Below are 44,152 nucleotides of genomic sequence, written 5' to 3' on the forward strand. Positions count from 1 at the left end.
CATTCCGCCCCCCGGCCCCGAACCGCACCCGGACCCGCACTCCCGGCTGGGCCACGGCATCGAGCTCCTCCGGCACCGCGTAGTCGAAGTACCGGTCGAGATGCAGCACTCCCTTGTCCACCAACACCCGGGCGACAGGCAACTCCTTCGCCAGCGCGGCCCCCCGCCACGTCCGAGGCTTCGCCTTCGGCGCCTTGTTCTTCCGCACGGCCTCCCGAATGAGCGCGAGCTGCTCCGGCACCGCCCCCTGGGCGCCGCCGCTCCTCTGCCCGTTGCCGCTGCTCACCCTTGCATTCTTACCAAATCCCACTGACAACGCCGCCCACCAAGATCACCCCACCGACCACCCCGGCCTCACTCCCCCATCAGCCACATCCTCCGCACCGGAAGCTCAGACTCACCTCCCCCACAAGGCCGCCCCACCGGCCATTTCCACCGCCGATCCAGCCTCCACGAGCCACCTGGGCCTGCCACGACCCCCACCCCGGTATCAGAACTGGAAACGGGAAACTCCGCCGACCGCCTTGCCCGCCCCACCGCACCCGGCAGACGCTGATGCGCGACGACGGGCGTCCCTCGGTATCGGCGGCGTCGGCATGAGGGGGTTCACGTGCTGAAGCAGCCACAGATGTTCGGTCCCGAACTGCGCCGGTTACGGCTGGCCGCGGGACTGACGCTGACACAGCTCGCATCGTCCGTGCACTACAGCAAGGGCCAGCTCAGCAAGATCGAGACCGGGCAGAAACGTCCTACTGCGGAGTTCGCGCGCCTTTGTGACGCGGCACTCGACGCGGGTGGCGCCCTGTCCGCCCTGGTACCCGTCGCCCCGCGCCGTACCCGGTCCTCCGTCCGCGACCAGGAAGGAAGCATGTCACCACCCGATTCGTACGCACATCGCATTCCGGGAGAACATCCCGAAGGACATCCGGGCGGGCATCCGGGCGGATCGTCCTGGAGCCCGCCGTCCCGTCGGCAGATGATGGCCGCCGGAGCCGCCTCCGTCCTTGGTGTTCGAGCCGGTGAGCGCACCCCGGTGCCGAGTGCTCCGTCCGAAGCCGACTCACTGACGAGCGCGTACCGCGAACTGCTCGGCCAGTACCGCCGCATCGGCCAGATGTCCCCGCCGGGCACGCTGCTGCCGGTCCTGGCGGAACAGACGCGAGCTCTCCAAACGCTCTCCGCTCACGGCGACACCCGCGTCGGCCGCGATCTCCTCGCGCTGTCCGCCCGCTTCGCGGAGTTCACGGGCTGGATGGCTCAGGAGGCCGGCGACGACACCGCAGCGCTGCGCTGGACGGACCACGCCGTGGATCTCGCCACCGCCTCAGGGGACGAGCACCTCGCCCAGTACGCCCTGGTGCGCCGTGCCCTGGTGTCGTACTACCGGGGAGCGGCCGCAGAGACGATCGACCTGGTCGACGCCGCACTGAGTGATCGGCTGCCACCCCGTATCCGTGGTCTGGCCGCACAGCGCAGGGCCCAGGGGCACGCCCTCGACGGGAACTACGACGCCTGCATGCGCAGCCTCGAACAGGCGCGCGTTCTCCTCGCTCGCGCCGCTGCGGAAGCCTCCACGGCAGACGCCCCCGTCCTGGGCACGACACACCTCGACGACCCGGTGTCCATGATCACCGGCTGGTGTCTGCTGGACCTGGGCAGGCCCGCCCAGGCCGCCGCAGTCCTCGACCAGCAATGCGCGCGCCTGTCCGCCGGTGCCTTCCGTACCCGGGCCCGCTACGGCGCGCGCCGCGCCCTCGCACATGCCATCGCGGGTGAGATCGACCACGCGTGCGAGCTCACCGCCGACCTCCTCGCGACGACCGCCTCGGTGGGATCGGCAACCATCGCCACCGATCTGCGGCGTCTGTCGCGCGCTCTGTGCCGCCACGCGAGCCGTCCCGCATGCCGGGCCATCGCGCCCCAGCTCACGGCGGCACTGGCACCGGACACGCGCTGACCATCGTTCCGACTCCTTCCCACCCGCTCCCGTAGAAGGGTTGATTCGTCATGCCCGATGTCTTCATCAACTACCGCACCGGCGACGGCCACCAAGTCGCCGTCACCATCGAGCGCGCCCTGTCCACGCGCTTCGGCTCGGAGCGGATCTACCGCGCCAGCAAGTCGATCCCGCCCGGTACGCCCTTTGACGCCCACTTGATCCACAGCGTGCGCCGCAGTGGCGTGCTCCTCGCCCTCATCGGCGACCAGTGGCTCGGCCATCCAGGCCTCCAGGACGCGGGCGACTGGGTCCGCAAGGAGATCCAGGAGGCCTTCCTCTGCGACATCCGGGTCATCCCGGTGCTCATCGGCCGCAGGACCGAACGCCCCTCCAAGGACGGCCTGCCCATGCCCCTGGGCAAGCTCGCGGACTGCCAGAGCCTCCGCTACGACCACCAGAACGACGAGTCCGACCTCCAGCAGATCGGCGACACCCTGGCCGCCCTCGTCCCCGAGCTCGCGGCGGTCGACAGTCAGGCGCCCGAGGAGCCGGAGCCGGGTGTGCTGCGCAACACCATGAGCGACGTCCACGGCACGGCCGTGCAGGCGGGCACGGTCAACGGTGACATCGGCAGCGTCAAGGGGGCCCACGGCTCCGTACACATCGGTCCGAGCAGCCGCACGATCCACCAGTCCGGCGCCGCCAACTACGTGGAGGGCACCAATGAGAGCGGCATACGTCAGTACTTCGGTCAGGTGCCGAAGGGTGAGGACGACGAGCGGTGAACCAGGCCGGAGGCGACACCCACAACTACAACGTGAACAACGTGATCGTCAGCGAGGCCACCGACCTCCTCAAAGCCCCCCTCAAGACTCCCCGACTGGTCGCCCGGGACCAGCTCATCCGCCTGCGCCGACAGTTCGCGCGGCCCAGGGGAATCAATGCCGCGTACGACGTCCTCGAAGCCGAGCACACGGTCTTCCTCACCGGTGAACCGGGCAGTGGCAGAAGCTCCGCGGCGAAGGTCCTGCTCTGCGAACTCCCGCACGAGAAGGGCATCTACCACGAACTCACACCCGAGACCGGGGCCGAGGACACCAGCCTGCCGCCAGATCTCATCGGTGAAGAGGACCGCATACTGCTCGACCTGTCCGCCGCGGACGCGAAGGCATGGAGCACAGCGCTGCACGACCTCTCGGCCTTCCGTCACGAACTGCTGCGCAAGAGGGCGTTTCTGGCGGTGGTACCGCCGCGGCAGTTCGAGAACGGGCTGCCCTCCGAGTTCATCCTCAGGACGATCCACCGACCCGACGCCAGGGAGGTGCTGGCACGGCACCTGCGCAGTCATCAATTGGACGACGCCGTCTGGCAGCCTCTGCCCCAGCAACTGCTCGAACATCTCGACGCCCATCCACCGATGCGCGAACTCGCCCGGCTCGTCCAGCGCATTGTGGCTGCGCGTGGGGCAGTCCACGGCCGCGGAGCCTTCGCCGAGTGGTGTGAGACAGCCCTCACGGCCCAGAAGGACCGCACGCGCGAAGTCGCCGAACTGCTGCCCCGGCTCCGCAAGGGGCGGCAGCGGGCCCTGCTCCTCGCCACGGCCATGCTGCACGGTGCCCGTGTCGAAGCCGTGCACCATGCCACTCCTCTGCTCCTGAAGGAAGTGGACTCCACCGACAACGCCCTGCCGCCCCTCGAGCGCAAGGGTCTGCTGGAGCGCCTCGACACCATCGAGGCGGAAATGGCCCCCGGCGCGGTCGTTTGCTTCAAGCAGCCTGACTTCGACGAGGCCGCCCGCCGCTATCTCTGGGCGAACCTGCCCGATGTCCGTGCTCCGCTCGGCACGTGGCTGGGCAAGATCCTCCAGCTTCGCGAACTCAACGATCCCGACCGCGAGTCAGTGGTGAAACGCTACACAGATCTGTGCCTCTCCTCGGGAACCACCGACCCGCTCTTCGCACTCGTCGAGAACTGGACTCGCGACAACGCACCCCGCACGACTGAGGTGCGGGCCGCTGCCCACATCCTTCAACGCGGTGTTGAAGAAGAACAGTTCGGTGGTGACTTCCGCAGAAGGATCTACGACTGGAGCATCAGCCGCCCCACCGGCAATCTCCGTGAGGTTCTGGTCGAGGTCTGTGAGAAGGCGATGTCGGTCCACCATCCGGAGCCGGCTCTTGTGCGACTCCACCACCTCGCCCGCAACGAGCCTCGACCGGGCGTCGCACGAGACGCTCTGCGGCGCTACGTGCGCCAGGACACGAGGCTTCAGCGCCGTCTGCTGGCGCGGCTGGCCACCAGCCAGAACAGCCGATATCACCGTGCCGATGCCGATCTGTTCCTCGACCTCTCGGCCTTCCCGGACGACTTCCTGCTGCGAGCCTCGACCCGGCAGTGGCTCATCGACTGCTGGCGCATGGTTTTCGACCTGGTCGCCCCGCACCGCTGGGCTCCTGGTGCCCGCAACTGGCTGGTCGCCGCGGACGCGGTCGACAACGTGCCAGTCACCAATGCGGCCCTGGACATCCTGGTCGACGCCGCAGCCGCGCGGTACCCGGTCCTCAGCCGCGTCTACGCCGATGCGCGCCGAGCTGTCTCGTCCGGACTGTCCGCGCGTCTGCTGGAGACGATCAACAAGGCCCAGAGCTCCCACCTGGCACAGCGGTCCCCGAAACTGGAGGTGTCTCCCACATGAGTTCCGGTCAGAAGACGGTCCTGACGTTCCTCAGTCTGATCTACGGGCTCATCGTCGTCATCCTCGTGCTCTTCCTGCGCTGGCCGGTATGGATATGGCTCGGCTCCGTCTCCTTGCTGCTGGCCGTGTGGATCACGGTCGCGGTCGTCGCGGCGCGCGCCCGGCAGCGCGACCCGTTCCCGCCCGGCTCGCTGATCGAGCAACCCGCTCCGCCCGTCGTCGAACGGCGTGAACTCCACATCACCCGGGTCCCGTTGCCCAGCGCGGTTCCCGACTACGACTTCCTCTTCTCCGCCCGCGTCCGCTGGTGCCCGGTGGATTCCACCGCCGCTGACCAACTCACCAACCCCGGGGCGCTGGCCGTGGAGGCCGTGCTCGCCCGTGCCCGCGCGATCACGTGGGCTGTCGAACCGTTCCGCAGCTCTCTTGTACAGCACGAACTCAACGGCGCGCTGGGGGTGATGGCGCCGGATCGCGAGAATCGAGTCCAGGCCATGGCTCTGGATGTCGTCCTCACCCTCTCGGAAGCGGACCAGGAGCGACTGGAACGGCTCGCGGCGATCCGCAAGGACGAGGCGATATGGGAACACCAGCGCAGGTACGAGCAGAACAAACGCGAGTACCTGAGCGGTGATGTCCTCACGAGCACGGGCAGCGCGGTCGTGTGGTGGCTCGCGAAGAACGACGACCACGTGGAGAAGACCGTCAAGGACATAGGCCTCCTGGCCCGGCTCTCATCGGCGGCGAACAACTCGGAGGTCTCCGCACCCTTCCGGCATCTCGTTCTGGATGCCTTCCCACCACCTCCTGTACCCGAGCGGCCTCCCAGCGCTCTCCAGCCTGACGAGCCGCCGGTCTTCGGGTCGCCCGAGGCTGATGCCGCGGACCTGATCGCCGAGGCCTTCCGGCGGGTGGGATTCCGCCCCGGGGACGACGAGGGCCTCCTTATCGTCGATCAACTGGCGATGGCGATCGCTCCCAGGGACGCCGTGACCGCAGAGGAGATACGGCGTCGCTTCGGGGTCGGAGGCTCGCCGACGGCAGCGCACCCTCATCCCAATGGCTCCGGACCGCCGCAGATGCAGGACGCGTCAGAAGGCCCGTCCGAGCCCTTCTGACACACCGAGGCCCGGTGTCCCCGCCAGGGGGCACACCGGGCCTTGTGAACTGGGGCGGCTTACAGCCCCACGGCCTCACGCAACGCGTCCACCCGGTCCGTGCGCTCCCACGTGAAGTCGGGCAGCTCACGACCGAAGTGACCGTACGCCGCGGTCTGGGAGTAGATCGGGCGCAGCAGGTCGAGGTCGCGGATGATCGCGGCCGGGCGGAGGTCGAAGACCTTGGCGATGGCGGTCTCGATCTTTTCGGCGTCGACCTTGGCCGTGCCGAAGGTCTCGATGAAGAGGCCGACCGGCTCGGCCTTGCCGATGGCGTAGGCGACCTGGACCTCGCAGCGGGTGGCGAGGCCCGCGGCGACCACGTTCTTCGCGACCCAGCGCATCGCGTACGCCGCCGAACGGTCGACCTTGGACGGGTCCTTGCCGGAGAAGGCGCCGCCGCCGTGGCGGGCCATGCCGCCGTACGTGTCGATGATGATCTTGCGGCCGGTCAGGCCGGCGTCACCCATCGGGCCGCCGATCTCGAAACGGCCGGTCGGGTTGACCAGGAGGCGGTAGCCCTCGGTGTCCAGCTTGATGCCGTCGTCCAGCAGTGCCTTCAGCTCCGGCTCGACGACGAACTCCCGGATGTCGGGCGCCAGGAGCGAGTCCAGGTCGATGTCCGAGGCGTGCTGCGAGGAGACCACCACCGTGTCGAGGCGGACGGCCTTGTCGCCGTCGTACTCGATGGTGACCTGGGTCTTGCCGTCGGGGCGCAGGTAGGGGATCGTGCCGTTCTTGCGGACCTCGGACAGGCGCTTCGACAGTCGGTGCGCCAGGAAGATCGGCAGCGGCATGAGCGTGGGCGTCTCGTCCGTCGCGTACCCGAACATCAGGCCCTGGTCGCCGGCACCCTGCCGGTCCAGCTCGTCCACGTCGCCACCCGCGACGGCACCCTCGACCCGGGACTCGTACGCCGTGTCCACGCCCTGCGCGATGTCCGGGGACTGAGAGCCGATGGAGACCGAGACACCACAGGATGCGCCGTCGAAGCCCTTCTTCGACGAGTCGTACCCGATTTCGAGGATCTTCTCGCGGACCAGCTGGGCGATCGGCGCGTACGTCTTGGTCGTGACCTCACCGGCCACGTGCACCAGGCCGGTGGTGATCAGCGTCTCGACCGCGACCCGGGAGTTCGGGTCCTCGCGCAGAAGCGCGTCGAGAATGGTGTCGCTGATCTGGTCAGCGATCTTGTCGGGGTGACCCTCGGTGACAGACTCCGAGGTGAACAGGCGACGGGACACAACGCTCCCTGGGGTTGCAGCGGCTGCTGACTGATCATTGGCGGACGGGACGGGGGCTGCGCCCGACATCGTCCGAGAACAGTTTATCGGTTGGGCACAACCGCAGGCCTACCCGTCTCGCCTCTTGGGAGTGCTGTGACCTGCGGCACCTGCATTCTGCCCACAGTGGATCGGTGTTCGCCAGGGGCGCCACGCGCCAATGTGCGGTGTTTGAGGGAACCTTGGGGCGGATGAACCCTTCAGCTCAGACGGGTCACCACAAGGTCCCACACCTTCTCGGCCAGCGCTTCCTTCAGTCCGGGCGGAACCGGGGTCTCACTGCCGTCGGCTCCGAGTATCACGGCCTCGTTCTCCTCTGAGCCGAACGTCTTGCGCTCGCCCACCTCGTTCACTACGAGGAGGTCGCACCCCTTGCGCTTGAGCTTGGTGCGTCCGTTGGCAAGGACGTCGTCCGTCTCGGCCGCGAAGCCGACGATCACCTGGCCGGGCCGGAGGCGGTCGGCCGATATCTCCGCGAGGATGTCCGGATTGCGGACCAGGACGATGGGGTCGGGCTCCTGGCCGTCCCTCTTCTTGATCTTTCCCTGTGCGTACGCCGCAGGGCGGAAGTCCGCCACCGCGGCCGCCATCACCACGGCGTCCGCGTCCGGGGCCGCCTTGAGGACGGCTTCCCGCAACTGGACCGCGGTCCCGACCTGCACGACGTCCACTCCCGCCGGGTCGGGCAGCCCGGTGTTCGCGGCGATCAGTGTGACCCGGGCGCCCCGGGCGGCGGCCGTACGGGCCAGGGCGTACCCCTGCTTGCCGGAGGAGCGGTTGCCGAGGAAGCGGACGGGGTCGAGGGGCTCACGGGTGCCTCCGGCGCTGACGACCACATGGCGGCCGGCCAGGTCGGGCTCGGGCACCCCGCGGGCGAGCACCCTGCGACAGACCTCGAAGATCTCGGCGGGCTCGGGCAGCCGCCCCTTGCCGGTGTCGACGCCGGTCAGCCGGCCCACGGCGGGCTCGATCACCACGGCACCCCGGCGGCGCAGCGTCGCCACGTTCTCCCGGGTGGCCGGGTGCTCCCACATCTCCGTGTGCATGGCGGGGGCGAAGACGACCGGGCAGCGGGCAGTGAGCAGCGTGTTCGTCAGCAGGTCGTCGGCCAGGCCGTGGGCCGCCTTCGCGAGGGTGTCCGCGGTGGCCGGGGCCACGACCACGAGGTCGGCCTGCTGGCCGATGCGGACGTGCGGGACCTCGTGGACGTCGTCCCAGACCTCGGTCGAGACCGGGTTGCCGGAGAGGGCCGACCAGGTGGCGGCGCCGACGAATTGCAGCGCGGACACGGTGGGGACGACCCGCACGTCGTGCCCGGACTCGGTCAGCCGGCGCAGCAGCTCGCACGCCTTGTACGCGGCGATGCCACCGCTGACCCCCAGAACGACCTTCGGCTTGCCCACCGGGCCTCCCCACACTCGTCACGTGCACGCCGCGGCTCTTCGGCGTACGACTGGCTAATGGCTGGCGTACGACTCAATGCTGCGTCACTGCGAGGGACGACCCCCGCACCCCCGAGCAGACCACAGGCCCGGCAGTCGCGCTGCCGGGCCTGTGGAAAAGTCAGCCGCAGGCTGAAAATACTACTGCGCCGGGCCCTCGATGGCCTCGGACGTCAGCAGACCCGCATTGATCTCGCGCAGAGCGATGGAGAGCGGCTTCTCGTGAACGTGAGTGTCAACGAGCGGACCGACGTACTCAAGAAGACCCTCGCCGAGCTGCGAGTAGTACGCGTTGATCTGGCGAGCACGCTTGGCCGCGTAGATCACGAGGCTGTACTTCGAGTCGGTGGCCTCAAGGAGCTCGTCGATCGGCGGGTTGATGATGCCCTCGGGCGCGGTGATGGAAGAGGACACGCTCTACCTTCCGAAAGGGGGGATGAGATCGAAAACGATCACACTACGTCCATCAAGGCTAGCAGCTCACGCGCCACGTCCTCGACGGAGGTGTTGACCAGGGTGATGTCGAACTCCGGCTCGGCCGCGAGTTCGATCTTCGCCGCCTCGAGGCGGCGCTCGATCACCTCGGGCGGCTCGGTACCCCGCCCGGTGAGTCTGCGCACGAGCTCCTCCCAGGAGGGAGGCGCCAGGAACACCAGCTGAGCCTCGGCCATGGACTCACGGACCTGCCGGGCGCCCTGAAGGTCGATCTCCAGGAGGACGGGCTCACCCGCCTCCAGCCGTTCGAGCACCGCGCGACGCGGGGTGCCGTAGCGGTTGCCGGCGAACTCGGCCCACTCCAGCAGCTCGCCGTTGGCGATCAGCTTGTCCATCTCGTCGTCGGTGACGAAGAAGTACTGGACTCCGTGCTTCTCACCGGGGCGGGGCTTGCGGGTCGTAGCCGACACCGAGAGCCAGACCTCGGGGTATTCCTTGCGCATATGGGCGACGACCGTGCTCTTGCCGACCCCGGAGGGGCCGGAGAGCACGGTCAGCCGCGGACGTTCACTCATGCAGCGATTATTCCAGCAATCCCGGATACCCAGGACTCAGGAGCCGGTGCTGCCGAACTCGCGCTCCAGGGAGGCGATCTGGTTGGAACCGAGGCCACGCACACGGCGGCTCTCGGAGATCCCGAGTCGCTCCATGATCTGCTTGGCGCGGACCTTGCCCACGCCCGGCAGGGACTCAAGCAGGGCAGAGACCTTCATCTTGCCGATGACGTCGTTCTCCTGGCCCTGCTTGATGACCTCGTGGAGGGAGGCGCCGGAGTGCTTGAGTCGATTCTTGACCTCGGCCCGCTCCCGGCGAGCCGCGGCGGCCTTTTGAAGCGCGGCTGCGCGCTGTTCAGGGGTAAGGGGCGGAAGAGCCACGCCTACGTCACCTCGGATGTCGAACTGTCGGATACGGACCGGTGAGGAACCTAGTCGCCCCACACCTGGGGAGCTACGAGCAACACGCTTGCCCGTTCCTCCCCCCACTGCCTTGAAGGGCGTGGGAGGTGCCCCCACTCGTCGGAGACTAGCGGGCAAGTCCGCCTTAGTCAGCGAGAACAGCGGAAAAGTCCTGGTCAGCCTCCCTGGAGTCGGACATAAGGGGCTTATTGCCCCGGATTTGAGAATGTATTCAGACTCATGGCGGGACTCGGACCGGCCACGGAGCACTCATCGGAGGACTCAGGCCGCCGTCACGGCGGCGCCGATCTCCACCGCGAAGCGCTCCGCGGACGTGCGGAGCGCCGCGACATCCGGTCCGTGACGCAGGACACCCCTGCTGACGTTCGGGACGACATGCCGTACGGCCGGTCCGAAGACGCCGGGGAGGTCCGCCGGAGTCGCTCCCTGGGCACCGATCCCGGGTGCCAGGAGCGGACCGTTGATCTCCAAGTCGTACGACGACAGGTCACCCAGCGTGGCCCCGACGACCGCGCCGAAGGACCCCATGGGCGCCTCCCCCGCGTTCTCGGCGGCAAGGTGCGCCAGCACGGTCGCTCCGACGTTCCGGCCGCCGGTGTCCCCCGTGCGGACCGCGTGCTGAACCTCACGTCCCTCCGGGTTGGAGGTCAGCGCCAGAACGAACAGGCCCGCGCCGCTCTCGCGCGCCAGCTCCACGGCCGGCTTCAGTGACCCGTAGCCGAGGTACGGCGACACGGTCAGGGCGTCCGAGAACAGCGGCGCGTCCCTGCTCAGGAAGGCCTCCGCGTACGCGGCCATGGTCGAGCCGATGTCGCCACGCTTGGCGTCCATGACGACCAGGGCGCCTGCGGCCCGCGCCTCCTCGACCGACTTCTCCAGTACGGCGACGCCACGCGACCCGAAGCGCTCGAAGAACGCGCTCTGCGGCTTCAGCACGGCCACCCGGTCGGCCAGCGCCTCCACGACGGTGCGGCTGAACCGCTCAAGCCCGGCGACGTCGTCGTTCAGGCCCCAGTCCGCGAGGAGGGACGCGTGCGGGTCGATGCCGACGCACAGCGGGCCGCGCTCGTCCATGGCGCGCCGCAGCCGGGCGCCGAAGGGGTCCGGACCGCTCATGCCGTCTTCCCTGCCTTCCGTGTGTCCGCGCCGACCGCGTCGGCGAGGGTGGCATACGGGCTGCTGCTCAGGCGCGCGGCGAGGCCCTTGTGGAGGGCACGGCTCCAGAACGGGCCCTCGTAGATGAAGGCGCTGTAGCCCTGCACCAGGGTGGCGCCTGCCAGGATGCGCTGCCAGGCGTCCTCGGCGTTCTCGATGCCACCGACGCCCACCAGGGTGATCCGGTCGCCCACGCGCGCGTAGAGGCGGCGCAGCACCTCCAGAGAGCGTGCTTTCAGGGGGGCGCCCGAGAGTCCGCCGACCTCTTTCACGAGAGAGGGTTCGGACTTCAAACCGAGTCCCTCGCGCGCGATGGTGGTGTTCGTGGCGATGATGCCGTCCAGGCCAAGCTCCACGGCGAGGTCGGCGACCGCGTCGACGTCCTCGTCCGCGAGGTCGGGAGCGATCTTCACCAGCAGCGGGACCCGGCGGTCGGTGACCGTACGGTCGGCGGCCTCGCGGACGGCGCTCAGGAGGGGGCGCAGCGCCTCGGTGGCCTGGAGGTTGCGCAGTCCGGGTGTGTTGGGCGAGGAGACGTTCACGACCAGGTAGTCGGCGTACGGAGCCAGCCGCTCGGCCGACTTCACATAGTCCCCGACGGCCTCGGCCTCCGGGACGACCTTGGTCTTGCCGATGTTGACGCCCACGACGGTCCTGAAGACGGGCTCGCGGGACGCCAGCCGCGCTGCCACCGCCAGCGAGCCCTCGTTGTTGAAGCCCATGCGATTGATCAGCGCACGGTCCTTCACCAGCCGGAACAGCCGCTGCTTCGGATTGCCGGGTTGCGGCTCCCCGGTCACCGTGCCGATCTCGACGTGGTCGAAGCCGAGCATCGACATGCCGTCGACGGCCACCGCGTTCTTGTCGAAGCCGGCGGCAAGCCCGAAGGGGCCGTGCATGCGGAGCCCGAAGGCCTCCGTCCGCAGCTCCTCGTAGCGGGGCGCGAGGGCGGCCGCGAGCAACGTGCGCAGCACGGGGATGCGGACGGCGAGGCGGATCCAGCGGAAGGCCAGGTGGTGCGCCTGCTCCGGATCCATCCGTTTGAAAACCAGACGGAAGAATAGCTTGTACATCACTGTGTCCTCGTGAAGCCTCATGAGCCTCATGAAGAGGGGGACACCGCTTCCGGTGTCCCCCTCAGGGCTGCTAGTCGCGGGCCGCGGTCAGGTGTTCCGCGTGTTCCTGGAGTGAGCGCACACCCACGCCACCGTGGTTGAGGGCGTCGATGCCCTGCACGGCCGCGGCGAGCGCCTGGACGGTCGTCAGACACGGCACCGAGCGCGCCACCGCCGCCGTACGGATGTCATAGCCGTCGAGGCGGCCGCCGGTGCCGTACGGGGTGTTGACGATGAGGTCGACCTCGCCGTCGTGGATGAGCTGGACGATGGTCCTCTCGCCGTTCGGCCCCTCGCCCTCGGACTGCTTGCGCACCACGGTGGCGTTGATGCCGTTGCGCTTGAGCACCTCGGCCGTGCCGGACGTCGCGAGCAGCTCGAAGCCGTGGGCGACCAGTTCACGCGCCGGGAAGATCATCGAGCGCTTGTCCCGGTTGGCGACCGAGATGAACGCCCGGCCCTTGGTCGGCAGCGGCCCGTACGCACCCGCCTGCGACTTGGCGTACGCCGTGCCGAAGACCGAGTCGATGCCCATGACCTCGCCGGTGGAGCGCATCTCGGGGCCCAGCACCGTGTCCACACCGCGCCCCTGGATGTCGCGGAAGCGCGACCACGGCATGACGGCCTCCTTGACGGAGATCGGCGCGTCGAGGGGCAGGGTGCCGCCGTCACCGGCCGCCGGGAGCAGGCCCTCGGCCCGCAGCTCGGCGACGGTCGCGCCGAGCGAGATCCGTGCGGCCGCCTTGGCCAGCGGCACGGCCGTCGCCTTCGAGGTGAAGGGGACCGTACGGGACGCGCGCGGGTTGGCCTCCAGGACGTACAGGATGTCGCCCGCCATCGCGAACTGGATGTTGATCAGGCCACGGACGCCGACACCCTTCGCGATGGCTTCCGTCGAGGCCCGCAGCCGCTTGATGTCGAACCCGCCGAGGGTGATCGGGGGCAGGGCGCACGCCGAGTCGCCGGAGTGGATGCCGGCCTCCTCGATGTGCTCCATGACGCCACCGAGGTACAGCTCCTCGCCGTCGTACAGGGCGTCGACGTCGATCTCGATCGCGTCGTCGAGGAACCGGTCGACCAGGACGGGCCGGGAGGGGCTGATCTCGGTCGACTCGGCGATGTACGCCTCCAGGCGTGCCTCGTCGTACACGATCTCCATGCCGCGCCCGCCGAGGACGTACGACGGCCGGACCAGGACCGGGTAGCCGATCTCGTCGGCGATGGCCTTGGCGCCCGCGAAGGTGGTCGCCGTGCCGTGCTTCGGGGCCGGGAGACCGGCCTCGGCGAGCACCTGGCCGAAGGCGCCGCGGTCCTCGGCGGCGTGGATGGCCTCGGGCGGGGTGCCCACGACCGGCACGCCGTTGTCCTTGAGGGCCTGCGACAGGCCCAGCGGGGTCTGCCCGCCGAGCTGGACGACGACGCCCGCGACCGGGCCGGCCAGCGACTCCGCGTGGACGATCTCCAGCACGTCCTCAAGCGTCAGCGGCTCGAAGTACAGGCGGTCGGAGGTGTCGTAGTCCGTGGAGACGGTCTCCGGGTTGCAGTTGACCATCACGGTCTCGTAGCCCGCGTCGCTCAGCGCGAAGGAGGCGTGGACGCAGGAGTAGTCGAACTCGATGCCCTGGCCGATGCGGTTCGGACCGGACCCCAGGATGATGACGGCCGGCTTCTCGCGGGGCGCGACCTCGGTCTCCTCGTCGTAGGAGGAGTAGAAGTACGGCGTCTTAGCCGCGAACTCGGCGGCGCAGGTGTCGACCGTCTTGTACACCGGGCGCACGCCCAGCGCGTGGCGGACCTCGCGCACGACGTCCTCGCGCAGGCCCCTGATCTCGCCGATCTGCTGGTCGGAGAAGCCGTGCCGCTTGGCCTCGGCCAGCAGGTCGACATCAAGACGCTCGGCGGCGGCCAGGTCGTCCGCGATCTCCTTGATCAGAAAGAGCTGGTCGACGAACCACGGGTCGATCCGGGTGGACTCGAAGACCTCTTCCGGTGTGGCGCCGGCCCGGATGGCCTGCATGACGGAGTTGATCCGCCCGTCGGTCGGCCGGACGGCCTCTTCCAGGAGAGCGGCCTTGTCGCCGGGCTCGCCGACGAACGTGAACTGGCTGCCCTTCTTCTCCAGCGACCGCAGCGCCTTCTGCAGCGCCTCGGTGAAGTTGCGGCCGATCGCCATGGCCTCGCCCACCGACTTCATGGTCGTGGTCAGCGTGGAGTCGGCGGACGGGAACTTCTCGAAGGCGAACCGCGGCGCCTTCACGACCACGTAGTCGAGCGTCGGCTCGAAGGAGGCCGGGGTCTGCTCGGTGATGTCGTTCGGGATCTCGTCGAGCGTGTAGCCGACGGCCAGCTTCGCGGCGATCTTGGCAATCGGGAAACCGGTGGCCTTGGACGCGAGGGCCGACGAACGCGACACACGCGGGTTCATCTCGATGACGATGACACGGCCGTCAACAGGGTTCACAGCGAACTGGATGTTGCAGCCGCCGGTGTCGACGCCGACCTCGCGGATGACGGCGATGCCGATGTCCCGCAGGATCTGGTACTCGCGGTCGGTGAGCGTCATCGCGGGCGCGACCGTGATCGAGTCACCTGTGTGGACACCCATGGGGTCGAAGTTCTCGATGGAGCAGACGACCACGACGTTGTCGTGCTTGTCGCGCATCAGCTCCAGCTCGTACTCCTTCCAGCCGAGGATGGACTCCTCCAGGAGCACCTCGGTGGTCGGGGAGAGCGTGAGGCCCGTGCCCGCGATGCGGCGCAGCTCCTCCTCGTCGTGCGCGAAGCCGGAGCCGGCGCCGCCCATGGTGAAGGAGGGCCGGACGACGACCGGGTAGCCGCCGAGCTCGTCGACGCCCTTCAGGACGTCGTCCATGGTGTGGCAGATCACCGACCGTGCACTCTCACCATGGCCGATCTTGCTGTGAACCGCGTCAACCACCAGCTTGAACTGCTCGCGGTCCTCGCCCTTGTGAATCGCGTCCACATTGGCGCCGATCAGCTCGACGCCGTACTTCGTCAGGACACCGTTCTCGTGCAGGGAGATGGCGGTGTTGAGCGCCGTCTGGCCGCCAAGGGTGGGCAGCAGCGCGTCCGGCCGCTCCTTGGCGATGATCTTCTCGACGAACTCGGGCGTGATCGGCTCGACGTACGTCGCGTCGGCGATCTCCGGGTCGGTCATGATCGTCGCCGGGTTGGAGTTCACCAGGACGACGCGCAGGCCCTCGGCCTTCAGGACGCGGCACGCCTGAGTGCCGGAGTAGTCGAACTCGGCGGCCTGGCCGATGACGATCGGGCCGGAGCCGATGACCAGGACGGACTGGATATCGGTGCGCTTAGGCACGCTGGCCCTCCATCAGGGATACGAAGCGGTCGAACAGGTAGGCGGCGTCATGCGGGCCGGCTGCCGCTTCGGGGTGGTACTGGACGCTGAAGGCCGGGCGGTCGAGGAGCCGCAGCCCCTCCACCACGTCGTCGTTGAGGCAGACGTGGGAGACCTCGGCGCGGCCGTAGGGGGTCTCGGAGACCTTGTCGAGCGGGGCGTCGACGGCGAAGCCGTGGTTGTGCGCGGTGACCTCGACCTTGCCGGTCGTACGGTCCTGCACCGGCTGGTTGATGCCACGGTGCCCGTACTTCAGCTTGTACGTGCCGAAACCGAGCGCGCGCCCCAGGATCTGGTTGCCGAAGCAGATGCCGAACAGCGGCGTGCCGCGCTCCAGGACCGCCCGCATCACGGAGACGGGGTGGTCTGCGGTGGCCGGGTCGCCGGGGCCGTTGGAGAAGAACACGCCATCCGGGTTCACGGCGTACACCTCCTCGACGGTCGCCGTCGCGGGGAGCACGTGCACCTCTATGCCGCGCTCGGCCATGCGGTGCGGGGTCATCCCCTTGATGCCGAGGTCGACGGCGGCGACGGTGAACTTCGCCGTGCCGATCGGGACGGCTTCGCCGTCGGGGCCGATCGCCGGGACGACGTACGTCTCCTTCGTCGCGACCTCCGCGGAGAGGTCGGCGCCCTTCATCTCGGGGGCCTGGCGCACCTCGGCGAGCATGGTGCCCTCGTCGGGCAGCGCGTTGCCGGAGAAGATCCCGACGCGCATGGCGCCCCGCTCGCGCAGGTGGCGGGTGAGGGCACGCGTGTCGACGCCGCTGATGCCGACGACCCCCTGCGTCCGGAGCTCCTCGTCCAGCGAGCGCCGTGAGCGCCAGTTGGACGGCACGCGCGCGGGGTCGCGTACGACGTAACCCGAGACCCAGATCCGCTTGGACTCGGGGTCCTCGTCGTTGACGCCGGTGTTGCCGACGTGCGGGGCGGTCATGACGACGACCTGGCGGTGGTACGACGGGTCGGTGAGGGTCTCCTGGTAGCCGGTCATGCCCGTGGAGAACACGGCCTCGCCGAAGGTCGCCCCCACGGCCCCGTAGGCACGGCCGCGGAAGATCCGGCCGTCCTCCAGGACGAGTACGGCGGGAACCCTGGTGGTTCCCCGGGTGGAGGTCGTCATCGTTCGGCGCCTTCCGTGGTGCTGGTGTTGTTCATGGAGTTGAGGGCTTCGACCCACGCGTTGTGCTCGGCCGCCCGGTCGGAGCGGAAGCCCGAGTCGATCAGCCGGTCGCCGTGCTCCCAGGTGACGACGAGCAGGCCGCCCTCGGTGAGGACCTTGCCAGCGATGCCCTTGTCGAGCCGGGCCTCGCGCAGCGCGGCGGCCGGTACGAAGAAGTCGGTCGCTCCCGGGCGTACGACGTCCAGTCCCGCGGCCGTCAGCGTGAGCTCGGCCCGGCTGCGGGTGCCCAGGCCGTGCGCCACGATGCGGTCGAGCCACTGCCCGGCGGTGGTGGAGCCGTGGTAGCGCCCGCTCATCGTCAGTGTGGGCTCGCCCGGGTCGTCCGGCGCGGTGGGCAGCTCGGGCAGGTCGCCCTGGAGCGTGCCGCGCCACTTCCAGCCCTCGCGCATCAGCCAGTAGACGAGCGCGACGAAGAGGAGGAGTCCGACCACCCAGCCGATGCGGGCGGCCCAGTCGGTCACTTCGGCCGACCTCTGTTCGGCGGCGATCGAGATGAGTGGTGTCACGTGAGCTTCCCGTCGACGAACGTGGCCTTGCCCCGGAGCCATGTGTGCGTGACACGGCCCGGCAGCTCGCGGCCCTCGTACGGGGTGTTGCGGCTGCGCGAGGCGAAGCCCGCGGGGTCCACGGACCCACGGTATGCCGTGTCGACGAGCATGAGGTTGGCGGGCTCACCTGCCGAGACGGGACGGCCGTGACCCGCGGCCCGGCCGATCTCGGCGGGCTTGAACGACATGCGGTCGGCGACGCCCGCCCAGTCGAGCAGCCCGGTGTCGACCATCGTCTGCTGGACCACGGACAGCGCGGTCTCCAGCCCGACCATGCCCATGGCGGCCGCGGCCCACTCGCAGTCCTTGTCCTCGTGCGGGTGCGGGGCGTGGTCGGTGGCCACGATGTCGATCGTGCCGTCGGCGAGCGCCTCGCGCAGGGCGTGCACATCGCGCTCGGTGCGCAGCGGCGGGTTGACCTTGTAGACCGGGTTGTACGTCCGCACCAGCTCGTCGGTGAGGAGGAGGTGGTGCGGGGTGACCTCGGCGGTGACGTCGATGCCGCGGGACTTGGCCCAGCGCACGATCTCGACGGAGCCGGCGGTCGACAGGTGGCAGATGTGGACCCGGGACCCGACGTGCTCGGCGAGCAGGACATCCCGGGCGATGATCGATTCTTCGGCCACCGCCGGCCAGCCGCCGAGGCCCAGCTCGGCGGAGACGACGCCCTCGTTCATCTGGGCGCCCTCGGTGAGCCGCGGCTCCTGCGCGTGCTGGGCGACGACTCCGCCGAAGGCCTTCACGTACTCCAGCGCCCGGCGCATGATCACGGCGTCGTCCACGCACTTGCCGTCGTCCGAGAACACGGTCACGCCCGCCGCCGACTCGTGCATGGCGCCCAGTTCGGCGAGCTTCCTGCCTTCCAGGCCGACCGTGACGGCGCCGATGGGCTGCACGTCGCAGTACCCGTGCTGCTGGCCGAGCCGGTAGACCTGCTCGACGACACCGGCGGTGTCGGCCACCGGGAAGGTGTTGGCCATGGCGAACACGGCCGTGTAACCGCCGCTCGCCGCGGCGCGCGTACCGGTCAGCACGGTCTCGGAGTCCTCGCGGCCGGGCTCGCGCAGATGGGTGTGCAGGTCGACCAGGCCCGGCAGCAGCACCTTGCCGTCGGCCTCGACGACCTCAGCGCCGTCGGCGGACAGCCCGGAACCGCTCCAGTCGATTTCGCCCTGCCGGGCGGTGGCGGCGATGGTCCGGCCGTCGATCAGCACGTCCTGCGGCTCGCCACCGAGCACCTTCGCACCACGGATCAGGATCTTGCTCATCTGTCTTACTTCTCCTCGGTACGGGTCTGGAGGGTGACGGGCGCGTTCTTGGACTCGAACACGGCGCCGCCGAGCAGCAGGTACAGAACGGCCATGCGGATGGAGACCCCGTTGGCGACCTGCTCGATCGCGGTGCACCGGCCGGAGTCGGCGACCTCGGCGGTGATCTCCATGCCGCGCACCATCGGGCCGGGGTGCATCACGATGGCGTGCTCGGGCATCCGCGCCATGCGCTCGCCGTCGAGGCCGTAGCGCCGGGAGTACTCGCGCTCGGTCGGGAAGAACGCGGCGTTCATGCGCTCACTCTGCACGCGCAGCATCATCACCGCGTCCGACTTCGGCAGGGTGGCGTCGAGGTCGTAGGAGATCTCGCAGGGCCAGGACTCGATGCCGACCGGCAGCAGCGTGGGCGGCGCGACGAGCGTGACCTCGGCGCCGAGGGTGTGCAGCAGGTCGACGTTGGAGCGGGCGACGCGGCTGTGCAGGATGTCGCCGACGATCGTGATGTGCCGACCGCCGAGGTCCTGGCCGAGCCCGGTGTCCCGGCCGACGAGGCGGCGGCGCATGGTGAAGGCGTCCAGCAGGGCCTGGGTGGGGTGCTGGTGGGTTCCGTCGCCCGCGTTGACGACGGCGGCGTCGATCCAGCCGGAGTTCGCCAGGCGGTACGGGGCCCCCGAGGCGCCGTGCCGGATGACGACCGCGTCGACGCCCATGGCCTCCAGGGTCTGGGCGGTGTCCTTGAGGGACTCGCCCTTGGACACGCTCGATCCCTTGGCGGAGAAGTTGATCACGTCCGCGGAGAGGCGCTTCTCGGCGGCTTCGAAGGAGATCCGGGTCCGGGTGGAATCCTCGAAGAAGAGGTTGACGATGGTACGGCCGCGCAGGGTCGGCAGTTTCTTGATCGGCCGGTCGGCGACGCGGGCCATCTCCTCGGCGGTGTCGAGGATGCGGATGGCGTCGTCGCGGGTGAGGTCGGCGGCCGAGATGAGATGGCGCTGCATCTTTCAGGCTCCGTAAGGCAGTTCAGGTCGGGAGGCGTCCCCGCCACGGTGGCGTGGCCGGGCAGGCGGGCGCGCACGAGCGCGCTGATCGGGCGTACGGCAGCGCCGTACGCCGCAGCGCTACTGCTGCGCGCCCGGGGAGGTCCGCTTCGCACCGAGCAGGACGGTGTCCCGACCGTCCTCCTCGGCAAGCTGGACCTTGACCGTCTCCCGCAGCGACGTGGGGAGGTTCTTGCCGACGTAGTCGGCGCGGATGGGCAGTTCGCGGTGGCCGCGGTCGACGAGGACCGCGAGTTGCACCGCGCGCGGGCGCCCGATGTCGTTCAGCGCGTCGAGCGCGGCGCGGATGGTGCGGCCGGAGAAGAGCACGTCGTCGACGAGGACGACCAGGCGGCCGTCGACGCCGTCACCGGGGATCTCCGTGCGGGCCAGCGCACGCGGCGGCTGCATGCGCAGGTCGTCGCGGTACATGGTGATGTCGAGCGAGCCGACCGGGATCGTGCGGTCGGTGATCGCCCCGAGCTTGGCGGCGATCCGCTGGGCGAGGAAGACGCCCCGGGTCGGAATGCCGAGGAGCACCACGTCGTCGGCGCCCTTGGCGCGCTCGACGATCTCGTGGGCGATGCGGGTCAGTACCCGCGCGATGTCGGGGCCCTCAAGCACGGGCCTCGGATCTGGCGCTTGCGTGTCCATATGAAACGGACCTCCTTCTCCGCCTCACGGGACGGACCTTAAAGGACGTCGGATTTGCGCCATCCACGGTAGCAGGCCGGAATAACGGCCCTGATCACACCCCTGGAGTAACGGATGAGGGGTTACCACGGAAGAGTCGGTCCGGACCATTCGGCTTGACGGGGCAGAGTAACGCTGCGTAACCTCACAGTGAGTCACCAGCCGTGCGGCACCACCGCACGTCGACACAGCGTCCGGGAGCTATATGTCCAGCGAATACGCCAAACAGCTCGGGGCCAAGCTCCGGGCCATCCGCACCCAGCAGGGCCTTTCCCTCCACGGTGTCGAGGAGAAGTCCCAGGGACGCTGGAAGGCGGTCGTGGTCGGTTCGTACGAGCGCGGCGACCGCGCCGTCACCGTACAGCGCCTTGCCGAACTGGCCGATTTCTACGGGGTCCCGGTGCAGGAGCTGCTGCCGGGCAGCACTCCCGGTGGGGCCGCCGAGCCGCCGCCGAAGCTCGTGCTGGACCTGGAGCGCCTGGCCCACGTGCCGGTCGAGAAGGCGGGCCCTCTCCAGCGCTACGCGGCGACGATCCAGTCCCAGCGCGGTGACTACAACGGCAAGGTGCTGTCGATCCGCCAGGACGACCTGCGCACACTCGCCGTCATCTACGACCAGTCGCCCTCGGTCCTCACCGAGCAGCTGATCAGCTGGGGCGTCCTCGACTCGGACGCGCGCCGCGCGGTGTCCCACGACGAGAGCTGAGAGCCCCGGGCTCCCAGCAGAAACGTGCCGCCGGGGTGGCCGGAACCTCATGGTTCCAGCCACCCCGGCGGCTTTTTCGTCCACGCGCTGAGCTGGGGCGCGGGGAGCTGCACGAGCGATCACAGACGGCCGGCAGCTTCCCCGTACAGGTCCCCTACGCCGCTACTCCCTGCGGAGCGACGGCTTCAGATCCTTCAGACGCCCCAGCAGACCGTTCACGAACGCGGGCGACTCGTCCGTCGAGAACTCCTTCGCCAGCTGCACCATTTCATCCAGCACAACAGCATCGGGAGTCTCGTCGACCCAGATCAGTTCGTACGCGCCAAGACGCAGGATGTTGCGGTCGACGACCGGCATCCGGTCCAGCGTCCAGCCCACCGAGTACTGCGCGATCAACTCGTCGATCCGCTGCGCGCGCTTCGCATACCCCTCGACCAGCTGCATGGTGTACTCGCTCACCGGCGGCTGCCGGGTGTCGGACCGGGAGTGCCGGATCCAGTCCGCGAGGACCGTCAGGACATCGGCCCCGCGCTGGTCGCCCTCGAAGAGGATCTGAAAGGCACGCTTGCGGGCCGTGTTACGGGCAGCCACGGTTAGCTGTTCACCCGGCCGAGGTAGTCGCTCGTGCGGGTGTCGACCTTGATCTTCTCACCGGTGGTGATGAAGAGCGGGACCTGGATCTGGTGACCGGTCTCCAGCGTGGCGGGCTTGGTGCCGCCCGTGGAGCGGTCGCCCTGGACGCCCGGCTCGGTCTCCTGGACCACGAGCTCGACGGCGGCCGGCAGCTCGACGAAGAGCACCTCGCCCTCGTGCTGCGCGACGGTGGCGGTGAAGCCCTCGATGAGGAAGTTGGCGGCGTCGCCGACGGCCTTGCGGTCGACCATGAGCTGGTCGTAGGTCTCCATGTCCATGAAGACGAAGTACTCGCCGTCCATGTACGAGAACTGCATGTCGCGCTTGTCGACGGTGGCCGTTTCGACCTTGACGCCGGCGTTGAAGGTCTTGTCGACGACCTTGCCGGAGAGCACGTTCTTGAGCTTGGTGCGCACGAAGGCCGGGCCCTTGCCGGGCTTGACGTGCTGGAACTCGACGACGGACCAGAGCTGGCCGCCGTCGAGCTTGAGCACCAGGCCGTTCTTGAGGTCGTTCGTGGAAGCCACGGTTGCGGAATCTCCTGGACTGACGTGGACGACCCCGGGGCACGCGCTGAGCGGCGCCGGGGAGGTGCGGGTGCGTTCCCGTGCCCGCCACGCCGGCGGCTTGTGTCAACAGCCGGTGTGTGCCGGGCAGCGTGGGGACGTGCCTGAACTTCCCTGGTGTCGCTAGAGCGCGAGCAGCTCCTTGGTCGTGATGGTGAGTAGCTCGGGTCCGCCGTCCGCCTCGGGGCGGACGACGAGCGTGTCATCGATCCGGACGCCGCCCCGGCCCGGGAGGTGGACCCCCGGTTCGACGGTGACCGGCACGCAAGCGTCCAGTTTACCCATGGCCGCGGGAGCCAACTGCGGGTCCTCGTCGATTTCGAGTCCGACACCGTGTCCCATCAGCGGTGGGATGCCTTCCGCATACCCGGCGGAGTCCAGCACCTGGCGGGCCACGCGGTCCACGTCACGGTATGCCGCGCCGGGTGCCAGCGTCTCGCGGCCGGCGCGCTGGGCGGCGAAGACCAGGTCGTACAGGTCGATCTGCCAGTCGGCCGGGGAGGTGCCGATGACGAAGGTACGGCCGATCTCGCAGCGGTAGCCGCGGTACGCCGCGCCCAGGCAGACGGAGAGGAAGTCGCCCTCCTCGACACGGCGGTCGGTGGGACGGTGCAGACGACGGCCGGCGTTGGGGCCGGTGGCGACGGAGGTCGCGAAGGCCGGGCCGTCGGCGCCGTGGTCGACGAGCCGGCGCTCCAGTTCCAGGGCGAGATGACGTTCGGTACGGCCGACGAGGATCGACTCCAGCAGCTCGCTCAGCGCCTGGTCGGCGATCTCCGCGCCGATCCGCAGGCAGGAGATCTCCTCCTCGTCCTTGACGACGCGCAGCTGCTCGACCGTGCCGGCGAGGTCGTCGAGGCGCAGCCTGGGGGCCACCGAGGCGATGGCGCGGTGCCGGGTGACGGTGAGGTGGTGCTCCTCGACCGCGAGTGACTCGGCGCCGTCGGCGGCGGCGAGGTCGGCGGCGGCGACCGCGGGATCACCGCCCGCGCCGGGCAGCGGGTGCACCCGCAGCGCCTCGTCGGGGCGTGCGTCGTGGTCACGCCCGCCACCGGGTGCGTCGCCGCACAGCAGCAGGTCGTCCTCCGGGCCCAGCAGCAGGACGGCGCCCTGTGGTGCGGCCCCCGCGAGATAGCGCACGTTGGCCGGGCGGGTGACGAGCGCGGTCGCGGTGCCGCCCGCGTTGCAGTGCTCCCGTAGCCGGGCCCGGCGGGCCGCGTACACCTCTGACATGTGCCGAGCCTACGAGCGGTTGCCGCATACCGCCGGTTCAGGAGGGCCGGTCGGGCGGCGCCCCCACTGATGGGGGCACAGCACACGGCGCTCAGGCGCGCGCGTACCCACCAGGGGCGCACGCCCCGGCGATCACGTGCCCTCGGGCCGCTCGCCTACCACTTCGGCGGGCTCGCGATCGACCGGGCCAGTACGTCGTCCAGAAGCTGTGCCGTCGCGGGCACGTCAAGCTGGGAGTTGTCGATGATGGGCAACCCGGAGCCGTACCAGCCGGCCATGCGGCCGTGGATGCGCGCGACCTCCTCGTCGGTGAGGCGGCGGTTGCCCGTGCGCTCGGCGTTGCGCTCCAGGACTATCTCCAGGCCGGGCAGCAGCACGACCGGCAGCAGCCCGGGCCCGACGTGCCGCTTCCAGCCGCCGAGCCCGACAACCGGGCGGTCCGGGAAGACGGCGTCGTCGAGGATGCAGGAGATGCCGTTCGCCAGGAAGTTACGGGCGGCGAAACCGCAGGTCCGGCGGGCGAGACGATACTGCGCCTCCGAGTGGTCGTTCCACCCCGACTGCGGGTCGGCGAAACCCGAGCGCACCCATTCGCGGACGTCGTCGAGGCTGATGTGAGCCGTGGGCACCCGGCGGTGGTCCGCCCAGTACTTGGCCACGCTCGTCTTGCCCGCGCCCGCCGGGCCGATGAGCAGGACCGCGAGCGTGGTGGCCGTCGGGTCGGGCACGCCCGCGGCGGGCGGTGCGCTCGGTATGCCGACGGGGCCACCCGGCGGCAGTTGCACATGTCCGGTCGTCTCCCGCGAGGGTGGGGCGGAGGCGGGTTGCGGCGGTGCGTGGTGCGGGACCTGCGGGGCACCCGGCGGGACCGGCGCTCCGACGAACCCCGGCGGGGGCGGAGGCGACGGTACGGACCCCGGGTGTCCCGGGTTGTGGTGTCCGGCCGACGACCAACCGGTCGACGGTCCCTGCCCCGGCTGGTGGGGCGGCGGCAGCGGAGCCCCCACTGCGTGCTGCATCCGGTGCCACTCCGTCTCGTACAGTCACATTGGCGCTGGCAGGCGGGGCGCTGGCACCCCGGTCCCTCCCGAACGGTACCGCCCCCGGCCGTCGTTTGGTGAACGGCCGGGGGCGGCCCGAAGTGCCCATGCTCACAAGGCGAATCGGGCCTACGGCGTCCGAGTGGGCGTTACTGCCCCACTTCGCCGTAGGCGGCGAGCAGGACGGCCGGGTCGGGGCCCTCCAGGACGGTGGGCTTGGCCAGTCCGTCGAGGACGATGAAGCGCAGCAGATCGCCGCGGGACTTCTTGTCGACCTTCATCGTCTCCAGCAGCTTGGGCCACTGGTCGTGACGGTAGTGCAGCGGCAGGCCCACCGACTCCAGGACGGTGCGGTGGCGGTCGGCGGTCGCATCGTCCAACCGGCCTGCCAGACGCCCGAGTTCGGCGGCGAAGTGCATACCCACGGAGACGGCCGCACCATGCCGCCACTTGTAGCGCTCGTTCTTCTCGATCGCGTGCCCGAGGGTGTGCCCGTAGTTGAGGATCTCGCGCAGCCCGGATTCCTTCAGGTCGGACGAGACGACCTCGGCCTTGACCTTGATGGACCGCTCGATCAGCTCGGCGGTGTGCGGACCGGCCGGGGCGCGGGCAGCCTGTGGGTCGGACTCGATCAGCTCCAGGATCACCGGATCGGCGATGAACCCGGCCTTGATGACCTCGGCGAGCCCGGACACGTAGTCGTTGACCGGCAGCGAGTCCAGCGCGGCCAGGTCGCACAGCACACCGGCCGGCGGGTGGAAGGCGCCGACGAGGTTCTTGCCCTCGGCCGTGTTGATACCGGTCTTGCCGCCGACGGCCGCGTCCACCATGGCCAGCACGGTGGTGGGGATGGCGATCCAGCGGACTCCGCGCAGCCAGGTCGCGGCCACGAACCCGGTCAGGTCCGTGGTGGCGCCACCGCCCACGCCCACGATGACGTCGGTACGGGTGAACCCGGACTGGCCCAGCGCCTTCCAGCAGTAGGCGGCGACCTCGGCGGTCTTGGCCTCCTCCGCGTTCGGCACCTGGATCGCGACGGCCTCGTAGCCCTGTTCGGCCAGGTCGGCCCGCAGCGCCTCCCCGGTGTCGGCCAGCGCCTCGGGGTGGATGACGGCCACCCGCTTGGCCGTGCTCCCGATCAACCCGCCCAGCTCGCCGAGGAGTTGCCGGCCGACCAGGACCTCGTACGGGTCGGTGCCCGCTGTGCCGCCGACCTGGATCCGGGTGACTGCCTCGCTCATGCTTCCTTCAACTCCGTTGCGTCCAGGACGGCTTGGGTGACTTCTTCGGGTGTGCGGTGGTCGGTGGGTACGACCGCGTGGGCGATCTCGGTGTACAGATGGCGGCGGGCCTCCATCAGTTCCCGCCACTGCCGGCGCGGGTTGACCGCGAGCAGCGGGCGGGCCGCGTTCAGGCCGGTGCGCCGGACCGCCTCCTCCACGTCCATCGACAGGTAGACCACCTGGAGGCCGGCCAGCGCCGCGCGGGTGTCGGCGTCGAGGATGGAGCCGCCGCCCAGCGCCAGGACACCGGCGTGCTCGGCGAGAGCGGTGCGCACCGCCCGCTTCTCGATGGCCCGGAAGGCGGGCTCGCCCTCGTCGACGAAGATGTCCGCGATCGTGCGGCCCTGCTCCGCGACGATGTCGTCGTCGGTGTCCCGGTAGCCCACGCCGAGCCGCTCGGCCAGCAGCTGCCCGACGGTGGACTTGCCCACGCCCATCGGACCGACCAGGACGATCAGGGGGGCGCTCATCGAATCGCCAGGTTCTCAAGGTACGAGCGCACGTTGCGGCGGGTCTCCACCACGCTGTCGCCGCCGAACTTCTCCGCCACCGCGTCCGCGAGCACCAGCGCGACCATGGCCTCGGCGACGATGCCGGCGGCCGGGACCGCGCAGACGTCGGAGCGCTGGTGATGGGCCTTGGCCTCCTCACCGGTGGCCACGTCGATGGTGGCCAGGGCCCGCGGCACGGTCGCGATCGGCTTCATCGCCGCCCGCACCCGCAGCAGCTCGCCCGTGGTCAGACCGCCTTCGGTGCCGCCCGAGCGGCCCGTGGCGCGCCGGACGCCTTCGTCCGTCTGCACGATCTCGTCATGCGCCTGCGAGCCGGGCACGCGGGCCAGCTCGAAGCCGTCCCCGACCTCGACGCCCTTGATGGCCTGGATGCCCATCAGCGCACCAGCGAGGCGTGCGTCCAGGCGCCGGTCCCAGTGCACGTGCGAGCCGAGACCGACCGGCACCCCGTACGCCAGCACCTCCACCACACCGCCGAGCGTGTCGCCGTCCTTGTGGGCCTGGTCGATCTCCGCGACCATCGCCTTCGACGCGTCCACGTCCAGGCAGCGCACCGGGTCGGCGTCCAGCTTCTCGACGTCCGAGGGCGTGGGGTAGACGCCGTAGGGCGCCTTCGCCGCCGCCAGCTCCACCACGTGCGAGAGGATCTCGATCCCGGCGGTCTCCTTCAGGTACGACCGCGCCACCGCGCCCAGGGCCACCCGGGCGGCCGTCTCCCGCGCACTGGCCCGCTCCAGCACCGGACGCGCCTCGTCGAACCCGTACTTCTGCATGCCCGCGAGGTCCGCGTGGCCGGGCCGGGGACGGGTCAGGGGCGCGTTACGGGCCAGACCGGCGAGCACCTCCGGGTCCACCGGGTCGGCCGCCATCACCTGCTCCCACTTCGGCCACTCGGTGTTGCCCACCATGATCGCCACCGGGGAGCCCAGAGTCAGGCCGTGCCGTACGCCGCCGATGAAGGTGATCTCGTCCCGCTCGAACTTCATGCGCGCACCGCGTCCGTAGCCGAGCCGCCGCCGAGCCAGGTGGTCCGCCACCATCTCCGTGGTGATCGGCACGCCGGCGGGAAGTCCCTCCAGCGTCGCGACGAGTGCGGGACCGTGGGACTCCCCCGCGGTCAGCCAGCGCAACCTGCTCAACGGTGCTCCTCAGTGCTCGCGCCCTGGTACTGCGTACTGCCTTGCGTACGCGCGTCCTCGCGTACGGCGACGGCGACACCGGGTGCGCGGCCCGGGCCCGCCACCTCCGATCCTCCCACGTCCGGTCCCGGGGCTGGTCGCAGGTCCATCAGGCGGACGCGAGGAGACCGCAGCCGTGGGCTCCGCCCCCGTCACGCCACCTGCGCTGTCAGGCCCCCGGTCCGGTCACGCCATCCGGTCCGCCGCGCTCTTGATCGCCTCGCGGATGCGGAAGTACGTCCCGCAGCGGCAGACGTTCGCGATCTCGTCGATGTCGGCGTCGGTGGGGTTCCTCGTGCGCTTCAGGAGCGCGACGGCGGCCATGATCTGGCCGGGCTGGCAGTAGCCGCACTGGGCGACGTCCTGTTCCAGCCACGCCTCCTGGACGGGGTGGAGCCGGTCGCCGTCGGCGAGCCCCTCGATGGTGGTGACCTCGCGGCCCGCGGCCTCCGAGACCGGGACGACGCAGGGCCGGACGGCCTCGCCGTCGAGGTGGCTGGTGCACGCCTTGCAGACGTCGATGCCGCAGCCGTACTTGGGGCCGCGGACACCGAGCAGATCGCGCAGTGCCCACAGGAGGGGCAGGTCGTCGGGGGCGTCGACGGTGACGGTCTCCCCGTTGACGGAGAAGGTGTGGGACGGCATGGGTGCTCCTGGAACCAGGCGTGGGTGGTCCGCGGGTCAGCGCGGGAAGGGGGTGAAGTCGACGTCGAAGTTGACGGGAAAGCTGCGCGGCCTGGTGCCGGTGGCCCGGGCGTAGGCGTTGGCGACGGCGCCGACGGCCGCGGGGACACCGAGTTCGCCCGCGCCGCCGGGTTCGTCGGCGCCCTCGATGACGAAGATCTTCACGTCCCTCGGGGAGTCCTTCTGGCGTGCGTAGTGGAACTGCGAGTAGCTGCCCTCCAGCGGGAGCCCCCTGTCGATGTGGAGCCCGGCTCGCAGGGTGGTGGAGATGGCGTCCGTGAGGCCGCCGAGCAACTGTGCCTCCAGGCCGCGCGGGTTGATCACACGGCCCACGTCGGCGGCGATCACCGCCTTCGTCACCCGGGGCTTCTTCGGGTCGGTGGCGTCGATCTCGACCAGACACGCGGTACAGGACTTGTACTCCTCGTGGAAGCCGACGCCCTGGGCCCAGCCGCCGGGCAGGCTCCGGCCCCAGTCTCCCGCCGCGGCAACCTTGTCGAGAACGGCTCGCTGCCGGGCGGTCTTGAGGAACGCGCGCCGGAAAGCGACGGGATCCTTGCCGAGCTTCGCTGCCAGTTCGTCGACCACGATCTCCTCGGCCCCGCGAGTGTTGGCCGAGTACACGGACCGCCACGACCCGGTGTGCATCTTGAGCGGCACCTCGGTGAGCGCCTGTGTTGTCACGCCGAAGTTGTACGGGGACTTCACGGTGGTGAGGAACAGGGTCTGCGCGAAGGTCGCGTTGCCGATGCCGGTGGGCAGATCGGCCGCGGCGGCGGTGACCGCGTCGCCGAGGCCGTGCCGGAAGTCGGTCTCCACCGCCGCCACCTGGTGCTGGAAGGTGAGCACCTGCCCGGCCGCGTAGGTGGCGCGGACGCGGTGGTGGGTGGCGGGCCGCATCCGCCCGTGCCGCATGTCGTCGATGCGCGACCACATCAGTCGTACGGCACGGCCGCTCTTCTTCGACACGACGGCGGCCTCCAGAGCCGCGTCGTGGAAGAGGCGCCGTCCGAAGGAGCCGCCCGACTGGACCACGTGCACCGTCACTTCGGAGACCGGCAGGCCGACGGCCTTCGCGATCGCCGCCTGGGCCGCGATCGGCGACTTCAGCCCGGACCAGATCTCCGCGCGGTCCGCCCGTACGTCCGCGACGGCCGAGTTGGTCTCCATCGGCGCGTGACTGGCGAACGCGAAGTCGAACTCGGCCTCCACCTTCTTCACCAGGACTCCGAGCACGTCCAGCGACGGTGTCGCCGCCTTCAGCCTGGCCCTGATGTCGTCGTCCGAGAGCGCGTCGACGGTGCCGGGGCCCCAGGTGACGTCCAGGGCCTCCTTGGCGTCGAGAGCCTGCCCGAACGTCTCGGCGACCACGGCGACGCCCGTGTCGAGGGTGACCACGTCGAGGACGCCCGGCATGGCCCGTACGGCGGACTCGTTGTTGACGGCCTTCACGGTGCCGTTGACGGTCGGCGGGCGGCGCACCATGCAGGGCTTGGCGCCGGGGACGTCGAGGTCGAGGGTGTACGCGTGCTTGCCTGTGACCAGGGCGCGGGCGTCGATGCGCGAGGTGGGGGTGCCGACGAGGATGTGCTCGGACTCCTTCTTCGGCGTGACCGTCAGCGCGACCGGTTCGAGGGAGGCGGCGGCCGCCGACAGCGAGCCGTAGGAGGCGGTTCGGCCGTCCGATGCGACCACCACGCCCGCGCGTACCGTCAGTTCGCGCGCCTTCAGTCCCCATCTGTCCGCGGCGGCTCCGACCATCCGTGCCCGCGCGGCCGCCGCGGTGTGACGCACCGGGTCGTACAGCGAACGGATCGAGTTGGAGCTTCCCGTGAGCTGGTTGAGGAGCAACTCGGGTCGGGCGTCGTCCAGTTGGATATGGACGCGGTCCAGCGGGGTGTCCAGTTCCTCGGCGACCAGCATGGCCACGGCGGTGGTGAGCCCCTGGCCCACCTCCTCGCGCGGCAGCCGGAAGTGGACGTCGCCGTCCTCGTTGACGCTCAGCACGAGCATGTTCGCGGTGGGCTTCCCGGCCAGGATCAGCAGGTCACCGAGGTCGACCAGATCGGCCGGTGCGGGTGGCGTGGGAATCGCCGCGTCGGCGTTGCCGGGCGCGTAGGCGTCCAGACCGATCTTGGTCGCGACGGCGAGGGAGGGCGCGGCCACGAGATAGGTGAGAAACCTGCGCCGGGCGTGACGTGTCATGGTGGCTCCGTTCGGCGGCCCGCCGATGCGGCCCGGGCAGCCCGGAGATCATGACCTGCGGTTACTCCTTGGTACCGGGATTTCACAGGATCACCACGCGCCGCTCCCCCGGGTTCCCCGCGGCGGAACTGAGCGGACCTACTGGCCGGCCAGAGCGTGTTCCCCTGCTTTTCGCATGATGTCCAGCGGGGCCGGGGCATGCCCCGTCATCTGCTCGACCTGGAGCACCGCCTGGTGCACGAGTAGGTCGAGTCCGCTGACGACAGCGCCGCCGTACGCGGACCAGCGCGCCGCGAGCGCCGTCGGCCACGGGTCGTACAGCACGTCGAAGAGGGTCGCGGGCCGTTCCGGGAGGGCCGCGGCCAATGCGTCGGTCGTGCCGGCCGGGGTGGTGGCGATGACGAGCGGCGCGCGCAGCGCCTGTGCCGCGTCCGCCCAGTCCGCCGTACGCACGTCGACGTCGAGCCGTTCGCCCCACTGCCGCATCTCTGCGGCGCGCGCCTCGCTCCGTACGTACGCGACGACCTCGCCGGCGCAGATCCGGGCGAGTGCCGCCAGCGCGGAGGACGCGGTGGCGCCCGCGCCGAGGATCGCGGCCGAGTCCACCTGCTCGATGCCCCGCTCCCGCAGCGCGGCGATCATGCCGGGGATATCGGTGTTGTCACCGAGGCTCCGCCCGTCCTCAGTGAACACGACGGTGTTGACGGCCTCGACGGAGGCAGCCGTCTCGCTGATCTCGTCGAGCAGCGGAATGACGGCCCGCTTCAGCGGCATGGTCAGCGACAGCCCGGCCCACTCGGGGCCCAGCTTTCCGAAGAACTCCGCCAGCGTCTCCTCGTCGACCTCGAAGCGGTCGTACGACCAGTCGTCGAGCCCCAACGCCGTGTAGGCGGCCCGGTGCAGCACCGGGGAGAGCGAGTGGGCGATCGGGGAGCCCAGGACGGCGGCTCGGCGCTTGGTGTCGCTGCGGGTCATTGTCCGTTCTTCTGTGCTTCGAGGTACTTTTCGCGATTGCGGTTCTGTTCTTCGTTGGTCTCGGCGAAGAGTGTCTCGTCCTCGCTGATCGAGACGAAGTAATACCAGTTGCCCTTGGCCGGCTTGAGGGCCGCCTGGATCGCCACCTCGCCCGGATTGCTGATCGGCCCGGGTGGCAGACCCTTGATCTTGTAGGTGTTGTACGGGTCGTCGATCTGCCTCAGTTGGTCGACCGATCCCGTGGCCAGTTTGGACTCGCCCCGCAGGTAGTTCACCGTGGAGTCGAAGTCGAGCAGGCCGTATGTCTCGGTGTTGTCCGGCTTGAGCCGGTTGTACACGACCCTGGCGACCTTTTCGAAGTCGTCCTTGGACTTACCCTCCGCCTGGACGAGACTCGCCACGGTGAGGACCTGGAGCGGGCTGTCGAGGTCGAGCGACTTCGCCTTCTGCTCCAGCCCGAGGTCGGCGTACTTCTGCTTGGAGAAAACGACCATTTCCTTCAGGACGTCCTTGGGCTTCATGCCCTTGGACACGGGATAACTGGACGGGTAGAGGAATCCCTCCAGCGGCTCCTTGATGTCCTCGTTGTCGTTGGCCCAGTCCGGAAGGCCGAGGGACTTCCATTCCTTCTTGGCGACTTCCTCGGTCGTGCCCGACTTGACTCCCAGACGTTTGTCGATCTGTTCGTAGATCTGGGTGTTGCGCCGTCCCTCGGCGATGACCAGGTTGTTGCGGCTCTCGTCGCTGAGCATGAGCGAGACGGCGCTCGCGGCGGACATCTCCTTCTTGAGTACGTAGACGCCCGCCTGAATCGTGCTGCCCTTGGCGTTGTTCGCCTGCGCGGTCACGAAGGCGTCGACGCTCTTGACGACGCCGGCCTTCTTCAGCTCCTGCCCGATCGCATAACCGCCCGCACCCTTCGGAATGGTGACGGTCACCGTCTCGCCCGTGCCGTTCCCCGCGTAATCGGGAGCCGCGCCGAAACGATTTTGGTAGAACTGGTAGCCGAAATAACCGACTCCGCCGACACCGCCGCCGAGCACGAGAACGACCACCAGGCAGGCACAGCCGCTGCGGCGCTTCTTGCCTCCCTTGCCGCCCTTGGCGCCTTTGCCCTTCCGGTCGCCACGTCCCCCGCGGCCGCCCGGCTCGCCGGAGTCGTCGTCATCGTCGCCGCCCTCGCCCGCGAAGAAGGCGTGCTCGCCCTGGTCCGGGCCGGGATCCCAGTCGGTCCCCGGCGACTCGGGCTCGGTCCGGCGGCTCGCCGGGGGCTCCGGCTCCTGCTGCGGGTACGCGTCGGGGGCGCCGTAGTGGTCGTGCTGCCCGCCGCCGTACGCGGCGTTCTGCCCTCCGTAGGAGTCCCCCGGGCCGACGGGGTAGGCGGCTTGGGCGTGCTCGTGAGTGCCGGAGTCCCAGCCCCCGCCCTGGTACTGCTGCTGTCCCTGATCGGGGTACTGCTGCTGTCCCTGGCCGGGGTGCTGCTGGTGCCCCTGGCCGGGGTACTGCGGTTGGGCCTGGCCGGGATACTGCTGGTGACCTTGTCCCTCGTAGTACGGGTACTGCTGCTGCGCCTGGCCGTAGCCGACCTGCTGGTCGCTGCTCCAGTCGCCGTACTGCGGCTGCTCCGGGTACTGCTGCGGCTGGCCGCCGTAGGGGGCCTGCTGACCCGCGTGGGCCTGCTGTCCTCCCCATCCGCCGTCCCCGTACAACGGGTCCTCGGGATGCCACGGTTCGGAGCCTGGGCTCCGGCCATACTCAGTCATCGATCCCCTAGAGCCGCGAGGCGGCGGTCGCGCGGCTCCGCGTCCGTCCCGCCTCGATCTGTGCGGCAGCTGTTCGAATGCTGCCGCATCGCGCCGGAACGTTACCGTATCGCGATCAGATGACCACTTCGACGGGGTCGCCGGGTGCTGTACCGGACACCCGCTCCGATTCGAGCGCCTGTTGCAGGATGATCACGGCTGCCGCCTGATCGATCACCGATCTGCCCTTCTTGGACTTCACGCCGGAGGCGCGCAGCCCTTGACTGGCCGTCACCGTGGTCATCCTCTCGTCCACGAGCCTCACCGGAACGGGGACGATGGTGCGGGCCAGCTCCTGTGCGAAGCCCCTCACCTTGACCGCCGCCGGTCCCTCGCCGCCCTTCAGGGAGCGAGGGAGACCGACGATCACCTCGATGGGCTCGTACTCCTCGACGAGCTGCTTCAACCGGCGCTGCGCGGCCGGGACATCACGTCCCGGAACCGTCTCGACCGGTGTCGCGAGGATCCCGTCGGGGTCGCACGAGGCGACCCCGATCCGGGCGTCCCCCACATCGATCGCGAGCCGACGTCCCTTGCGCATGTTCACCGTCGATTCCTGCATCGTCCCATCGAGCGTTACTTGGCCGTCTCGCCGACCAGGCGCTCGACCGCGTCGACGGCCTCGCCGACGGCGGCCGGGTTCTGGCCGCCACCCTGGGCGACGTCCGGCTTGCCGCCACCTCCGCCGCCGAGGGTCTTGGCGGCCGTACGGACCAGGTCGCCGGCCTTCAGACCGCGCTCGCGGGCGGCCTCGTTGGTGGCGATGACCGTCAGCGGCTTTCCGTTGTTCACCGTGAACAGGGCGACCACGGCGGCCCGGCCGCCCTGCATGCGGCCGCGCACATCGAGGACCAGCTTGCGCAGGTCGTCCGGGGTCGTGCCGTCCGGGACCTGGCCGGTGACCACGGCGACACCGCGGACGTCCTTGGCGGACTCGGCGAGCCCGGCGGCGGCCTGGAGGACCTTCTCGGCGCGGAACTTCTCGATCTCCTTCTCGGCGTCCTTCAGCTTGCCGAGCATGGCGGAGACCTTCTCCGGGAGCTCCTCGGGGCGCCCCTTGACCAGTTCCTGGAGCTGGGCCACGACCGTGTGCTCACGGGCCAGGAAGTTGTAGGCGTCGACGCCGACCAGGGCCTCGATACGGCGCACTCCGGAGCCGATCGAGGACTCACCGAGGAGCTTGACCAGGCCCAGCTGGGCGGTGTTGTGGACGTGCGTGCCGCCGCACAGCTCCTTGGAGAAGTCGCCGATGGTCACGACGCGGACGCTGTCGCCGTACTTCTCGCCGAACTCGGCGATGGCGCCCTGCTTCTTGGCCTCGTCGATGCCCATGATCTCGGCGTGCACGTCGAGATCGCGGGCGAGGACCTCGTTGATCTTCTGCTCGACATCGGTCATCACGGCCGTCGGCACGGCGGACGGCGAACCGAAGTCGAAGCGGAACCGGCCCGGCTGGTTCTCGGAACCGGCCTGGGCGGCCGTCGGGCCGAGGGCGTCGCGCAGGGCCTGGTGGGTGAGGTGGGTGGCCGAGTGGGCGCGGGCGATGGCCTTGCGGCGGCGGGAGTCGATCGAGGCGTGGGCCGTGGCGCCGACGGTGACCTCGCCGACCTGGACGACGCCCTTGTGAACGTACACACCCGGAACCGGCTTCTGGCAGTCGCGGACCTCGATGACGGCGCCGGAGTCCACCTTGATCCGGCCGGTGTCGCCGATCTGGCCGCCGCCCTCGGCGTAGAACGGGGTGCGGTCGAGGACGATCTCGACCTCGTCGCCCTCGGTGGCGGCGGGCGAGGACACCCCGTCGACGAGGATACCGACGACCCGGGACTCGCCCTCGGTCTGCGAGTAGCCGATGAAGTCGGTCTCGCCGGAGGAGTCGGCGATCTCGCGGTAGGCGCCGAGGTCCGCGTGGCCGGTCTTCTTGGCCCGGGCGTCGGCCTTGGCGCGCTCCCGCTGCTCCTTCATCAGGCGGCGGAAGCCGTCCTCGTCCACGGACAGGCCCTGCTCGGCGGCCATTTCGAGGGTGAGGTCGATCGGGAAGCCCCAGGTGTCGTGGAGCAGGAAGGCCTTGTCGCCGGGCAGGACGGTGGAGCCGGCGGCCTTGGTGTCGCTCACGGCGGTGTCGAGGACGTTGGTGCCGGAGTTCAGCGTCTTGAGGAAGCGGGCCTCCTCGGCGAGGGCGACCTTCTCGATGCGCTCGCGGTCGGTGATGAGCTCCGGGTACTGCTGGCCCATCATCTCGATGACGGTGTCGATCAGGTCCTTCACGACCGGTCCCGTGGCGCCGAGGAGCCGCATGTTGCGGATGGCGCGGCGCATGATGCGGCGCAGGACGTAGCCGCGGCCCTCGTTGCCGGGGGTGACGCCGTCGCCGATGAGCATCACGGAGGTGCGCATGTGGTCGGTGACCACGCGCAGGGAGACGTCGGAGGTGTGGGCCTCGCCGTAGCGGACGCCTGTGAGCTCCGTGGCCTTGTCGATGACGGCCATGGATGTGTCGATCTCGTACATGTTCTGCACGCCCTGCAGAATCATGGCGAGACGCTCCAGGCCGAGGCCCGTGTCGATGTTCTTGGCGGGCAGTTCACCGAGGATCGGGAAGTCCTCCTTGCCGGTGCCCTCGCCGCGCTCGTACTGCATGAAGACCAGGTTCCAGATCTCCACGTACCGCTCGTCGTTGACGGCGGGGCCGCCCTCCTCGCCGAACTCCGGACCGCGGTCGTAGTTGATCTCGGAACACGGACCGCAGGGGCCGGGGACGCCCATGGACCAGAAGTTGGGGCCCATGCCCAGGCGCTGGATGCGCTCGGCGGGGACGCCGACGACGTCGCGCCAGATGCGCTCGGCCTCGTCGTCCTCCTTGTAGACGGTGATCCAGAGCTTCTCCGGGTCCAGGCCGTAGCCGCCCTTGTCCTGGGAGGCGGTGAGCAGCTCCCAGGCGTAGGTGATGGCGCCTTCCTTGAAGTAGTCGCCGAAGGAGAAGTTGCCGCACATCTGGAAGAACGTGCCGTGCCGGGTGGTCTTGCCGACCTCCTCGATGTCCGGCGTGCGCACACACTTCTGCACGCTGGTGGCGCGCGGGTACGGCGGCGTGGTCTCGCCCAGGAAGTAGGGCTTGAAGGGCACCATGCCGGCGTTGACGAGGAGCAGAGTCGGGTCGTCCGCGATGAGCGACGCCGAAGGGACGACGGTGTGACCGCGCTCCTCGAAGAAGCTCAACCAGCGGCGGCGGATTTCAGCCGACTCCATCAGTGGTCCTCATTCCGGTTGTACGAGTACGACGTCCCCTCGACGACGTACGTCTTCGGCTTGTTGCGGTTCTCGATCGCGGCGTGACGCCGGGGGGCCGGGAGTTCGTGGTCGACGGACGCGTTCAGGCCGAGCGCGTCGCCGAGTTCGGCCTCGCGCTGGGCCATGCCGTCGCGGACGTCGCCTGCGAAGCCGACCGCGCGGTCCTTGAGCCGCTGGCCCGTCTCGATCGCCTTGTTCGCCGCTGTCGCGGCGAGACTCTCGGGGGTCAGCTGCCTCAGCTTGCGGTTGACCTTGGTGGTGGCCCACACGCCCGCGGCTGCGCCGGCGGTGAACCAGAAGGTACGGCGGAACATCGGTCAGTCCTTCTTGTCCCGGGTGTTCCGCTTCGCCCGCCGCGCGGACGGGACGGTGCGGCCCACGATCACGGTGCGTCGGGGCGCCTTGCCGGCGGGCTCGTCCTCACGGCGGCCCATGGCGCGGCGCACGCCGTAGCCGAACGCCGCCACCTTCACCAGGGGGCCGCCGAAGGTGGACGCGACGGTGGTGGAGAGCGCCGACGCGTTCGACGTGACCTCCTGGACGTCCGACGCGATCGCGTCGACCCGGTCGATCTGGGTCTGCGCGGAGCGAACCGCCTCGGAGGCGTCGGCGAGGAGCGGGACGGCCTGGTCGGTCACGTCCGCGACGAGCTTGGTGGTCGCCTTGAGCGTCTGGGCCAGCCTCGCCAGTGCGACGGCGAGGAAGGAGACCAGGATCGCCCAGAAGACGGCCACCAGGATCCCGGCCACCTCTCCACCGGACACTTGTGCACCCGCTCCCTGCAACACGTCGGAACATGCCTGAACGTCGAAAAGTCGTGCCCCCGAGCCTATCGCGCCGGGGGTGCCACTCCGTACCGCATTACCTGGCTCCGGCCCCTCCAGATACGAGAGCCCGCCGTCCCGTCCGCCACGGTGGGCGGGGAGACGACGGGCTGACGCGCGGAAAGTACTACGTCCGCTCGCGCTGTGGGGCGATCAGCGGGCGTAGTACTCGACGACGAGCTGCTCGTCGCAGATCACCGGGATCTCCTTGCGGTTCGGCTCGCGGTCCAGGCGGAACGCCAGGGCCTTGAGGTTCACCTGGAGGTAGCGCGGGGTCTCGCCGTCGGCGGCGAAGCCACCCTCGCGGGCGACCTCGAACAGCGGCTTCTGGCGGCTGCGCTCACGGACCATGACGACGTCGTCCGGCTTGACGCGGAAGGACGGCTTGTCGACCTTGTGGCCGTTGACCTCGATGTGGCCGTGGGTGACCATCTGGCGGGCCTGGTAGATCGTGCGAGCGATGCCCGAACGGAGGACCAGGGCGTCGAGGCGACGCTCCAGCTCGATGATCAGGGCCTCACCGGTCTTGCCCTGGACCTTGGAGGCACGCTCGTAGGCGCGGACGAGCTGGCGCTCGGACACGTCGTACTGCGCGCGCAGACGCTGCTTCTCCAGCAGACGGACCTTGTAGTCCGAGTTCTGCTTGCGGCCGCGGCCGTGCTCGCCCGGCGGGTAGGGGCGGGCCTCGAAGTACTTGACGGCCTTGGGGGTCAGCGCGATACCGAGGGCACGCGACTTCTTGACCTTGGGGCGGGACTGGTTCGCCATGAACCAAACACCTCGTGTTTCTCTTTTGAAATCGGCTTCACCAGGGTTAGGGGAGGTCGCATCCGCAGCCCGGGAAACCCGTGAGGCCGGTTGACGGGCCTGACGGGCAGCCGCTCCCAGGTCTGGGCACATACGTGCAGCACGCGAGTGGCCCACCGACCGTTTCCCGGGATTCGGGAGGGTGGTGGGCTGCCCGCGACACCTTCGACGGTGCGCGACGCTCCTGGATCCCCGGGGCCTCGCGGTCTCGGGGTTCCGGCTGGATGTCCCGCTCTGGTGGTGCCGACTCCTCTTGCGAGGTGCCGGGCGCGGGACGCAGCGCTTCGATTAAGTCTACAGCGTGGTCAGGACCGCTTCCGACCGAGGTGTTTCCGGGTCCACTCGACGGCGTCCGCGTAGCGTGCCTCGGCTCCGTGCCTGGTCGGGGCGTAGTACTCGCTGTCCTGGAGGGCGTCCGGGGCGTACTGCTGGGCGGCGATTCCCTCGGGCAGGTCGTGCGGGTAGACGTACCCCTGCGCGTGCCCCAGCTTGGCGGCGCCCTTGTAGTGCCCGTCCCGCAGGTGCGGGGGCACCGGACCGGACAGCCCCTTGCGTACGTCCTCCATCGCGGCGCCGATCGCCATCGTCGCGGAGTTGGACTTGGGGGCGAGGGCCAGGGCGATGGTGGCGTGACTGAGGGTGAGCGCGGCCTCGGGGAAGCCGATCATGGCGACCGCCTGGGCGGCGGCGACGGCTATGGGCAATGCGTTCGGATCAGCGAGGCCGATGTCCTCGCTGGCCGAGATCATCAGGCGGCGGGCGATGAACCGGGGATCCTCGCCGGCTTCGATCATGCGGGCCAGGTAGTGCAGGGCCGCGTCGACGTCGGAGCCGCGGATGGACTTGATGAGGGCGCTCGCCACGTCGTAGTGCTGGTCGCCGGAGCGGTCGTACTTCACGGCGGCACGGTCGACGGTCTCCTCCAGGGTCGTCAGGCCGATCTCCGTACCGCCCTTGTCGAGGGCGGCTCCGGCGGCGGCCTCCAGCGCGGTGAGCGCGCGGCGGGCGTCGCCGCCGGCGATCCGCAGCAGGTGCTCCTCGGTGTCCTCGGGGAGGGTGACGGCGCCTGACAGGCCGCGCTCGTCGGTGAGGGCGCGGCGCAGAAGCCCGCGCACGTCGTCGTCGGTGAGCGGTTCGAGGGTGAGGAGCAGGGAGCGGGACAGGAGGGGGGAGATCACCGAGAAGTACGGGTTCTCCGTCGTCGCCGCGATCAGGGTCACCCAGCGGTTCTCGACGGCCGGGAGCAGGGAGTCCTGCTGGGCCTTGCTGAAGCGATGGATCTCGTCGAGGAAGAGGACGGTCTCCTTGCCGAAGCCTCCGGTGGCGCGGCGGGCGCCGTCAATGACCGCGCGGACCTCCTTCACACCGGCGGTGATCGCGGAGAGCTCGACGAAGCGCTTGTCGGTGGCCTTGGAAACGACGTACGCGAGGGTGGTCTTGCCGGTGCCGGGCGGGCCCCAGAGGATCACGGAGGACGGTCCGGCCGGGCCGCCGCCGGACTCGCCGACCAGTCTGCGCAGGGGTGAGCCGGGCTTGAGCAGGTGCTGCTGGCCCACTACCTCGTCGAGGGTGCGCGGGCGCATGCGCACGGCCAGGGGACTGCCGGACGGGTCCTTCTCCTGGCGTTCTTCGGCGGCTGCGGTGAACAGGTCGGGCTCCACGTCCAAAACCCTATGTCACCCCACTGACAACGCCCTCGGGTGCCCGATCGCCGTCAGCTGGTCCAGAAGTCCCACCAGCGGGTCAGGATCAGCATGCCGATGATGCCGACGTGCATCACGGGCAGGACCCAGGTGAACTCGCCGAAGAAGCCCTTCAGCCAGTTCGGCGCGGGCAGGAAGCCCTGGCGGACGTTGAACGACGTCACGTACCAGAACATGACGATCGTGGCGACCCAGGCGAGGGAGCACCACAGGCACAGCGAGTTGATGTTGTACAGCGACTGGTACTGCAGCCAGGTGCAGAAGCCGACGCCGAAGACGGTGCCGGCGTTGAAGGTGAGCCAGTACCAGCGCGGGAACGTGGCGCGGGCGAGGAGGCTCATGCCGACGCAGATCACGATGCCGTACGCGACGAGGCCGAGCATCGGATTGGGGAACCCGAAGGCCGACGCCTGCTCGCTCTTCATGATGTTGCCGCAGGAGACGACGGGGTTCAGGCTGCACCCGGGCGTGAAGCCGGGGTCCTCCAGGAGCTTGAACTTGTCGATCGTGATGACCCAGGAGGCCAGCAGCCCGGCCGCGCCGGTGATCAGCAGGAGGACCGCGAAGGCGCGGCTGCCGCCCACGCCGCGCGAAGCGTCGGCTCGCTCCCGCTCGATGGAGACGTCCCTGACTGTCGTCTTGCTCATCTCGTCGTATCCGTAGCGTCGAAGGAGGGCTTCCGGGCATGGTCATTGTGCCGCACACGCGCGCGTGTCCACCGTTCGATGGACATAAGGAAGTACGCCCGGTCGTCCCGGAGTGTTCGGTTCAAGGCGACGCTCGACGGTATGACAGCACACGCGAACGATCTCGCGGTGGACGTACGGGGGCTGCGCAAGCAGTACGGGGACGTGACCGCGGTCGACGGTATCCATCTCGGCATCCGCCGGGGTGAGGTGTTCGGCCTGCTCGGCCCCAACGGCGCGGGCAAGAGCACCACGGTGGAGATCCTCCAGGGCAATCGGGCACGGGACGCGGGCGAGGTGTCCGTGCTCGGGGCGGACCCGGAACACGGCACGCGCGCGTGGCGCTCGCGCGTCGGAATCGTCTGGCAGGACGAATCCGCGCCCGCCGAGTTGACGGTGCGAGAAACCGTACGACATTTCGCCCGATATTACCCAAAGCCCAGAGACCCGGACGATGTCCTCGCTCTGGTGGGTCTCCGGGAGAAGGCGGGCAGTCGCGTCAAGGCCCTCTCCGGCGGCCAGCGGCGGCGGCTCGACGTGGCACTCGGGGTGATCGGCGGGCCGGAGCTGCTGCTCCTGGACGAGCCGACGACCGGGTTCGACCCGGCCGCCCGCCGCCAGTTCTGGGAGCTGATCCGTACGCTGGCCGACGAGGGCACGACGATCCTGCTGACCACGCACTATCTGGAGGAGGCCGAGGCGCTGGCCGACCGGCTCGCCGTCGTCACCAACGGCCGCGTGGTCGCCGAGGGCGAACCGGCCGCGCTGCGCGACCGCCACGGTACCGAGGCCACCGTCGAGTGGACGGAACCGGACGGCACCCCGCGCGCCGAGCGCACCGGGACGCCCACGCGCACGGTCGCCGAGCTCATGCGCCGCTTCGACGGGGAGATACCGGGGCTGCGGGTGAGCCGCCCGACCCTGGAGGACGTCTATCTCAGGCTGACGGGACAGAGCGACCAGGCCGTACAGGTCACGGAGGAGGACGAACGATGACGACGACCGCTGTACGGCCCCCGGAAGAGGCGCTCACCGAACGGCTGCCCGGCGCGTGGAGCATCGGCCTCAGCCGGGGCGCGCTGGAGATCAAGCAGTTCTTCCGGATGCGCGAACAGGTGGTCTTCACGTTCGCCTTCCCCGTGGTCTTCCTGTTCCTGTTCGCGTCGATCTTCAGCGACGACGTGGAGGGAGCGGGCGTCACCGCCTCCCAGCTGTACGTGCCCGCGATGATCGCCGCCGGGATCATGTCCACCAGCTTCCAGTCCCTCGGCGTCTCCATCGCCGTCGAGCGGGACGAGCGGGTGCTGCGCCGGCTGCGTGGCACTCCCATGCCCCCGGCCTCGTACTTCCTCGGGAAGATCTGGCTGGTCTTCGTCACCGGGCTGTTGGAGACGGCGATCCTCCTTCTGGTCGGCACGACGCTGTACGACGTGGACCTGCCCACGTCCGCCGGCAAGTGGTTCGACCTCGCCTGGATCTTCGTCCTCGGGCTGACGGCATGCGCGCTGCTCGGGATCGCGATCAGCTCGGTGCCGAAGTCCGGCAAGAGCGCCACCTCCGTGGTCGTCCTGCCCTTCCTGGTCCTGCAGTTCATCTCCGGGGTCTACATCTCCGTCGACACGATCCCCGAGTGGATGCTGAACATCGGTGCGCTGTTCCCGCTGAAGTGGATGTGCCAGGGACTGCGCGGGGTGTTCCTGCCGGAGTCGGCGCGCGTTCTGGAGCAGACGGGCGACTGGGAGTTCGGCCGCGTCGCCCTGGTCCTCGCCGCCTGGTGCGTCGGAGGATTGGTGCTGTGTCTGCTGACCTTCCGCTGGAAGAGCCGGCGCGACGGATGACGACGATGTCCGGCGCGTACACCTGGGACCGCACGTTCCGGCTCTGGGACTCGTATTTCGCCGTCGTGTGGGTGGCCACCCTGGTGTTCGTGCTCGGCGCGGGGCACACGGGGTGGCCGCTGCGCGCGCTCTCGGCCGGACTCCTCGTCCCGCTGGTTCCCTGGTACGTGGCGCTCGGGCGCCCGGTCATGCGGGAGAATCCGACCGACGAGCACCGGGCCCTCATCTACCTCGCCGGAACGGTCGCGCTGTTCCTGCCGTCGGCCCTCCTCGTCGGCGAGACCCGGCTGATGACCTTCGCACTGGTCCCCCAGTGCTTCATGTCACTGCGCCTGCGGTGGGCGCTGATCGCCGTCGCGTTCATCAACATCGTGCCGGTGGCGGGCTGGGCGCTGCTGTGGCGGCCCGATGGCGAGACCGTCTTCTTCAACTCCGTCTTCGCGGTCGTCACCCTCGTCTTCTCGGCGGCCCTCGGCAGTTGGATCATCCAGGTCATCGAACAGAGCCAGGAGAGGGCCGAGCTGATCGCCGAGTTGGACGCCAGCCGCCATGAGGTCTCCCGTCTCTCGGCGGCGCACGGCGCGCTGGCCGAGCGGGAGCGGCTCTCCCGGGAGATCCACGACACGCTCGCGCAGGGGTTCACCAGCCTCCTGATGCTGGTCCAGGCCGTGGACGCCGAGCTGGTGGACGATCCGCCCGCCGCCCGCCGCCACCTGGCACTGATGGAGGAGACGGCCCGGCAGAACCTGGCCGAGGCGCGTGCACTGGTCGCGGGTGGCGCACCCGCCGACCTGCACGATGCTTCCCTGCCGGACGCGTTGCGCCGGCTGGCCGCCCGGCACGGCGCCGAGGTGGACATCACCGGTCCGGTACGCGCGCTGTCCGCCGGGCCCGAGGTGGTGGCCCTGCGCTCCTGCCAGGAGGCGCTGGCCAACGTCCGTAAGCACGCGGGGAGTTCGACCGTGGTCGGCATCACCCTGGCCTACGCCGACGAGACGCTCACCGTGTCCGTCCGGGACGACGGCTGCGGCTTCGAGCCGTCCGCTGTGACGGACGGCTTCGGCCTGGCCGGCCTGCGCGCCAGGGCCGCCGAAGTGGGCGGCACGGCGTGTGTGGACAGCGCGCCCGGCACCGGTACAACTGTGACGGTGCGGCTGCCCGTCCCGCCTCCGAGGAGCACCCCGTGATCCGGATCATCCTCGCCGACGACCACCCCGTCGTGCGCGAGGGCCTGCGCGCCATGCTGAGCGCCGAGCCCGACCTCGATGTGGTCGCCGACGCGTCGAACGGCCCCCAGGCGGAGGCGCTGGCGGCCGAGTTGCGGCCCGACATCGTTCTGATGGATCTGCGGATGCCGGGTGGCGGGGGCGTCGACTCGATCGTGCGGATGACGGAGGCCGGGTTGTCGTGCCGCGTCATCGTGCTGACGACGTACGAGACGGACAGCGACATCCTGCGTGCCGTGGAGGCCGGTGCCGCCGGTTATCTACTCAAGGATCTGCCGCGTGGTGAGCTGGCGGAGGCCGTACGGGCCGCGGCGCGGGGCGAGACCGTGCTCGCGCCGTCGGTTGCCGCGCGTCTGGTCGACCAGTTGCGTACGAAGCCGGAGCGGCCGCGGTTGTCCGAGCGGGAGACGGCGGTGCTGCGGTTGGTGGCGGAGGGCTGCACCAACGCGGAGATCGGCCGTCGGCTGTTCATCGGCGAGTCGACGGTCAAGACCCATCTCCTGCGTGCGTTCGGCAAGTTGGGGGTGGACGATCGGACGGCTGCGGTGACGAGTGCGATGCGGTTCGGGTTGCTGGACTGAGGGTTCCTCGCCCCCGCCGCCCCTACCCGTCCCCTCCCAGGGGCTCCGCCCCTTCGACCCCGGCCAAGGG

The 44,152-nt window shown here is 69.7% G+C and carries 41 protein-coding genes; 9 read left to right on the forward strand and 32 right to left on the reverse strand.

Annotated features, from left to right (window positions below; translation table 11 throughout):
- The coding region (locus tag FPZ41_RS17380; protein ID WP_456154443.1) for a primosomal protein N' family DNA-binding protein at positions 1–286 on the reverse strand (286 nt) is incomplete at its 3' end.
- A gap of 324 nt (positions 287–610) precedes the next feature.
- Between FPZ41_RS17380 and FPZ41_RS17385 the strand changes: the two genes are divergently transcribed.
- The 4 genes from FPZ41_RS17385 to FPZ41_RS17400 are packed head-to-tail and all read left to right on the forward strand — an operon-like array spanning position 611 to position 5,752.
- Positions 611–1,957, forward strand: coding sequence for a helix-turn-helix transcriptional regulator (locus FPZ41_RS17385; RefSeq protein ID WP_322620356.1), 1,347 nt, complete (start codon positions 611–613; stop codon positions 1,955–1,957).
- A 50-nt stretch (positions 1,958–2,007) separates the two neighbouring features.
- Positions 2,008–2,724, forward strand: a complete 717-nt coding sequence (locus FPZ41_RS17390) for a toll/interleukin-1 receptor domain-containing protein (RefSeq protein ID WP_152863629.1) — start codon at positions 2,008–2,010, stop codon at positions 2,722–2,724.
- Entirely contained in the window at positions 2,721–4,634 is a 1,914-nt protein-coding gene (locus FPZ41_RS17395) for a hypothetical protein (RefSeq protein ID WP_152863631.1), read from the forward strand. Before FPZ41_RS17390 ends, FPZ41_RS17395 begins: the two co-directional genes overlap by 4 nt.
- A complete protein-coding gene (locus FPZ41_RS17400) occupies positions 4,631–5,752 on the forward strand; it encodes a hypothetical protein (protein WP_152863633.1) in 1,122 nt (373 codons plus the stop codon). Before FPZ41_RS17395 ends, FPZ41_RS17400 begins: the two co-directional genes overlap by 4 nt.
- Before the next feature lie 59 nt (positions 5,753–5,811).
- Here FPZ41_RS17400 and metK read toward each other — a convergent pair whose 3' ends face one another.
- The 13 genes from metK to pyrR all read right to left on the reverse strand — a co-directional run bounded on the left by metK (position 5,812) and on the right by pyrR (position 20,270).
- Positions 5,812–7,035 carry a methionine adenosyltransferase gene (gene metK / locus FPZ41_RS17405; RefSeq protein WP_322620357.1) on the reverse strand — a complete coding sequence of 408 codons (1,224 nt, stop codon included), beginning with the start codon at positions 7,033–7,035 and terminating at the stop codon, positions 5,812–5,814.
- A gap of 239 nt (positions 7,036–7,274) precedes the next feature.
- On the reverse strand, positions 7,275–8,477 hold the full coding sequence (gene coaBC, locus FPZ41_RS17410; protein WP_322620358.1) for a bifunctional phosphopantothenoylcysteine decarboxylase/phosphopantothenate--cysteine ligase CoaBC: 1,203 nt from the start codon (positions 8,475–8,477) through the stop codon (positions 7,275–7,277).
- A gap of 180 nt (positions 8,478–8,657) precedes the next feature.
- A complete protein-coding gene (rpoZ, locus tag FPZ41_RS17415; RefSeq protein WP_005319902.1) occupies positions 8,658–8,930 on the reverse strand; it encodes a DNA-directed RNA polymerase subunit omega in 273 nt (90 codons plus the stop codon).
- Between the two features lie 38 nt (positions 8,931–8,968).
- The gene (gene gmk, locus FPZ41_RS17420) at positions 8,969–9,526 is read right to left on the reverse strand and encodes a guanylate kinase (RefSeq protein WP_152863635.1); all 558 of its coding nucleotides are present in this window, start codon (positions 9,524–9,526) and stop codon (positions 8,969–8,971) included.
- A gap of 36 nt (positions 9,527–9,562) precedes the next feature.
- On the reverse strand, positions 9,563–9,886 hold the full coding sequence (locus FPZ41_RS17425; RefSeq protein WP_131563075.1) for an integration host factor: 324 nt from the start codon (positions 9,884–9,886) through the stop codon (positions 9,563–9,565).
- A 303-nt stretch (positions 9,887–10,189) separates the two neighbouring features.
- Positions 10,190–11,044: an orotidine-5'-phosphate decarboxylase gene (gene pyrF, locus FPZ41_RS17430; RefSeq protein ID WP_152863637.1), complete on the reverse strand. Its 855-nt coding sequence runs from the start codon at positions 11,042–11,044 to the stop codon at positions 10,190–10,192.
- Positions 11,041–12,156, reverse strand: coding sequence for a quinone-dependent dihydroorotate dehydrogenase (locus FPZ41_RS17435; RefSeq protein WP_152863639.1), 1,116 nt, complete (start codon positions 12,154–12,156; stop codon positions 11,041–11,043). The genes pyrF and FPZ41_RS17435 overlap by 4 nt, the downstream gene beginning before the upstream one ends.
- A gap of 73 nt (positions 12,157–12,229) precedes the next feature.
- On the reverse strand, positions 12,230–15,538 hold the full coding sequence (gene carB / locus FPZ41_RS17440; RefSeq protein ID WP_322620359.1) for a carbamoyl-phosphate synthase large subunit: 3,309 nt from the start codon (positions 15,536–15,538) through the stop codon (positions 12,230–12,232).
- Positions 15,531–16,700: a glutamine-hydrolyzing carbamoyl-phosphate synthase small subunit gene (gene carA, locus FPZ41_RS17445; protein WP_152863641.1), complete on the reverse strand. Its 1,170-nt coding sequence runs from the start codon at positions 16,698–16,700 to the stop codon at positions 15,531–15,533. The genes carB and carA overlap by 8 nt, the downstream gene beginning before the upstream one ends.
- Entirely contained in the window at positions 16,697–17,266 is a 570-nt protein-coding gene (locus FPZ41_RS17450) for a PH-like domain-containing protein (RefSeq protein ID WP_322620360.1), read from the reverse strand. The genes carA and FPZ41_RS17450 overlap by 4 nt, the downstream gene beginning before the upstream one ends.
- A complete protein-coding gene (locus tag FPZ41_RS17455; protein ID WP_152863645.1) occupies positions 17,263–18,576 on the reverse strand; it encodes a dihydroorotase in 1,314 nt (437 codons plus the stop codon). Before FPZ41_RS17455 ends, FPZ41_RS17450 begins: the two co-directional genes overlap by 4 nt.
- A gap of 5 nt (positions 18,577–18,581) precedes the next feature.
- Positions 18,582–19,577 carry an aspartate carbamoyltransferase catalytic subunit gene (locus tag FPZ41_RS17460; RefSeq protein ID WP_152863647.1) on the reverse strand — a complete coding sequence of 332 codons (996 nt, stop codon included), beginning with the start codon at positions 19,575–19,577 and terminating at the stop codon, positions 18,582–18,584.
- Between the two features lie 120 nt (positions 19,578–19,697).
- Positions 19,698–20,270, reverse strand: coding sequence for a bifunctional pyr operon transcriptional regulator/uracil phosphoribosyltransferase PyrR (gene pyrR, locus FPZ41_RS17465; RefSeq protein ID WP_152863649.1), 573 nt, complete (start codon positions 20,268–20,270; stop codon positions 19,698–19,700).
- Positions 20,271–20,514: 244 nt separating this feature from the next.
- Here pyrR and bldD point away from each other — a divergent pair, with 244 nt between their 5' ends.
- Positions 20,515–21,015, forward strand: coding sequence for a transcriptional regulator BldD (gene bldD, locus FPZ41_RS17470; protein WP_131563059.1), 501 nt, complete (start codon positions 20,515–20,517; stop codon positions 21,013–21,015).
- Between the two features lie 162 nt (positions 21,016–21,177).
- On the opposite strand, the gene nusB is transcribed toward bldD, so the two are convergent.
- From nusB to FPZ41_RS17565, 18 genes are all read right to left on the reverse strand, one after another.
- Positions 21,178–21,606 carry a transcription antitermination factor NusB gene (gene nusB / locus FPZ41_RS17475; RefSeq protein WP_131563057.1) on the reverse strand — a complete coding sequence of 143 codons (429 nt, stop codon included), beginning with the start codon at positions 21,604–21,606 and terminating at the stop codon, positions 21,178–21,180.
- Positions 21,607–21,608: 2 nt separating this feature from the next.
- Positions 21,609–22,175, reverse strand: a complete 567-nt coding sequence (gene efp, locus FPZ41_RS17480; RefSeq protein WP_093831276.1) for an elongation factor P — start codon at positions 22,173–22,175, stop codon at positions 21,609–21,611.
- A gap of 162 nt (positions 22,176–22,337) precedes the next feature.
- A complete protein-coding gene (locus FPZ41_RS17485) occupies positions 22,338–23,447 on the reverse strand; it encodes an aminopeptidase P family protein (RefSeq protein ID WP_152863651.1) in 1,110 nt (369 codons plus the stop codon).
- Between the two features lie 155 nt (positions 23,448–23,602).
- Entirely contained in the window at positions 23,603–24,466 is an 864-nt protein-coding gene (locus tag FPZ41_RS17490; protein WP_152863653.1) for a Pro-rich N-terminal domain-containing protein, read from the reverse strand.
- A gap of 170 nt (positions 24,467–24,636) precedes the next feature.
- Complete coding sequence (gene aroB, locus FPZ41_RS17495; protein WP_152863655.1) at positions 24,637–25,728, reverse strand: 3-dehydroquinate synthase; 1,092 nt, start codon at positions 25,726–25,728, stop codon at positions 24,637–24,639.
- Positions 25,725–26,240: a shikimate kinase gene (locus FPZ41_RS17500; RefSeq protein WP_152863657.1), complete on the reverse strand. Its 516-nt coding sequence runs from the start codon at positions 26,238–26,240 to the stop codon at positions 25,725–25,727. Before FPZ41_RS17500 ends, aroB begins: the two co-directional genes overlap by 4 nt.
- Complete coding sequence (gene aroC, locus FPZ41_RS17505; protein WP_152863659.1) at positions 26,237–27,421, reverse strand: chorismate synthase; 1,185 nt, start codon at positions 27,419–27,421, stop codon at positions 26,237–26,239. Before aroC ends, FPZ41_RS17500 begins: the two co-directional genes overlap by 4 nt.
- Positions 27,422–27,646: 225 nt before the next feature.
- Positions 27,647–28,105, reverse strand: coding sequence for a (2Fe-2S)-binding protein (locus tag FPZ41_RS17510; RefSeq protein WP_152863661.1), 459 nt, complete (start codon positions 28,103–28,105; stop codon positions 27,647–27,649).
- Between the two features lie 36 nt (positions 28,106–28,141).
- Positions 28,142–30,349, reverse strand: coding sequence for a xanthine dehydrogenase family protein molybdopterin-binding subunit (locus FPZ41_RS17515; protein ID WP_152863663.1), 2,208 nt, complete (start codon positions 30,347–30,349; stop codon positions 28,142–28,144).
- A 138-nt stretch (positions 30,350–30,487) separates the two neighbouring features.
- A complete protein-coding gene (locus FPZ41_RS17520; RefSeq protein WP_152863665.1) occupies positions 30,488–31,324 on the reverse strand; it encodes a shikimate dehydrogenase in 837 nt (278 codons plus the stop codon).
- Positions 31,321–33,087 (reverse strand): endolytic transglycosylase MltG, encoded by a 1,767-nt coding sequence (gene mltG / locus FPZ41_RS17525; RefSeq protein WP_152863667.1) that lies wholly within the window; start codon positions 33,085–33,087, stop codon positions 31,321–31,323. Before mltG ends, FPZ41_RS17520 begins: the two co-directional genes overlap by 4 nt.
- Before the next feature lie 115 nt (positions 33,088–33,202).
- On the reverse strand, positions 33,203–33,667 hold the full coding sequence (ruvX, locus tag FPZ41_RS17535; protein ID WP_131563035.1) for a Holliday junction resolvase RuvX: 465 nt from the start codon (positions 33,665–33,667) through the stop codon (positions 33,203–33,205).
- Between the two features lie 35 nt (positions 33,668–33,702).
- The gene (alaS, locus tag FPZ41_RS17540; protein WP_152863669.1) at positions 33,703–36,375 is read right to left on the reverse strand and encodes an alanine--tRNA ligase; all 2,673 of its coding nucleotides are present in this window, start codon (positions 36,373–36,375) and stop codon (positions 33,703–33,705) included.
- Positions 36,375–36,731 (reverse strand): DUF6167 family protein, encoded by a 357-nt coding sequence (locus tag FPZ41_RS17545; protein WP_152863671.1) that lies wholly within the window; start codon positions 36,729–36,731, stop codon positions 36,375–36,377. Before FPZ41_RS17545 ends, alaS begins: the two co-directional genes overlap by 1 nt.
- Before the next feature lie 3 nt (positions 36,732–36,734).
- Positions 36,735–37,181, reverse strand: a complete 447-nt coding sequence (locus FPZ41_RS17550; RefSeq protein WP_131563029.1) for a DUF948 domain-containing protein — start codon at positions 37,179–37,181, stop codon at positions 36,735–36,737.
- 213 nt (positions 37,182–37,394) lie between these two features.
- On the reverse strand, positions 37,395–38,009 hold the full coding sequence (gene rpsD, locus FPZ41_RS17555; RefSeq protein ID WP_131563026.1) for a 30S ribosomal protein S4: 615 nt from the start codon (positions 38,007–38,009) through the stop codon (positions 37,395–37,397).
- 344 nt (positions 38,010–38,353) lie between these two features.
- Positions 38,354–39,709 (reverse strand): replication-associated recombination protein A, encoded by a 1,356-nt coding sequence (locus FPZ41_RS17560; protein WP_322620361.1) that lies wholly within the window; start codon positions 39,707–39,709, stop codon positions 38,354–38,356.
- A gap of 53 nt (positions 39,710–39,762) precedes the next feature.
- Positions 39,763–40,398, reverse strand: a complete 636-nt coding sequence (locus FPZ41_RS17565; RefSeq protein ID WP_152863677.1) for a vitamin K epoxide reductase family protein — start codon at positions 40,396–40,398, stop codon at positions 39,763–39,765.
- A 141-nt stretch (positions 40,399–40,539) separates the two neighbouring features.
- On the opposite strand from FPZ41_RS17565, the gene FPZ41_RS17570 reads away from it, so the two are divergent.
- The 4 genes from FPZ41_RS17570 to FPZ41_RS17585 are packed head-to-tail and all read left to right on the forward strand — an operon-like array spanning position 40,540 to position 44,082.
- Positions 40,540–41,433: an ABC transporter ATP-binding protein gene (locus FPZ41_RS17570; RefSeq protein ID WP_152863679.1), complete on the forward strand. Its 894-nt coding sequence runs from the start codon at positions 40,540–40,542 to the stop codon at positions 41,431–41,433.
- On the forward strand, positions 41,430–42,275 hold the full coding sequence (locus FPZ41_RS17575) for an ABC transporter permease (protein ID WP_152863681.1): 846 nt from the start codon (positions 41,430–41,432) through the stop codon (positions 42,273–42,275). Before FPZ41_RS17570 ends, FPZ41_RS17575 begins: the two co-directional genes overlap by 4 nt.
- Positions 42,272–43,462, forward strand: a complete 1,191-nt coding sequence (locus FPZ41_RS17580; protein ID WP_152863695.1) for a sensor histidine kinase — start codon at positions 42,272–42,274, stop codon at positions 43,460–43,462. The genes FPZ41_RS17575 and FPZ41_RS17580 overlap by 4 nt, the downstream gene beginning before the upstream one ends.
- Positions 43,459–44,082 carry a response regulator transcription factor gene (locus FPZ41_RS17585; RefSeq protein WP_322620362.1) on the forward strand — a complete coding sequence of 208 codons (624 nt, stop codon included), beginning with the start codon at positions 43,459–43,461 and terminating at the stop codon, positions 44,080–44,082. The genes FPZ41_RS17580 and FPZ41_RS17585 overlap by 4 nt, the downstream gene beginning before the upstream one ends.
- The last annotated feature ends 70 nt before the right edge of the window (positions 44,083–44,152 follow it).

Origin of the sequence: Streptomyces acidicola, from assembly GCF_009377235.1 — a bacterium.
Classification (GTDB): domain Bacteria; phylum Actinomycetota; class Actinomycetes; order Streptomycetales; family Streptomycetaceae; genus Streptomyces; species Streptomyces acidicola.

Coding starts and splice junctions, on each gene's coding strand:
- FPZ41_RS17400 (WP_152863633.1), top strand. CDS start 4,631: ATGAGTTCCGGTCAGAAGACGGTCCTGACGTTCCTCAGTCTGATCTAC.
- mltG (WP_152863667.1), bottom strand. CDS start 33,087: ATGACTGAGTATGGCCGGAGCCCAGGCTCCGAACCGTGGCATCCCGAG.
- rpsD (WP_131563026.1), bottom strand. CDS start 38,009: ATGGCGAACCAGTCCCGCCCCAAGGTCAAGAAGTCGCGTGCCCTCGGT.
- FPZ41_RS17565 (WP_152863677.1), bottom strand. CDS start 40,398: ATGAGCAAGACGACAGTCAGGGACGTCTCCATCGAGCGGGAGCGAGCC.
- bldD (WP_131563059.1), top strand. CDS start 20,515: ATGTCCAGCGAATACGCCAAACAGCTCGGGGCCAAGCTCCGGGCCATC.
- FPZ41_RS17460 (WP_152863647.1), bottom strand. CDS start 19,577: ATGCAGCGCCATCTCATCTCGGCCGCCGACCTCACCCGCGACGACGCC.
- FPZ41_RS17575 (WP_152863681.1), top strand. CDS start 41,430: ATGACGACGACCGCTGTACGGCCCCCGGAAGAGGCGCTCACCGAACGG.
- FPZ41_RS17545 (WP_152863671.1), bottom strand. CDS start 36,731: ATGTTCCGCCGTACCTTCTGGTTCACCGCCGGCGCAGCCGCGGGCGTG.
- FPZ41_RS17500 (WP_152863657.1), bottom strand. CDS start 26,240: ATGAGCGCCCCCCTGATCGTCCTGGTCGGTCCGATGGGCGTGGGCAAG.
- FPZ41_RS17520 (WP_152863665.1), bottom strand. CDS start 31,324: ATGACCCGCAGCGACACCAAGCGCCGAGCCGCCGTCCTGGGCTCCCCG.
- FPZ41_RS17455 (WP_152863645.1), bottom strand. CDS start 18,576: ATGAGCAAGATCCTGATCCGTGGTGCGAAGGTGCTCGGTGGCGAGCCG.
- aroB (WP_152863655.1), bottom strand. CDS start 25,728: ATGAGCGAGGCAGTCACCCGGATCCAGGTCGGCGGCACAGCGGGCACC.
- FPZ41_RS17490 (WP_152863653.1), bottom strand. CDS start 24,466: ATGCAGCACGCAGTGGGGGCTCCGCTGCCGCCGCCCCACCAGCCGGGG.
- FPZ41_RS17515 (WP_152863663.1), bottom strand. CDS start 30,349: ATGACACGTCACGCCCGGCGCAGGTTTCTCACCTATCTCGTGGCCGCG.
- FPZ41_RS17580 (WP_152863695.1), top strand. CDS start 42,272: ATGACGACGATGTCCGGCGCGTACACCTGGGACCGCACGTTCCGGCTC.
- FPZ41_RS17510 (WP_152863661.1), bottom strand. CDS start 28,105: ATGCCGTCCCACACCTTCTCCGTCAACGGGGAGACCGTCACCGTCGAC.
- alaS (WP_152863669.1), bottom strand. CDS start 36,375: ATGGAGTCGGCTGAAATCCGCCGCCGCTGGTTGAGCTTCTTCGAGGAG.
- FPZ41_RS17390 (WP_152863629.1), top strand. CDS start 2,008: ATGCCCGATGTCTTCATCAACTACCGCACCGGCGACGGCCACCAAGTC.
- gmk (WP_152863635.1), bottom strand. CDS start 9,526: ATGAGTGAACGTCCGCGGCTGACCGTGCTCTCCGGCCCCTCCGGGGTC.
- pyrF (WP_152863637.1), bottom strand. CDS start 11,044: ATGAGCGGTCCGGACCCCTTCGGCGCCCGGCTGCGGCGCGCCATGGAC.
- ruvX (WP_131563035.1), bottom strand. CDS start 33,667: ATGCGCAAGGGACGTCGGCTCGCGATCGATGTGGGGGACGCCCGGATC.
- carA (WP_152863641.1), bottom strand. CDS start 16,700: ATGACGACCTCCACCCGGGGAACCACCAGGGTTCCCGCCGTACTCGTC.
- FPZ41_RS17485 (WP_152863651.1), bottom strand. CDS start 23,447: ATGTCAGAGGTGTACGCGGCCCGCCGGGCCCGGCTACGGGAGCACTGC.
- FPZ41_RS17435 (WP_152863639.1), bottom strand. CDS start 12,156: ATGTACAAGCTATTCTTCCGTCTGGTTTTCAAACGGATGGATCCGGAG.
- FPZ41_RS17570 (WP_152863679.1), top strand. CDS start 40,540: ATGACAGCACACGCGAACGATCTCGCGGTGGACGTACGGGGGCTGCGC.
- pyrR (WP_152863649.1), bottom strand. CDS start 20,270: ATGGACACGCAAGCGCCAGATCCGAGGCCCGTGCTTGAGGGCCCCGAC.